A 55,352-nucleotide genomic window follows, 5' to 3' on the forward strand; every position below is an offset into this window, starting at 1 on the left:
TGCAGTCCGAACGAAAGCGCCTCGGCAAACAAAGTGAGAGCGGAAGGATCGGGTTTGCCTTCGCCCAGGCTGAGGGCGCCTATGGTTACATGGCCGATCTTGCACTGGCCGAGCGGGCGTTCCGGCGCGCTGTTGCCATTGCAGGGAGCGATCCGGATGCGGCGTCGCCCACGCAGGCGCTGAAGATTAAGTCATCGCTCGCGCTGACCCTGATGCGTCTCGGCCGCGCACAGGATGCAGAACCGGTTGCGCGGGCCGCCATAAAGGAATCGATCAATGTGCGCGGCGCTGACCACCCGGATACGCTGGTAACGCGCCAGCACTGGCTCAACGCTCTTTCCATGCTCGGTAAGCATGACGTTGTGCTCAGGGACAGTGCGCCTCTGCTGGCGGCGATGGAGCAACGTCTCGGGCCGCAACACCGATTCACTCTGGCCCTGCGGTCGACCCGGTTCGAAAGCATGGCAGCCCTCGGCCGCTATGACGAAGCGGCCTACGAGGCCGAACGCGTGTGGCAAGGGGCGGCAGCTTCAGCCGGCCCTGCATCGCATCAGGCTCTTGTAGGGCAGATCGATTATGCCTCGACCGGCTGCCTGACCCCTCGGCGTGCTGAGGGCCTGAAAGTCGCGCGTAATGCACTGGAAACGGCGCGAGAGGCTTTCGGAGCTGACTATCCGCTGACGCATGTCATCGGTTACTTCACCTCTGAGTGCCTTATTGCCAATCGAAGCTTTGCCGAAGCGGGCCAGTTGCTGGAAGGGCTCGACCGGCAAAAAATCTTCGAAATGACAGGCCAGACCGATTTGGGAGGAAAGGTCGATCTGGCTTTGGCAGAAGTCGCGCTTGCCCAAGGCGACCGTCAGTCGGCTCTTCGGAATTACCAGTCTGCGACCTCGGCGCTCAAGGAAACCGAGGACACCGCAACGCGCAGTCGCCTTGAGGAGCTTGGCCGACGTCTCGGCACCTGAATGCCCGATCGGGCGTCGCGGTCATTTCCAGCAGACAGCTTGCACCAGATCACGGACGATCTTCACACATTGCCTCGCTGATCAGCGCGGGCGCTATTTACCCCGCCATTCTGTGCGTGGCCGAAAAGCCCCGCCTCCCGTAGCACCTATGTCAACTTCCCACCGAGCTGCCTTGTTCAACGGGATGCTCGAGTCCGAAACCGTGCAAGGCGGCTTGTGGCGGAAGCACGTGTTCTCGTAGTCGGGATGATCGTGTGTGGCTCCGCAGCCGCCGGCGGTCAGCGATGGGGCGCGGGAGCTTGCCAGCACCCTGCGCCAAGCAACGAGCCGTGCTCAGCGTTCTTGGCGACGACGTTGCTCAGATGAAGGCAAAATTTACCGCTAGTGTCATTCCCCGTCTGGTGTTGGACTGCATCGTCGAGGTGCGGTCGGCGGCGGGTTCGGGGCTCGATCCCGAAAGCGGCACGGCAGCTTCTGGCGGGACCAGCCTTTCAGTCTAAGCTCTCTGAATGACCGAGTATGGGTCGGAAGCAGAACTTAGCGAAGAACTTCGACGGCGATATCAACGTCGAGTTTGCCCCATGCCCGATCGGTTGTCACTGCAACTGCATTGCACGACTCGGCTGCGCTAAGGCAGGCTCGATCCCCCAAGGACAATCCTACACTTCGCGTCGCAGCACGCAGCAGTCCGGCATGCACTGCCTGACTCTGATCGAACGCGAGCACATCGAAATTCAGCTCTACAAGACTGGACGTTATAACCTCATCGGGCACACCGCCTTCTTGTAGTTTGGCAACAACCTCAGAAAGGTTGACGGCGCTGATGTGGCTGGCATCAAGTCGCTCTCGAACCTGATCGCCGCCGTTCTCACCGAGCAACATCGCGAGCACGGCTGACGCATCGAGCATATAGCGCTTATCACTCATTTTCTGCGGCAGCCCGGCGCTCAGCTATCAATTCGTCAGACAAGCTCCGACCTGGCTCCACAAACTTGCGCAACTTCGCCTGAATCCGGGTCACAGCATCGCGATAGGGCCGCACGTGAATTTCGCCATCGACCACTTCGAGCAGCACGGTGTCGCCATCGGATAGAGAGAGCGCACGCCGGATCTCGACCGGCAATTGCAGCCTTCCTCCCGAAACAAGTTTTCCCCGCTGCACGTTCATAAGGCACCTCGCTGTATGATCGTTTGGCCATTACACTTTATGGTTTTCTGTATCAAGCACAGGTCAAGACATTTGAAATTAGCAAGGCTCGTGCGACCGCATCGGATCGCTCACCGGACACTTCCTAGGGCATAGAGGTCAGACCCCCCTGCCCTCCGCAAATCCAGCTTGCCCGCCCTCTCGTTAAGGTGGTACGCTTTATTTTCTCACATAGGGGCCTCATCCGTTACAAATGACCAACACACTCATCGGATATGCCCGCTGCTCGACCGACAAGCAGGACCTCACCGCCCAGCGCCGGGCGCTGATCGAACTCGGCGTCCCCGAGGACCGCATCTACACCGACCACGGCCTGACCGGCCGCAACCGCGATCGCCCCGGCCTCGCCCAGGCACTGGCAGCAGTGCGAGCCGGCGAAACGCTGGTCGTGCCAAAGCTGGATCGGCTCGCGCGCTCGGTGCCGGACGCGCGTGCGATTGCTGATGAGCTGGAGAAGCGCGGCGTCAGCCTCGCGCTGGGCAAGCAGGTCTACGACCCCAACGACCCAATGGGCCGGATGTTCTTCAACATCCTCGCCACTTTCGCTGAGTTCGAGAGCGACCTCATTCGGCTGCGGACTCGCGAGGGCATGAAGATAGCCCGCGATAAGGGCAAGCTCCGCGGCAAGCCGCCCAAGCTGTCTGACCTCCAGCAGCGCGAACTGCTCAAGATGCACGCCACCGGCGAATACTCGATCAGCGACCTCGGCAAGCTGTTCAAGGTCTCTCGGCCGACCGTGTATCGGACGATCCGGCGGGGGGAGGAGGCAATCGCAGCGTGAGCCATCGCGCCACAGAATATGCCAGCATCATGGGACTCATACTCTACTTGTGTCTCATGACCAGTTAAGCGATGTGACTGTTCATCTCCACCAGGTTCTCTCTTGCCAGTCGTTTGGGACAATCATGGCCAGGAGATCGCCAGTCGAATGGCTTAGGAATGTGCGCCTTTACGTCGGAAGCCCACTGAGATGCGGTTGTGCAATGCTGCACTTATGATCCAAGGAATAGAGGTCGAGGCCCATTTTGCGGAATTTGCCCCGTTAATTCATCCTGAGCTGCGAGGTTTGGTTCTATCTAATTGTTCAGAGGGCTAAAAAAATTCAGCTATCCGGTGATCGATGGACTTGACAGACGTAGAACGAAGTAAGAACAAAAGGGGTGGACAGTGCCCGAATTTGGCGCCATAGTGGCGCCATGAGAAACCACAATCCCTCTAATGTGACTGACCTTGACCGCATAAATTTGCGCCTGTCGGGAGAAACCTTTCAAGCGATAGACGCAGCCCGGAGCTCGCGTCCGGGCAGAGTATCTCGCAACACTTGGATTGCGGAAGCCATCGAGGAAAAATTGGCTCGTGAGAGTGCGGTCGAAGCTCGTCGGTGCGGGAATACTACCCATGCCTAGCTTCTATGAATTCTTCGCCGGCGGTGGGATGGCGCGAGCGGGGCTTGGTCACGAGTGGACCTGCCTATTCGCAAACGACTTCGATCATAAAAAAGGCATGACTTACCAAGCAAATTGGGGAACGGGTGGCGAACTAAAGGTTGGTGATGTGAAGGCGGTTTCGGCTCGCGATCTTCCCGGCACAGCGGATCTCGCTTGGGGTTCATTCCCTTGCCAAGACCTGTCGCTGGCAGGAGGAGGTGCCGGCCTTCAGGGCGAGCGATCTGGCACGTTTTATCCTTTCTGGGACGTGATGACGGGGTTGATTGCTGATGCGCGCGCACCCCGAATAATCGCCTTGGAGAACGTGTGTGGAACTCTGACCTCGCATGGAGGAAAGGATTTTCAAGCCATCTGCAAGTCCTTCGCACTCGCTGGCTATCGATACGGCGCGCTGGTTCTGAACGCAGCCATGTTCGTTCCTCAATCCAGACCCAGACTCTTTGTGATTGGCGTTCGAGAGGATCTGCACATTGATCCTGCACTGTTGGCACCTGGACCCATCGAGCCTTTCCATACGCGCGGGCTGTGCAATGCTGCGGAAAATATATCGGGTGCAGCAAAAGAGACTTGGCTGTGGTGGAATGTGCCCACGCCACCCCACCGAAATTCTACGTTCGCGGACTTGATCGAAGAGAATCCCTTAAGCGTCCGATGGCACACTCCGGCGGAAACCAGCCAACTGCTCAGCATGATGTCTCCCATAAATCTTGCGAAGGTAACGGCAGCGAAAAGGGCGAAGCGGCGAATGGTTGGCGGTGTCTACAAGCGCACGCGTTTTGATGAGAAAGGCAACAAAGTTCAGCGCGCAGAAGTCCGATTTGACGACGTGGCCGGCTGCCTTCGGACTCCTACCGGCGGTTCCAGCCGGCAGACAATCCTAGTGATCGATGGCGCGAACGTACGATCTCGTCTCATTTCTTCTCGCGAGACTGCTCGTCTCATGGGTTTGCCAGACGAATATAAGTTGCCACGAAATTACAATGAAGCCTATCACCTTACGGGGGATGGCGTTGCGGTGCCGGTTGTTCGGCATTTGGCGACGCATCTTCTTGAGCCATTGCTAGCAAATGCTGCGGCTCAGGATCGGGAGGCGGCTTGAGCATCATTCCATGCGAACAGAATCAAGGATTGCGCGATCAGATCGAGCGATTTGCTGAGACGCTCAAAACAGAAGCGCACCTGCTTGGCGACCACGGCTTGGAAGAAATGGAGTTTTATAACTCCGGCTTATTCCGAGGCGCAGTGGAGAGAGTCCGAGGTCAGTTTTCGGCCACAATGCGCGGAAAACGAGAGTTCGTTCAACACGCCTTGAACCATCTCCAGGATGGCGGTTTCATTGCAGATTGGGACCTGACGAGCGATGCCAGCCGTAACGATTATAGCGTGCGACTGAATAGTGGTCGTATGGCGATTATCGACCTGAAGGGCTGTCTGGACGGTAACAACACCAATATCTTCGAGCGTCCCGCCAACGCGAATGAGTTTATTATTTGGAGTCTGTGCACCAATCCGGGTGCCGATCCGAGGCGGAACGCGTGGTCCGGAATTCACACCAGGCTTAGCGCTGAGATGATCTCGCGTAACCAACGCGTGGACGGAGTGATATTGTGGGATATGGTTTGCGGCACGATCGGTCGACCTTGCCCAAAGCTCAATGATCCAAGCCGCCTGACCGACTTAGGCCCCTTTCGGACTCCACCCGCATGCATATACATACTTCCGGCCGCAATTCCCTCGCTTGCCCGTCCTCACGCCGGTGCTCAATCGTTGGTCGACGTTGAGTTCCTAGCCGCTTTTCATGGTTGCTTTGGAGGGCATGACCATGAACTGAACTTCGTCGATTTTGACGTCGCACATCAAGGAACTGATATGCTACGCAAGACGACCGTGAGGCGCGCAGGGATCGTGCAGCAGACCTCAGACATGACGGCCATCCGACGCGTCTGATCATTCGAAGCGATGCCTTGCCAAAAGCTCTCCCCGACCATTCATCTTGAATTTCGCAAAACATCGGCGCGAGCGTCCGCATACCTAACCATCGCGCGGACGAAGTGAGGATGCTGACTGGGCGATAGAGCAAAAACGGGGCTCCTCACGAAGCGTCTTTGCCGTTTTTCCAAGCATTTGTGGATCGTTCCTGCTATGTCCCTATTGCCTCAATCCGGGCCGCCGATCATCTTCACACTCATTGGCAAACGAATACCTTGGGGGAACTATGGCTGCTGAAGAGGCTTTACCTTGCCGTCATCGCGGAGCACCGCCCGAAGAGGTTATCGCCCGCGTAGCCGAGATCATCCGCGCAGTGGGCCAAGATAGTGATTACCTATACAAGCAAGGTGTTTCTGCCGAAGAGTTCGATCTTGCTCTTCCCGCTGCGATCGAGAAAATTCGTGGCAGCCGATCCGCTAGCAACAATGGCAGGAAAGATTTTCTACTCGGCATTTTCCGCCACATGCAAGTCTGGGGAGCAATCGATTCCTTCCAGGTCCCAAAATATGGCGACGACACGGTGTACAGGTTACGTGTGCCGTGCGTCGGGGACGTTGCAATCATCCAAAAAGGATGCCCAGATGGGAAACATAGCAGCGTGGCCTGGGAGGTCCCTGATTGGGCCGTTGAGGCTTACCTCTGGTGGGTCTGTCCGAGTACAAAAAAAGAACCTGGGTGGCACGTATCAGCTGGCGTTAAGAGGTTGCGTAGAGAATTTTTCTCTAAGAGGCCTGACAATTTGGACGGGATCATCTTTCACAGCGACCTGTGTGGGAGCGACTTGCGCCCTTGCCCCAAGAAGCAGCGGGCCATGCAGATCGAGGGCGAGGACGTCCCTCCCCCTTGCATCTGGGTCATGCCGCAACGTCTGACGTCGCCCGACCTAAATTGGTCTGGAGAAAGTACACGACTCTTCCCTTCTGTTCTTTTGTCTGCCTTTGGCGTGCGATCTGAAGAAGCACCGCTTTTTACAGGTCACGTGGGATTCCGCACAGGATCGCGCGACGGCACAAAAATCACGTCGCGATTTGGCGCTGGCCGCTCGACTTCATCAAGGAGCTAATATGTTAAATCCTGCAATGGACCAGGATCGGGTGCATCATTTGGTGATGCGGCAGGGCACGAGCCCCAAGAAAGCTGTTCTCCCGGCTTGGCCTCGGCCGGAAAAGGAGCTTCCGGTGGTGGCGCTTGAAGTTGAGTGGGTTCGCTTTTCCACATTGAATCATCGTACCAAGTCAGAGCAGATGCGCATCATCACGCAGCGCGGCATTCCGGATCTCTTCACCGCCGACCCACTGGGTGCGCAAGCACAGGCTGAGCAGTTTGGTATCCTCAAAGGACAAGAGGGCTTCGAGGCGATCAAGGAGGACTTGCTTGAGCGGGGCCAACAAGAACCAGCGGTGGTGACCGCCGAGGGGGTTCTGATCAATGGCAATCGACGTTCCGCGGCGCTTCGCAGCCTATATCTTGACGATGGGTTCAAGAGCGGCCGCTATGTGAACTGCCTTGTCCTTCCGGTCGACGCGACGGCTGCGGAGTTAGTCGATCTTGAGACTGAGCTCCAAATCGCCCGGGAGTTCAAGGAGGAATACACTTGGGTAAATGAAGCCCTCCTGATTGAAGAGCTCTTCAATCGCGAAGGGAAGGACTGGAAAAAAGTAGCTTCGCGGATGCATAAGCCGATAGGCGACGTTCGGACTCAGTTTGAGAAGCTACAACAGCTTCACCAGCTGGTCGAACTATCTAACGGTACTCGCCACCACGCGGACTTCGTAGACAATGAGTCGGCATTCACCGAACTATCTGCCTACGTCCGCAACAAATCGGGCGAGGAGGCCGCATCGGTCCGTTCATCCTATTTTCTAGGGATTTTGACCGGGGTTAACTACCGGGATCTTCGGAAGCTCCGGCGTTCTGACGCCAGCTGCCTCGTCCGAACGGAGATTGCCAGCAATGTCGCCTTGGCACCTCTTTTGGGTCAACAAACGCCGGAGGAGAGTGACGGGTTAGATATTCTTGATGACGTCCTCGGCGAGAAAGAGCCATCCGCTAATGGAGACTTGAACGGGATTTTGTCATTTTTCGCTCGCCAAGGCGGAAAATCCGAGGCGGAACTTAATGGCAGCAAGGTGTCGCTGCCCGAGTTGATGTCATCGGTTGGAAGCGCGATAGATGTCGCCGCAGATGAAGCAAGCGCTCAACAGCAGGACGGCAAAGCGGTGACTGCACCAGTCGGTTTCATAACCGAAGCTATTATTAAATTGGCGAAAGCAGCCAAGGCGTTGCCGAAGGCACGGTCACTTGAAGGTTGGAAAGAAGAGGAATACAAGACGAAGATTGCTGAACTGAAGGAGGCATTCGCAGCCCTGGGCGTGGAAGCGTGATCTCCATCGAGCTATATCGGCAAGGTCGTCCCACGGTTATTGCTGAGAAATCAGACGATGCGAAAATTGGAGCATGGGCTCGCCTTCAAGAGGCGCTCGCACGCGGGGTCATTTCGGGTTCAGTTAGGCAAACAGTCGTTCACGCGGACACCTTTTTTGCGGAGCTCGATGTCCTTCGCGAATTGCGATCGGTTTTCGCCGAACCTCTTCAACTAGGACCAACACTTCGAACGCAACTCGAAGCGATGGCCGCTGACCGTAAAGCGCGAGAAGCCGCGGTCATCGGCACTAGTGAACCTGTCGATATGGCTGAATTGGAAGCCGAACTTTTAGAGGCTGGCTTTAAACGGAAGCTAAAGAACTTCCAACTCGACAATTTGGCTCAGGTTCTTCGACTTCCTCACGCCGCAGATTTTTCAGTGCCTGGTGCGGGAAAGACTACCCTCGCGCTAGCCGCCCATGCAATCCGAAAACACCGCAAACAGGTCACCCGATTGATGGTGATCGCGCCGATCGCGGCATTCGAGGCGTGGAAAGAAGAGGCAGTCGCTTGCTTTATAAATCCTTTGAAGGTGGTCTTTTACAGCGGCCCATCCACTTTCATCTCAAGCGACACCGACATTCTCGTCTCGACTTACAACCGCGTTGCCAATGATTACGACAGAATTCGCGAGTTCGTCGGATCAGCGGAAACTCAGGTCATTCTCGACGAAGCCCATCGAGTCAAACGAGGCTCGGATGGGGTGCATGGACGTGCTGTGCTGGACTTGGCTTATGTAGCACGACGCCGCGACGTTCTGACAGGGACCCCGGCACCTCAGGGTGCCTACGACTTAGTCGCTTTGATGAAATTTCTCTATCCAGGACAAGATCGGCAAGTTTTGCCTAATGCCGCTTACAATGAGCGTTTGGGTAGAGACGCGGACGTCCTGGCTCAAACGCAAATGGCGATAGCTCGCTACTTCGTGCGAACGCCCAAATCAGTCCTCGATTTACCCGACACGTGCTTCAACGTCATTCGTCGCCCCATGTCGCCAATCCAAGCGGCTATCTACGAAGCGCTGCTCGGACAATATCGTCGCGGATTTACCTTAACGGATCGAAGCCGCCACGAACTAGAAAGGCTTGGCAAGATCGTCATGTATCTTCTCGAAGCGGCGACAAATCCAATGCTGCTCACTTCGGGTTCTGACGAAGGGGATGATCCAGGGTTCACGCATCCGCCTTTAGAGGTGAGCGGAAATGAAAGTGTGCCGGAATTGCTGGCTCGCTACGGATCTTTCGAGACGCCTTGGAAATACCAAGAGTTGGACAGGATCGTAACCGATGCAGCGTCTAGAGGAGAGAAGGTGCTGGTCTGGACCAACTTCGTTCGCAATATCCGTTTGCTCTCGAAGCAACTAGCGAGGTTCAATCCCGCCGCTGTCCACGGCGGGGTGCAACCTGAAGCGTCTGCCGCGCCGGGCACCATAACGCGCGAACAAGAGTTCAATCGCTTCAGGTACGATGACAACTGCACGGTACTCTTAGCAAACCCAGCCGCGTGTGGCGAAGGCGTAAGCCTTCATCACTGGTGCCACCATGCTGTCTACCTCGATAGATCGTTCAACGCCGGTCATTTTCTTCAGAGCCAAGACCGGATCCACCGTCTTGGTCTAGCTAAAGATGTGCTGACCCGTTTCACAATTCTGATCAGTGAGGGGACGATCGACGATGCTGTCGATGGCAGGTTGTTCGACAAGGTAGGTGCGCTCTCCGTCCTCATGAACGATCCCGGATTGGTTCAAATTGCTTTGCCTGCGTCTGACGAAGGTGAAGATGGAAACCCAGTCTTTGACGATGATGTGTCAGCCGTATTGGCTCACATCGGGTAAGCAATATGCGCGAGATTCCCAGCCATGGACGATGTCACGCGGCGTTCTTGCTCGCTTTCAGCGCATCGCTAAAAAATTTTCGAGAATTGAGGGATTGGATCGACGCATCGTCGAGCCGAGCCTCATTTTTGGCGTCAGCAGGGGATATCGCGGGCACTGCCGATATGCTCTTGCGAGCCGGCCTTGCGACGGCGGGGGAGCAAATCTCGTTAGATTCGCAATTAGCGAAGTTGTCGCACCGAGCCGACCGCGCATCCTTGGTAGCCATAGCGAGGCTTTTCCTCCTTCATTTTCCACCCAGTTGGATTCCCGCCGTAGTTGTGGCGGGCAACGTGGAAACTAGCTTAATCCCGTCGGAGGATTATGTGCGGCTGAATTGGCTTGGTGAAGACCTTATTCCCCTGATTTATGAGGTAAACCGCGCGCTGACACGGCAATCTGACCAAACTCTGCGTCAAGAGATTGGCCGTGCCGGGGAACTCGTCGTTATGTCGTCCTTACGTCGGGCCGGTTACGAACCCGTTCATGTTGCTCTACTTTCTGATTCATACGGATATGACATCGACTACGCTTACGAGGGCTCAACAACGCGATTGGAAGTTAAGTCCGCCGTAGAACGGACCTCAAACCGACTGATTATCTCACGGAATGAGTTCGATAAAGCATTATTGTACGGCCGTTCGTGGCGAGTAATTCAGGTTATCTTTACAACACAAGTCATATTAAATAAGCGTGTCAGAGCCCTTGATGTATTGAAGATCCGTGAACTTCAGGGTGATCGACTGCATAGGTTAGCTCCCACCGCGTCTCCAAACTTTAACTGGATCGAAGCCGCAGAATTCACTCCGCATTCAACCGATTGGGTTTGCTCAGATCTCGAGGTCAATCCTGACTTTGACCTGTCGTTTGCTGTTTAGTAGCTTGCCCTCCAGCTCGTCCTCTGGCCGTAGCGAGCGTTGGCCGCATTACTACGCTCCCCGACCGCTAGGGAGCCTGACACCGTTCTAGTCGCGCCCCAGGCTGGTTAAGCCCCCAGCGCCGCTCGACATAGAATTCGAGCGACCTGCGGACCTCGAAGCGCAGAACTTCCTGGGTGAACCCATATTCTAGCCGGACGGCGGCCTGCTGTTCTTCCGTCAGACTGCTCAGCGGCCGAAGCCGGATCTCGACGAACTCCTCCCAGGCATCATCGCGCGGAAGCTCTTCGCCGACCGGAGCCACGGCAAAGGTGCTGTCAGGCAACACCCGCACCGGCACGAAGTCGCGCCATGCCTGGCGATGGAAGCTCCACGCCCGAACATGCAGCCGCTCACCGTCGGAAGCAAAATGCGCAGGTGCGATCCATTGGTTTTGGCGCAGCCCACTCGACATCGAAACATAGCCGATCTCGATCTTCTGCCGCTGCTCGATCGCCTGCCAAAGGCGCCGCACTACGAATGGCGGGCACAGCCGCGAGGGCGAAGGAAGAACAGAAAGGCCGCTCGATGTGGGATGGCCGACAAACTCATTCGGCGAACCTGCATCCTCGACAAAAGGCAGGCCGCGATGGTGCGGGTCTGCAACATAACACTTCCGGACCGTGTCATAGCGAGGCTTCGGCTCTGCAACCCGCTCGAGATATTCCCTCAGATCGATTGCCGCTTGCGGAGACGAGATCCCGAAACGCTCAATCAGGTCCTTGCGATTCACCTGTCCGCGCCAAGTCAGGCACCGGTCGAGATAGACCAGGCGAGCAAGCATTGCTGGCTTGAGTGCAGGATCGTCCATGTCCGAACCCTACTTGACGCACCATCATACGTCTATATAAAATTTATATGCACTTGGATTCGAGGACAGATTGAATGCGCATTCTGCACACCAGCGACTGGCATCTCGGCCGCCAATTCCATGGCCTGTCCCTTGATGAAGACCACGAGCACATCCTCGTCCAGATCCTGGCGATGATCGATGACGAGCGTCCCAACGTCGTGATCATCGCCGGCGACATTTTTGACCGGGCAAACCCGCCCCAAAGCGCGATCACCCGCCTCTCGCAGTTCCTCACAACGGTGCGGGCAGCATCAGATGCAGCGATCGTTATGATCGCTGGCAACCACGACTCTGCGGCGCAGATCGGTGCGATGGGCGTTCTTGCGGATGGCGGCGCGGCAATTGTGCGCGGACCACTGGATGAAGACGAGCGACCGCTCGTGATGTCCGATGCGCATGGGCCCGTGGCCATCTCCGCCCTGCCCTTTGCCTTCGAATATGCTGCGCGCATGTGCTTCGAAGACGACGCCATCGCCTGCCCTGCAGATGTCATCCGGGCCCAGCTTGCCAGCGCTCGCAAGCACGTGGCCGAGGGAATGCGTTGGGTTGTCGTCGCCCATGCCTTTGTCGACGGCGCCGCGACCAGCGAAAGCGAGCGCCCACTCACGCGCATGGTCGGCGGGATCGAGACGGTGTCGGCCGCGGCCTTCGACGGGGCGCATTATGTGGCCCTTGGGCACCTCCACCGGCCGCAACCGGTCGGACAGGATCACATCCGTTATTCCGGCGCGCCTATGGCATTCGGCTTTGATGAAGAGGGGCAGCAGAAGTCAGTCAGCCTGATCGATCTTGCAGCCGACGGCTCTGCCACGGTGACCGAAGTGCCGCTACGGCCGCTGCGTCAGGTCAGAACCATTCGGGGCAAATTGCTTGAGCTCCTTGCTGCCAGCGAAGTCTCCAACGATATCGTTCGCGTCGTTCTGACCGACGAAACGCCGCAGATTGATCCCATGAAGAGGATCCGGGCCGTGTGCCCTAATGCGGTCCAGCTCGCCTACGAACGCAGCGAGCGGCCCGTCGCGCAGCGCCTCGAGGAACAGCGCGCGGCGATCGATGACCCACATGCCCTCTCTTCCACGTTCCTCGACTTCATCCGCGGCGAGCCGCTGACCGAGGCAGAAGGACAGATTGTCGCCTCCGCACTTCGAGCTTTCGAGACAGCGGAGGAAGACCAATGAGGCCGATCAAGCTGACCCTGAGCGCTTTCGGCCCTTATGGGGGGACTGAGACCGTCGATTTTCGCGAGGCAACGGATGCCGGCCTCTTCGGGATCTACGGCCCTACGGGCTCGGGCAAGTCGTCGATCTTCAGTGCGATTGCCTTTGCCCTGTTTGGCGAGGGCGCAAAGGAGGAACAGGGCATCGGGACCATGAGGTCTGATTTCGCGCCTGACGACCTGCTCACTGAGGTCAGCCTGCAATTCGAATTGGGGACAAAGCGCTATTATGTCAGGCGTATACCTGACCAGATGCGTCCCAAGACGAAGGGCGAGGGATATACTGCGCAGTCGCACGCTGCATGGCTCTTTGACGTGTCAGATATCGCCATCGATGATGTCGGTCCGGATTGCTGCGGGACCCCGCTGGCAGAACGGAAGGTCAGCGCTGTCCTCAGCCATGTCGAAGAGATCCTCGGCTATGGCGCGCAGCAGTTCCGCCAGATCGTTCTTTTGCCGCAAGGCAGGTTTGAGCGTTTCCTGGTGTCGAACAGCAAGGACCGGCTCGAAATTCTGCGGGAGCTGTTCGACGTATCGCTCTACCGCCGGCTCACCGAAAAGCTCAAAGCCGATGCTGCGAACATCAGGCGTGAGATCGAAGATGGCTATCGCCTGCACGGGCACCGCCTTCAAACCGAGGGCTTCGCCAGCTCAGACGAGCTCACCGACGGCATTGCCTCGGCACTTGAGCGATATGAGTTTACCCAGTTGGCGGTTTCTGAGACGGCGGCTGTGCTGGCCTTGGCCAACAAGGCTTATGCGGCCGCTGAAGAACATGAAAAGCGCTTCGTCGAGGTCGAGGCTGCATTCACTGCACTCAAGCAGCTCGAGGCACAGAGCCAGACTTTCGAGGCGATGCGAACACGCAAATCCCGGGCGGAGCTGGCGCGGCGCATGTCGGACCTCGACACCGGCGTTGCCGATGCTCGAAAGCGTTACCGCGCAGCGATTGAAGCACACACCAACGCGGAAGCAGCAGCCCGAGAGGCAAGCGATGCTCTTTCCGCGGCGAGTGCGACGCTGCTCGATCTTCGCTCCCGCGATCATGAGATCGAAGACATCGCGCGCAAGATCGACCAGCTGAACCGCCACAAACAAGTTCTGGTGGATGCCGCCGAGCGTCTGGCTGACCTTGAAACCGCCGAGGCGGGACTGGAACAGGCAAAACAGGCTCATTCCCAAGCAGCCGACACTGAGGCTCAGGCTGCTGATCTCGGCGAAGAGAAGGAGACGGCGCTCGCGACAGCCCAAGCGAATGGTCTTGAGCGGCAGAAGCTGAACGGAATTCGTGACGGTTTGAAAAGCGAGCTCGACGCAGCGCAGGCCTTTGCACAGGCGACGCAGGCTGTGACCTTGTCGAAGGATGGCTACGAGAAGGCATCAGCAATCGCCCGCGACGCGCAGATCCGCCATACCGAAGCAGTCGCTGTCACCGAGACGCACGAGCGCGCCTTCCTTTCAGCCCAGGCCAGCGTCCTTGCCCAGCGATTGCAGGATGGGCACCCCTGCCCGGTTTGCGGCGCCAGCGACCACCCCGAACCGGCGCACGGTTCAGGAGATGCGGGTGCACTCGAAAAGGCGTGGCGCGATGCTCAGGGCGTAGCCCATGCCGCGTCCAAGGCCGATCGTGAGGCCCAAGCGGCCGCCAGTTCGGCCGGTGCCACACTCGACGCAAAGCGTGCAGTCCTGGACGGACTCGCGGAGCCGAAGCGCGGCGCGAGCGACATCGATGGCGAGTTGCAGCTCATTCTTGCTCAGATCGATGCTTTGGGCGCGCACGTCGACATCGGCCTTCTCACCCAGGAACTGGATGACGCACGCAAGCGCAAGCTGGCAGCGACAGAGACCCTCCAAAAGGCTCGCGACGCGCTCGGGGGTGCCACGACCGCAGAGGCATTGGCCCGCCAAGCTTACGACGGGAAGATTGCATCAGTCCCCGAAAATCTGCGCCAGCAAGACGGTCTGCAGGCCGCAATCGATGCCGCCACCGCAGACTTGTGCGGCCGGAAGCAGGCCCTTGCAGATGCCGATGCGAAGCAGCGCGAGCTAGATGCCGTTGCTATCAAAGCAGCAGCCGCACTGCAGAGCGCTGCGACCGCGGTCAGCGACACCGAGATCGAACTCGCCGCAAAGCAAACCGCATTTGAAGCCCGCCTTACCGAGCTTGGGATGGCCGAGGCAGATTATCGCGCGGCGATCCCCGATATTGCCGAAATTCCCGCACTGGAGAAGGCAATCGCGGGCTTTGACACCGCCCTTGTTGAAGCCCGCGCACGAGAAACGATGGCAAGAAACGCGGTCGGCAACGCGCAGAGGCAAAACCTTGAGCCCTATCGTCTGAGCTGCGCTCAAGCACAGGCCGCTGCAGACGAAGCGGTGAAGCAGAGCGCTGCTGCTCAGCAGAAACATCAATCGCTAATCGATCTGCAGAACAGTCTGGCAGATCAGCTTGCAACCCTTCAAGTCCTTGAGCAGTCCTCCGGGGCGCTGCGCGGTATCGCAGAAGCCTTCGACGGTCAGAACGAGATGCGGACCAGTCTCGAGACGTTCGCCATCGGTGCGATGTTCGATCAGGTTCTCGAAGCGGCGAACCTCCGGCTCGATCCGATGACCAGCGGCCGGTATCGGTTCGAGCGCGACACCGTCAGCGTTGGAGGCCGATCGAAGCGAGGACTGGATGTTCGCGTCCATGATATCGAGACCGGGCGGGCCCGCGAGATCATCACGCTGTCCGGCGGCGAGACCTTCATCGCAGCCTTGTCCCTAGCACTTGGCCTGTCCGACATCGTCGAAATGACAAACGGTGCCATCAGGCTCGACACCATTTTCATCGATGAAGGCTTCGGCAGCCTCGACACCGATAATGACGCCGGCACGCTCGATCAGGTCCTCCAAGTGCTTCAAAATATCGTAGGTGAACGGCGCGCGGTCGGCCTGATTTCCCACGTACCGCTAGTGCAGCAAGCTGTTCCCAATGGCTTCACAGTGCACAAGGGTGCCAATGGGAGCCAAATCGAGATCAGGTCGATGTGAAGCCCGTATGGCGCAAGCCCGAAAACTGCCGCTGGTTCAGCCAGCAATCGAAGGCAGACATCTGTCGGTGACGTAGTTGCACCTGTCGTCGATATGGTCGCAATCAAAAGTTGATTTGAAGCAGCGATCTGTCATCTCAAATAACCAACTGAGTTGGGAGGATAATGATGAAACTCGAGAAGGTTCGCGTCACCAATTTCAGGTCGGTCGACGACAGCGAAGAGTTTAGCGTCGAGCCGGTGACCTGCCTCGTCGGGAAAAATGAGGCGGGCAAAAGCGCTGTCCTTCTCGCGCTCGCAGCACTGAACCCCCATCCTTCGACCCCTGCGACCTTTAACAAGGAGCGCGACTACCCGCGCCGACTGCTGACACAATACGAAGACCGTCATGGTGAGGAGGCCGCTGTTGCAATCACCACGAATTGGCGCCTCACACCCTCCGAAACCGCTCGCATCGGCACAGCTGTAGGTGAAGGTGTCGTGACGACTGACCTGATCACAATCAGGCGCGCCTACGGCGGAGAAGTCCAAGTCTCGGTCGATCTCGATTTTGGCAAGGCGCTGGAGCATCTCTATACTAAATTCGAACTCGACGACTTGGAGCGGTCGGTCCTCTCGTCGGCCGACACTACCTCGAAGCTTATCACCACACTGGCCAAAATCTCATCTCCGACGGAACGCCATACCGCCTTGAAGTCCCACCTAGACACGGTGGGCACAGTGACCGGGCAGGTCAGCAAGCTCATCCGTGCCATGATGCCAAAATTCATGTATTTTGCCGCCTACGATCGGATGGAAGGTGCGATCCAGCTGGAACAAACCCGTCAGTTGATTGCCAATGGTCAGATCGATGAGGATGCGCACCGCGGCGCGCGCCTATTTTCCGAATTCCTAGAATATGCCCGCGTCTCGATCGACGACATCACCAACGTTGCCACCTACGAGACCTTCAACGCCCGCCTGCAAGCGGCCTCCAACAGCATTACCGACCAAGTCTTGGAATACTGGACACAGAATCCGGATCTCAGCGTTGTCGTCCGCGTCGAGCAATCCAGGCCGGGCGATCCCGCGCCGCTCAATAGCGGCATGATCGCATGGGCTCGCATCCACAATGGACTGCACCGCGTCGACACACCGTTCTCCGAACGAAGTGCTGGATTCGTATGGTTCTTCTCCTTCCTTGTGAAGTTCGCGCAGGTGCAAGATGAGGAAACGCCAGTAGTCCTGCTACTAGACGAGCCCGGCCTGACCCTTCATGGCAAAGCGCAGGCCGACCTGCTGCGCTTCTTCAAGGAGAAGCTCGCTCCACATCACCAGATCGTCTATTCGACCCACTCACCGTTCATGGTGCCGGCCGACGAGCTAGCTTCCGTGCGCATCGTCGAGGATAAGGTGGAGATGAAGGGTCAGCGTCGCGTGCCACTAGGCACCAAGGTGCGCGAGGACGTCCTGACGCGCGATCCTGACACCTTGTTTCCGTTGCAGGGCGCGCTCGGCTACGAAATCAGTCAATCGTTGTTTGTTGGCGAGCACACTCTTCTCGTCGAAGGTCCCGGCGACATTCTTTACATCCAAGCACTGTCCGATGCGCTTAAACGTCGCGGCCGATCTGGCCTCGATAAGCGCTGGACGCTTTGTCCGGCAGGCGGGATAGACAAGATTCGTCCGTTCGTCGCGATGTTCGCAGGTAACGCTCTTCACGTCGCGGTGCTGTCCGACCAAGCGCAAGGTGACAAGCGCAAAGTAGAGGAATTAAAGCGTTCCGAGGTTCTAAAGGCCGGGCACTTTTACACGATGGCCGATTTCCTCCAACGGGCGGAGGCCGACATTGAGGACATCTTCGATCCCCATCTTTTCGCGTCCATCCTCAACTCCACTTATGGGCTGACGGACGCGAATCTGCTTGATGCAAAGCGGCTCGCAGCTGCGAGCACGAGCACGGCACGGCTCGTCAAACAAGCCGAGGCCGTCTTCGCAGTCATGCCGAACACGGTTGCCGAGTTCGACCACTTCACGCCGGCAGGATGGCTTATCCGTAACCCCAAGACGCTCGACGCAAAGTCTGCGCCAGTGAGCGGCACGCTCGATCGAGCACAAGTTGTCTTCGACACTTACAACGCGCTGCTATGAGCGAGGCGGCGTGCACGTGCGCCCATCAAAGAGGCGGGGTCTCAGTGAAGGGGCGAGACGGGCTACCGACAAAGCTCGCCTCGTCTCTATGGATGGACGGGGGCCAACAGATCGCGACGCTCCAAATATGGTTTGATCTCATCCGGAAGTGACTTGCCTGGACTAACCATCGTCAGCGCGGTCAACGCGTGCGCAATAACACCATCGGGGTCGATGTCGCTATCGTCTAGGGTCGCAAGGGGATCGCGGTCCGCGTGCTTCAGGAAGTTGTACGGCTTGACGATGTAGTCGAGCAGCTGTCGCCGCTCCGCAGCCGTCAACGTGATGATCAGGTCAGAGGCCCGGGCCACTTCGCCAGCCTTGATGCCAACAACAACCTTCTCGACAACAGCATCCATGGCAGCATTGGTCGGAAGTGTGATCGGTTCTCCTTTCACCTGCGCGCGAGCGATAGTGAACGCACCAATCTTGAGGATCTGATCGACATATTCGTCGCCAGCCTTGGTGATGAGATCACGCAAAACGTTCAAGGCGGACGCTGCGACAACGTGAATCGCCAAAGGATCTTCGCCACGCTCAGCCATGATAATCGCGCTGACGACCATCCGTTCCGCTGCGCCTGCTTTGTCTATTGCCCCCATACCTGCCCCTACTAGCATCGCCTACCGAAGCCGCGAGCCTCGGTCGGCCATGTACTAAAGCCCATCGAAGCGGGCTAGGTTAATGGCTGTCGGCAAAGCTTCCAAATGCCGGTCGTTCTGGCTCGGCTGCTGTTAGCCCTAAGGCTGACTAATTTGCTTGTACGATGCCGCGAGCATCTTCAAACAACGCTGATTTGGTTGGCTAAGGGATTGTAACGCAATGCTGACGATGAGCTCAGATCCCGGTGTTGTTGGTAGCGCTTTTGACAGGTGGCGTGACGCACTTCTTGAAAAGGGAGTTAGGGATGGTTCCCTCTGGCGTCTGCCGGAACAGCGTATTGTTTTCCGCAACCAGCCTGACAGCCGGAGCGAGCGCCTAGGCTCTCGGACTGCACTTGGAACGGATCCAACAGGCACGTACTGGGCCGTACAGATCAATGAAGCGGGTACGCCGGGCGACGCGAACGTGACTTCTGGCATCGCTGTCGACGAACGAGGAGGTATCTTCCTAATTCGGCAAGGGCGGCTGAATATGCCAGTCGCCGGCAAAGGTCCGATCCTTGAGGATGAGTTCTGCCGTTTGACTGGCCTACAACCCACCCGTGTGCTGAACGGAGACACCAGCGGGAAGAAACGGACATGGTTCGTCGTAACCAGGCTCGATGTAAGCGCGGACGAGATCAGGGATGCAACTGGCCGCTTCGTCGACCACTGCGCATTGGCACGCCTACGCTATGCTGAGGTCAATGGTGATCTACCGGACACGACGCCCATCGATGAGGTAGGCCGTGACGAGGACGCCAGAAGTTACAAAGTTGGGGCTCGAGAGGCGCTTGAGGAACGTGAGGTGCGCCGGTTACAAGGCGAAGTCTGGCAGGCGCTCGCTTCGCTTCTCCGCTCGAGCAAGATTGCGATCGACAAGCCAAGGCACGCGGCCGGCTACGAGGTCGATGCGGTCGTCGCCGCGCCCGCTGGTGCGCTCTTAATCGAGATCAAAACTGGGAACCTCGCTGCCGATGTCTACGGCGGCATGGGGCAGCTTCAGCTGTATCCTAAACTGCTGCCGAAGCTTGGCGAACATAAACTCGTCCTGCTCCTCCCGCATCTGCCGCACCCCGCGCTGGTGGAGGCGATTGGTAAATGCGACGTCCAACTGCACACATACAGCCTCCCAACTAGACCAGGCAAAATGATCGAATTTGATGAAAACTTCCTTTGTTTGTGCGGCCTAAGTTGAAGTGTAACCGCCATTTGGTGGAGGAGCGACAATGGCCATAGATGCGCACCTAGACCAACTCATCTCGTCCGCTCGCGCCGTGATTGCGGCGGGATATTGGACAAAGCCAGCGGGAGCGATCCGTCGCGCCGACAAGGAAACCGAATTTGTTGCCACGCTAATCGAGAGTTGCGTCGGCCCGCTAACCGAGGCGTGGGGTGCAATCCTGAAGGGGAGCGGCTTAAATCTCACCGTACGGGGCGTGTTCCTGCACCAGCGCCCTAAGGTTCGGTTCCCATCCCCGACTGAAAATGACTGTGGGGCCGGCTTCTGCGAACTGGCGGATCTGCTAATCGTGCATGATCACGAAAATGTGGGACGCCGCGCAGTGCTTGTGCAGGCTAAGTCCGTGCCGGGCAGTGCCGTGTCGGGTGACCAGAAGGATCTGTATGAACGCTGGGATCCGTTTCGCTTTGCCGCCGGCGCGATGGGCGCCAAGGGCCGAACTTACAGGATCGCGCCGAACGATGAGGGCTGTTGCTACGGCGTTGTGCGGATACCGCCTCCAGGCCAAGAAGAACCTTGGCTGGCGGCGCAACCGCTTCCGACCCGGCCGCCTGCCGACTTAGGTCGATTTTTGGCCGAGATGCTGATTGCAACTGTTGGTGGTCGACCCGAGCCCGCTCGACCGGCAACGATCGGCGGCAGCGACGACTGGTCAGTACTGATTGACGATCTGCTCGCTGTCAGTTTGACAACACGGTATCCGTTGAAGGGCTTCTGGCCCGAAAGACGGTGGCGACACTCCCTCAGCGACCTAGCAACAAGCTTTATCAGAAGGCACCCCTTTTCCAGCGATTGGGAAGCCGTTGCCACAAGCTCAAGTAGTGGCGACGCGCTCGAACTTTTCACCCCAGGAGGCAGTTTACGTGAGCCATCAACCGTCGAACCGGAAGGTCCAGAAGGCATAAGCGTCATTCACCTCAGCACGGCGACATACGATGCAGATTTGCATCCATAATGCTGTGAGTGCCTTAGCGGCCTTAGTCTAGCTCGGCAGGCCTGCCCTTCCCCTCTCCCTTCATCGCCAGCACGCGCTTGGCATCGGCCCGAAGCTCGCCGTCAGGCCCGACATAGCGATAAGCTGTCGCCTTCGAGATGCCGATGTCAGCGGCAAAATCGACCACGAATTTCTCGCGTTTGCGCATGGCCTCTTGGAGTAAGCGGATCTTCTCCGGAGTCATCTCGGATGGCCTGCCGCAGTGCTTGCCTCTGGCCTTCGCCGCGGCGATGCCGGCCCGAGTGCGCTCGATAATCAGCTCGCGCTCGAATTCAGCAAGGGCGGCGAATATCCCGAACATGAGGCGCCCGCTGGCGGTGGTGGTGTCGATCATCGCCCCTTCTCCGGTGAGAACCTTCAGACCGATTCCGCGGGCGGTGAGCTCGCCGACGGTGTTGACCAGGTGGCGCAGGCTGCGGCCAAGCCGGTCAAGTTTCCAGATCACCAGCGTGTCCCCGGGGGCCAAAACGGCGAGGCATGCATCCAGCCCCGGCCTGCTATCGCGGGCACCCGAGATGCTGTCCTGATAGATCCGCTTGGGATCAACGCCTGCGGCGATGAGCGCATCGTGCTGTAGGTGATGGACCTGACTGCCATCGGCCTTTGATACGCGGCTGTATCCGATCATGGAGACGTTCTCGGCCATTGAGCCCTCCTTCCTGAGCCAATCTGGCTCTCTGGTGCGAATGGGGCGCAGGAACGTGCCGGGCATCAAGCCTCGCCATTGCAGAAGGGGCGCAAGTACATGATTAAACGAAATAACCGGACATGTGTCTCACGTCTCAGAACCCTCCGCTTGTGAGACTTTCGCGGGTATGAATGACGGGATTGCAAGCGGTGGAGCTCGCGCGGAACGAGGGGATGGAACGCCCAGACATCCCTACGGCCGACGCCGGTCGGCCGAACCTTCTCGTCGCCTATTCCTCGACCGGGATCGCTCGCCGCATGAAGGCGTCGAACAGCGGGACGGTGAAATCGGTCTCGCCATAGCCGGGGGTGTAGATCATGCCCTTGGCGATCAGCGAGGCGCGCACCGGACCGAAGGCGTTGGGCTTCTTGCCGAGGTGCTCAGCGATGGCGCTGGAGATGTAGGGCCCCTCCCCCAGCGCCGCCATGCCGCGCAGGTAGCGTTTCTCCGAAGGCGTCAGGCGGTCGAAACGCACCCGGAAGAAGCTCGCATCGAGCGCAGCAATCGCAGCGGGGCTGGCGATCGCGATGTCGGCAGCAGTGATCGGGCAGGTCGTGGCCGCGTCCCAGCACTGCTTGCCCCACTCCTGCAGGAAATAGGGATAGCCGCGCGTCACCGACAAGACCTGGTCGACAGCGTCGTCCGTAATGTCGCAATCTTCGGCCTTGATCGGGTTGGCAAGGGCCGCGCGGGCAGCATCGGGTGGAAGCGGGCCGATCTGGGCGAACACGAACAGGCGCTCGGCATAGCTCTTGGCCCGGCCCATCTGCCCGGCGAGTTGCGGCAGGCCTGCCCCCACCAGCGTGATCGGACGATCATTCTGCCGCGCCCGGTGGAGCGCGGTGATCAGCGCCGCCAATTCGCGCTCGGGAACATACTGCAATTCATCAATGAACAGCACCAACGCCGTGCCGCGCTCTCCCGCCGCGGCCCCGGCCACGTCGATCAGATCCGCCTCAAGGTCGCCATTATCGGCGACGCCCGGCTCACCCAGATCGAGCGATGCCTCCAGCTCGCCATAGCTGAGTTTGAACGCCTTCACGAACCGCGCCAGCGCGCCCAGACCGCGCTTCGCCAGGGTCATCGCCGCCTGCCCCCGGTCGAGCCGGAGCAGCGCGGTGCGAAGGGCAGGCACGATCAATGACGGCAGGGATTGACCCTCGGGCGCTTCGATCGGCACCGCAACGATTCCCTCCCCCCTCAGCCGCGCGGCGCAGTTCGTTGAGGAGAACGGTCTTGCCCACGCCGCGCAGGCCCATCAGGATCACACTCTGCGCGTGGCGGCCATGGGCGATGCGGTGGAGCGCAATGGCGACGTCTTCCATGATCGCGTCACGGCCCGCGAGTTCCGGCGGGCGACTGCCGGCACCAGGGGCAAATGGGTTACGTCGGGGATCCATGTCTAGGACTTTTATACAGTTCTAGTGAAATAGCTAGATGGGCTTAAAACTTGTAGAACGCGCACCCGCGGTTTGTGAAATGCGAGCCGGTCTCCCACCCGAAATCACTGTCAAAGCGCCAGCTGGGCAAGCGACCTGTTCTGCTCGGCCCGCGCTGCTTGTTCCCGCAGCTGCTTTCGATAGGCCCGCTCCCCCTGGAGCTGCCGCACCTCGCGGAACATCATGGCAAGCTGGAATCCGGTCATCGGTGCGCGCCAATAGCGATTGGAGAGCCGTCCCTCGATCTCATCGAGCAAGTGTGGCCGTTCCCGGTCGGTTGCAGCGATCAGGGCTGCAGCGATATCGCGGCCGCTGGCAATGCTCTGCATACGCGCGACAAGTGGGAAGATGGCTACACCGATAGCGGTCAGGCTGATCGCAGCAACACCGGGGATGAACACCTCCCTGCGTTCGGGCGTGACGTCGAGGACAAGCGCGGCGAGCGTTGCGATCCCGAATGCGATGATGATGGCCAGAGGCACTGAGACCGCGATCGGGTGGCGGCTTGCGAAGAACCGGGCGCGGCTGATGGGGCCGGGGTGCGGCAATCCAGCGATAGGCTGGGAATTTGCGGACGGATTGTCGGTCATGGTGATTTCCTTGTTTGAAGCATCCGGAAGACGGTGCTGATCATGCGCGCGAAGGCGCGACGGGCATCAATCGCTGCGCGTATGATCGAATCCGCCGGCGCCAGTGCCCGACCAGTGATCGAAGCTGCTGCCGGTCGACCCAAAATCATGGTGGTGATGGTCATGACGGTGATGATGGTCGTGGTGGCTGTGGCTGTGGTGATTGTGGTGGCCGTCCCGGCGGTCCAGATTCACGCCGAAGGGGTTGCCGCCGACATCAACACCGCCGATGCCGGGGGTGATCATGGGTAGACCGGTGGCCGGATTTATCCTTGGCCCCTCCTCGGTGGGGGAGCTTGGCGGGGTGCTTGAGCTGGTGAACAGGCCGGTCAACCATTGGAACAGTCGCATGGATATCTCCTGTCGTTGTAGGGCTGTCGGAGCACGGCCCTTGGGGTGGTGCCCACATGTTCACACGTTCACATGGGCATATTCTCACATTCTCACTTCAACTCATACCCCTCAAAATCCTGCCTTTTCTCTTGCTCCCTGGGGTCGACTAGCGGCCAATGGGGCTCTCGCCATACTTGCGCAGGACGTCGTCGAAGGCTTCGGCCATCAGGTCCTGGAGGCTAAGGCCATGGCGACGGGCACAGGTGTGGAGCGCCAGCGACAGCTCGGGCGCGAAGTAGCCGGAGATCGCCTTGCGGCCAACGCGGCTCGGCGGGGTCGGGACCTGAGCGACGGGTGATGGCGAGGCGGGCGCGGTAGCCTTTGTCTCGTCCTTGGGCGTACGGTCGGCAAGGTTGGCGAAGCGGTTCATGCGGATTTCCTCTCGTGAGCCGGAGACTGTGAGCGTGTGCACATGTGGAGCTGTTCACATGCCCACATGTGCAGCTGTTCGATTTCGTTCGCTGCCTTGCCGCCGGGATCGAGCTCGAACACGGTCTGACCGGCTGCGACCGCGTGGCGATAGGCAGCGCGGTCCGGCAGGATGATGGGGCAGGTCTGGCCGCCGAACCCGGCCACCAGCTCGCGGGCATCGGCATAGATGTGCGGCGCATGGGGCGGCCCGGCGGTGAACACGACGAAGGCGGGACGCGCCAGCAGCTCGACCAGTCGGATGGTCGTGCGCATCGCGGCAAGGTCAAAGGCGCTGGGGCGGCAGGGTATCAGCACCAGATCGGCGCACTCGGCCGCCTTGCTGGCGGCAAGATCGGCATGTGGCGGGGTGTCGATCACGATTAGCTCGGCGCCCTGTGCGGCGGCGGCCGCGATCTTCGCCGGGATGCGCGGCGGGGCGCTGTCGATCACCTCCGGTGGCGCGCCTTGCCGCCACTCTGCCCATTGCGAGGCGCTGGCCTGCGGGTCGGTGTCGATCAGCAGGCTGACCCGTCCCGCCCGGGCGGCCGCGGCGGCGAGATGGATCGCCAGCGTAGTCTTCCCGGCACCGCCCTTCTGGCTGATGATCGCGACCGTGCGCGCTGATCAATGGGTGTGAGTATGTGAAGGTGTGGTCATGTGCGGTGGTCCTCATGTTCACATGTGGGCATGTGAGGCCGAGCGAGTGTGCGGGACGTGCGGGCGTAGGGATCCGGGGGCGTCATGGCGGTCACATCCCGAAGTCGTAATCGCGGTCGCGCGACAGATCTGGCCCGCTGGATCCGCGCCCCGGTTCGCTGCGCTCGCGTGTCCGCTCCAAGACCAGTTCACGGTCCTTCTTCTCCGTCGCGGAGGGGAGAGCGTGGCCATTTTCCCGGGCGGTCTCGATCGCGCTGCTTTTCTCGCCAGAGCGCGCCTCAACCTGCCGCTCGACGCGTGTCGGGTTGTCGGTCACAAGCGCCGCGTTCTCCGCGATCCGGGTGACCGCGACCAGGAACGAGGCCGAGGTGTTGAGCATTCGCTCGCGCTCGGACATCATGATGATGCCGTTCTGCGCGGTCATGCCCTGCGCGACGTGGACGTTGATGGCGTAGGCAAGGTCGAGCCGCTCAAGCATGGGATCGCCGCGCGGCAGATCGTGGAGCTGGCCGTTGCCTGCCTTCACGGTGATGATGTCGCCGTCGATGCGGGCAACATGGGCGATATCGCCGTTGAGCAAACCGCGCTGTCCATCCTTGGCGGTCCAGCGAATCCGGTCCCCCTCATGAAGGGCGATCTGCTTGCGCTCGAAGATGGTGACCGCGTCGTGCTTGAGGTTGCGGGGCAAGCGGTCAGGATCGAAGCGGCGGATCTCGCCATCGGGCATGGCGAGTTCGACCTTACCATCCTTGACGTCGAGCACCGTCCCCCGTTCGCCGCAGGCAAAGCCCTGGCTGGTCAGATTGGTCTCGAAGGCTACGACCCGCCCCTCGTGATAGCCCCGGAGCTGACGCGCCCCCTCGCGGGTGATGGTGACCCGGTCGAGCACTTCCAGCGTCACCCCACGCTCGCCCACTTCCCCGCGTTCAATCAGCGCCTCCTGCGCGGCGGCATTGCCGGCGCTGCGCAATGCACGCCCGGCCGTGAGAAGGATGGTATTGTCGCGCTCTTCCCTGGGGAGGTTGGCCCACATGGCAGCGGCAGCATCGGGGATCTTGCCTGAAGCGACCTCGGTGGTGGCAGGCTTCAGTACCGCGAAGGCCTCGCCCACATCGCCCTGTTCGAGCGCGCGGTTGATGGCGACCATCTGAGGGGTCTGCGCGCGCAGGTTCTCGGTGATCTGGCTCTGCCTGAGATCCTGCTGCTGCAACTGCGCGAAGGGCTTGCCCGCCTCGATGGCGGGTAGCTGCTTGATGTCGCCGGCCAGCACCAGCTTGCCCATGTCCATCTGATTGGCGAGGGTGATGAGCCGCGCGAGCCGGTCTGTGCCGATCTGACTCGCCTCATCCACCATCACCAGCGCACCGGACAGCTCCACCCTTGCCGCTGCCACCTTATCCGCGCTGGCACTGCCATCGATGACACGCCCATACCGTGCCAGAAATGCATCCACGGTCGATGCCGGACTGGCCGTCTTCTCCCCAAACTCCCGCGCAATCCGACCCACGTGGGACAGCGCCACCACCTGCCGCCCCTCCTCACGCGCAATGGCCGCAACCGGAGCTAGCGCCGCCGACTTCCCCACACCCGCGCCGCCCTGAACCAGATGCACGCGGTCTTTGGAGGTGAGGATCGCGACGCCCGCCTGCTCTTGCCCGGCATTGAGGCGGCGAAGGCCGATGGCTCGCGCCTGTTCCTGCAATCGCGCGACAATGCCGTCCTTGTCCGCAATCGGCTGAACGCTGTCCTTGCCTGCTTGCGCAAGACCGATGACCTTGTTCTCCATGGCCAGCGCCTGCTCAGTGGTCAGCATGCGGTCACGATCCGCCGGACCGCTGCCGATCAGCAAGCCGCGCTGCTGCAACAGATCGATCCGGGCTTCGATCATGGTGACGGTGACTGGCCCCTGTCGTTCGAGCGCGGTGCGGATCAGATCATTGCGGGAGAACGCCGCCTCGCGCTCGCCCAGCTCCCGCGCGGCCGAGGCAACCGCCTGCGCAGCGGCAAAGGCTTTGGGCTCAAGCCGCCCGAGGCGCTCTGGCACCAGCGGGTCCCCATCCTTCGGGGTCAAGCCCATAGCACTGGCAATTGCCATCCCGCGCTCGCCGATGCCGCGAATGCCCTCCACGACCCGCGACCAGACCGTCTGTTCACCTGCCGCGCGTGCCATAGCGTTCTCGATCAGGCTCGCAGGATCGAAGTCGATGGCGCGGGCGGTCTCTTTCCACGCCGCGACCTGCCGCGCCGCATCCGGCTCCAGTTCCTTCCCGCGCCGTGTCGACAGGGCCGCCAGTTCGCGCTCGCGCGCACTGCCTCGGTCTTCCTTGGCCAGCTCAGCCAGGATCTCGGCACGGCGCGTCGAAAAGGCTTCGACCGCCTCGCGCGTCACCCCCTTGATCTCGAACGCACCATCGATGGAATTGCGGGCTGGTACGGTTTCGTAGCCCAGAGCTTCAACGCGGTTGCGCAGCTCGGCATTGTGGACTGCCGACAATACGTGCTGCGCGCGGTAGAGCTCGTCATTGCGCACCGCATGCCATTTGCCGTCCGAGGCCTTGGTCGCGTTGGCGATGACGGCATGGACGTGGAGCTGCGGCTCGCCGTTCCGGTTTATGTCATGGAGGAAGGTCGCGGCGATGAGATTGCCGGTGCGTTCGGGCACCTGTCGTCCTTGCGCCGCATCCCAGACCCGCGCTTCGACAACGTTCTTCTCCGCCCATCGCAGGGTTGCCGCGACGGAGTCCTTCAAGGCTTCGACCAGACGCTTGTCGCCGCCGAGCATCGCCACCAGCGAAACGGACTTCGACGCCGAGAAGGTGAGATCAACGCCGGGGCGGTGCACGCCGTCCTTCCCGGCAATCACTGACCCATCGGGAAGCCTGCCCTCGAGCACGGCGACGAAGGCCGCTTCCTCGACCTTGCCTGACAGACCTAGTACCTCGGCGCCCTTACCGAACCACGAGCTTGCATCCTGTGTCTGGTCGGCGGTGTAGTAGTTGTCGGCCGAGTAATACTCCGCCGCCGATGAGGCTGAGCCGACCGAGGCGAGCGTAATCATCGCCGGTCCTCGTGGGCGATGACGCGCAGCCCGAGATCGCGCTCCTGCTGGGGAACGGTGCAATCGGTGGTGGCGTATTCCGCTTCGATCAGGCGACACATCTCTGCCGGGCTATCGATCAGCCTGGCAGCCTGCGACAAAGACCAGCTGTCCCACAAGTTCGGTGCCATGAGGCCGACAAGGAAACCGAAGACAATCACCAAGCCTCCGCACGCTGACAGAAACCTGAGCGACAGCATGCGATCATCGCCGAGGTAGACTGCGCGAATCTGGCGCGGCTCGCTGGCGAGTGCGATCGACTTGTCGAGCTGTTCGGAGATCTTCGCGAGGTGCGGTTCGAGCGCCTCGATGAGCCTGGGCTCCAGCGTTTCGAAACCGGCAAGCAGCTTCTCGACCTGCTGGTAGAAGGCCGAGTAAGCCTCGGAGTTGCGTTGCCGGATTTGGTTGGCAATGTTCTCATGGGCACGTTGGCTAGCTGCTTCGCCGCCATTCCAGTCCGCCACGAGCTTCCCGAACAGCCGAGCGTTCTCGTTCTGCGCCCGGTCGAGCTCGACCACGAGGTCACGCAGCTCATGAACAAGAAAGCTGACTGTGGTGTCGAGGCGCGGTGCAGCCTCCTTCTGGAACAGGGCACGGCCAGCATCGGCGGCCTCAATGAATTCGACGGCCAGATCCCTGAGCAGGGCCGCGTTCGACAGACTCCGTTCGGCCGCGATGGCGCTGAACCGGGTGTAGATGTCAGATGAGACGCTGGTGTTGAGCTGTTCAAGCTTGGCCACTGGAACCTCCTTTGATTTCAGAGGCAAGAGGCGACCGCCTAGAGATCAACCTGTTGAAATATGGCGGTTCTATAGACTGGCTATAGACCGATTGTGCTGCTGGGGCAGCTTTCCCGGCGCGATTATGACCCTGTCTAGAGCCTAGAATGGCGGATTTCTGCGGGTCTACGCCCGCCCAGATCACACCGCCACGTAGCGTGGAGTGTGTAATTCTATTTTCCCCGGCGAGTTCTTGTGCCGACCTGTATTCCTGATCCGATAATGGTCTGGATTTCCCGTAGGACCCGCCGCGACCTAATCGTCGCAATGATGGTTGAGCCGATCCATTCGGTAATCGGCCCCGCTGATTCAGCGCGACCCAGCAATGCTCGACAAGCGAAGGGGGGAACGTGTGGGTTCTACGCGATCCCTCAGGACAAGGTCGGCAAGCGCGTCGCAACGAGCACTGGCCGCCCGTGCAAGCTCCGGTCATAGACAGACTGGCCATAGTCATTGCACCAATCTCGGGCGCGGGAGTGGCAATGTCCCGAGCACGGCGGCATCGATCGCCTCTTGCACCCGGTCCGCCAGATTATGGGCGTGCTCGCATGCCAGATGCACCGAGACATCGCCGAAGTTCAACGTACCGCCGCAGCAGACAGGCGAGCATGGGCCCGTGCGCCCGCAAGCGACAATGAGTGAGGTGGCGTGGCCTCGGATCACCAGCGGATGCGCGGGCAGAACGAAAAGCGGCTGTGGGGTCTCTGGAAAGGCCATTAGAGCAGCCTCCCGAAATCGCGCGGGCTTGGAGGCGGAGGGAGGACTGGAGCGACGGGGTCATGGGTCGGGAGCTTGGCAACCCAGTTATCGATGTCGTTGCGTTTCCAGCGCAATTGCCCGCCCGGGAACTTGCAGGGCTTTGGAAAGGACCCAGCTGCTCTCCTGCGCCAGATTGTGACCCTGCTCATGCGCAGGTGCCGGACGAGATCGTCCGTGGTCATCAAGACGGCTGGTTCATCATGTTCCATCGAATCGCCTCCTGTTAAGCAGTGTTCGATGATTGTGGAGTCGCCGGCGGATAGCGATTCCGCGGACTTTCAGAAAGTTTCAGATTAACCTAGGGCATTGTTTCTAAAGGCAAACGCTCAAGCGCTTCTTCAAATTCGACGTAATTGCCGGACCACAGTTTCTGGATCATGCTTTCCTTGTGGCCGATACCATGTTCGGCAGCGTCATTGAGAACTGCTGTCAGACTCATTCCCTCAAGCCGTGCTTTGCGCAGCTTAGGCAGAAGTTCCAGGCCATTTGTCAGAGCCAGCCTGCCTTTGTTGAGCCCTTGTGCTTGCTGACTAAGCCATTTTACCCTTTCGCCGAAGACTTCATCGTCTTGTTCCAGCATGAGGCGCATCGAGGTCAGGAGGGACTTCGCCCTGCGTCCGCGCAAGCAGACCATGAGCTTACCGCCGGGTAGGGGACGGCCACGGACCTTCGGCCACCCGCTGCGATCGCTACTGAGGAGCAGCTGACGCCCGTGGTCTGCTTGGATGGCTCTGTGCTCCTCCTTAGTGATGGGCCGAAGACCTCCGTTGGACGATCGTATGAAGAGTTGGTCGGGCGTTTGAGACAGCCAATCGCGGTATTCTTCGAGAGCCCGAACATAACGTCTTTGACCGGCGTCAGACGCGCAGCTGGCAAGTTCGCTGTATTTAGCCTCGCCGGGCGTTTGATACCGTGTCCACACGGAGTTGACAAAAGGCGAAAGGAGCCAGCCTGCCATCACGGTCAGAGGCAGCGGCGCCATGCTCGCCACCAAGCCCGCAGGAAGCAGAGGTGGTGCGTATACAGCTATTGGGAGCAACGATACGCCAGCCATTTCACGCGTTCTAAATGGTTTCTGGATGTTCGAGCGATCGACGCCAGACATGATGAGATCAATCACAGCCTGTCCCAGCAGGTTCAAAGGCGTTTCAATGCGTTCAGCATAGCAGAATGCTACGAAGCCCGTATCGACCGGTTCAAGATGGTCGGCAGTATCCGTCGGCTGCGGCATGGCGGTCAACTCGCGAGCCCTGACTCTTCCTTACGACTCAGCTTCATTTTTCTCTGCGTACGTCTACCCTGCAATATGAAGCCCATTCATCCATCATCTTACGACGCTTTTGCAAGAGGTTACCGCGGCGGTAGGCGGCTTCGACCGGATTGGCGATTGTATGCGCCAAGGCCATTTCGGCGATGTCGCCGTCGAAATCGGTCTCTTCCGATACCCAGTCACGAAAACTGCTGCGGAAGCCATGGGGCACAGCGTCGACCCCGGCATCGCGGCAAATCTTGGTCAGGGTCATGTCCGACATCGGTTTGGCATGGCGCGTGCCCGGGAACACGAGGTCGTTGTCCTTCTGCTTGTGGACCTTCGCCTTCTTGAGCACCGTTAGCGCAGCATCGGACAGGGGGACGATATGCTCCTGATCGGCTTTCATGCGTGCCGCCGGGATGGTCCAGGTGCGCTCCTCAAGGTTGATCTCGGACCAGAGCGCGCCGCGCACCTCGCCTGAGCGCGCCGCTGTCAGGATCAGAAATTCGAAAGCGAGACGCCCAATGCTCTCGCGCTCGCGCAGTATCGCCATGAAGCCCGGCACCTGCGCATAGGGCAGCGCCCGGTGATGGCTTTGACGCTTGCGGAGCTTCGGCAGGGATTTGTTGAGCGCTGTCATCGGCAGGGGATGCGCACGATAATTCTTGGCGATCGCCCAATCGATCACCATCGCGATTCGCTGACGCACCCGCCGCGCCGTCTCATTCTTGTCGAGCCATATAGCTATCAGCACATCGCGGACATGCGAGCTTTCGATGTCGCTCACCGCAATGTCGCCGATCTTGGGGAAGGCATAGGCCTCAAGCGAGGTCAGCCACTGGCCCCGGTGCTTCTTGTTCTTCCAGCTCTTCTTGTTCTCGTTGAAGACCTTGGCCGCCGCCTCACGAAAGGTCGGGATGCCCTCGGCCTTTTTGCGCTGGAGCACCGGGTCGATCCCGGCTTCGACCTGCGCGCGAACTTCAGCTGCCCGTTGCCGGGCCTGTGCGAGACTCACTTTCTTCGCGCTGCCGAGTCCGATATCCCTGCGGCGACCACTTTTCTGGACCCGGCAGATCCATGACCGGGCACCGCTTGGGGTGACGTTCAGGAACAGTCCGTCGCCATCATGATGGCGACCCGGCTCAAGCGACCCCCGAAGCATGTTGGCGGTGAGATTGCCCATTTTTCCTTCCCCACACCCTTACCCACACGAAGTTGCAACGGATCGCATCGGAATGCAATAGCCCGAAACACGAAGGGCGCATAAAACCATTGTTTTTGAATGCTATTGAAGCGGAGAGAAACAGCCGGAAAAGGGCGATTGGCGGAGAGGGTGGGATTCGAACCCACGTTACCGTTGCCGGTAAACCGCATTTCGAGTGCGGCGCATTCGACCACTCTGCCACCTCTCCGCGAGGCCGGTTGCCGCTGTTCGGGCCGCATGGTCGGTGCGGCGGGCAACACGAAGCGCGCCCGTTAGCCCAAGCCCTGCGCCTTGCCAAGTGCCGAAAAGCCACAAAATGCCGGCATATCTCCCAAGCGCCATGCTCGCTTGCTTGTTTTGCGGCAGGGAAGGTCCATATTGCGCGCCATGGAACGCGCCGAGTTCTTTTCCACCCAGGCAGGACGCACGATCAGTGCGCCGCGCCAGACGCGCGCCCGGTTCAGCATCGGCGACGTGGTGCGCCATCGCCTGTTTGCCTTCCGCGGGGTGGTTTTCGATATCGACCCGGTCTTCGCCAATAGCGAGGAATGGTATCAGTCGATCCCTGAAGAGATGCGCCCGCGGCGCGACCAACCCTTCTATCACCTGCTCGCGGAAAATGACGATTCGTCCTATGTTGCCTATGTCAGCCAGGGCAACCTGATCGCCGACCCGCAGGGCGGTCCGGTCGATCATCCGACGGTGAGACAGCTGTTCGAAGCTTTCAAGGACGGGCGTTACCGGATGCGCCGCTCCCTGACCCACTGATCCTTCAGTTCTTCAGTTTCCAGCCCGATCGCAGCACGGCATAAACGACTGCCGCCAGCACGATGTTTAGCGCCAGCAGTCCGACTGCGGCCAGCCCAACCTGCTGTGCAGAACCGATATCGCTCTGCCCCAGAAATCCATACCGGAAGCCCGAAATCACGTAGAAGAACGGGTTCAGACGGCTGATCCACTGGAAGGCCGGATCAAGGTTCCCGATGACGTAGAACGTGCCTGACAGCAGCGAAAGCGGCGCGATGATGAAGTTGGTGATCGCGGCATTGTGATCGAACTTCTCGGCCCAGATCGAGGTTGCAAGACCCATGGTCGCCAGCAGCAGAGCGCCCATCAGCCCGAACCACGCCACCGCCCAGACCTGCGCGATCGCCAGCGACACGCCCGGCCACAGCGCCATCGCCAGCGCCACGGTAAACCCGACTGCGATCGCCCGCGTGATTGCAGCGGCGAGAATGCCGGTCATCAGTTCGCCCGGCGAAAGGGGCGGCATCAGCAGATCGATGATCGTCCCCTGCATCTTGCCCGACAGCAGGGAAAACGACGAATTGGCAAACGCGTTCTGCATCATCGCCATCACGATCAGACCCGGCGCAACAAAGGTTGCAAAGGGCACGCCCAGCACCTCGCGCCCTTCGCGCCCAAGAGCGACGGTGAAGATCACCAGAAACAGCAGCGTGGTGAAGGCCGGGGCCCAGATAGTCTGCGTCTGAACCTTGAGAAACCGGCGCACCTCCTTCATATAGAGCGCATAGAGGCCCACGCGGTTGATCCCGGTAATCACCGGAATACCGCGCGGGGCAAACCGGGTGCTCCCGCCGGTCTTGTCAGCAGACGTCTTTTCATTCACGGGAGCAGCGTTTGCGACGGATTGTCGGGGAGCAGTTTCAGCCATGGCGGTTGCCTAGGCTGCAACACCTTCCCTGACAAGCGGCCGGAACGGCGACAGGAACAGGTAGATCATATGAGCTGGACTGACGAGCGTATCGGAACGCTCAGGAAAATGTGGGAAGGCGGCGCCACCGCCAGCGAAATCGCGGCCGAACTCGGCGGGGTCAGCCGCAATGCGGTGATCGGCAAGGCGCACCGTCTGGGCCTCAAGGCCCGCCCGTCTCCGGTCAAGGCGAACGACAAGAAAAAGCCGGCCGCCGCGCCCGCCAAAAAGCCGGCTGCCGCGCCCGTGCGGGCCGCACCGGAGGCACGTGCCGAACCGGCAGAGCGCGTCGAAGCGCCCGAGCGTGTGGTTGCGCGTCCGGCTGCAACCCCTGTCCGCGCCGAACCGGCAAGCGAAGCCGCCGGCGCTCCGTCGCAGCCGATGCCCAATCCGCAGGCAGATCTGCCGAAGATCGTTTCGGTTGGCCCCGGCGGCTTCCTGCGTCAGGGCCCCGGCGACCAGCAGGCTCCGATTCCCCCTGCCCCGCCGCGCCGCCTGGTGCCGGCCAAGCCCAGCCCCGAAATCGCCGGAAAAACGAGCCTGCTCGATCTCTCGGACAAGGTCTGCCGCTGGCCCATGGGTCACCCGGGCGAGCCGGATTTCCACTTCTGCGGCGAGCAGGTGAACCCCGGTTTCCCTTATTGCGTGGAGCATTGCGGCCGCGCCTATCAGGCCCAGCTGCCGCGCGGCGTGCGCCGCCCGCCTCCGCCGCTGCCGTTTGGCGGACCGCGCGTACGCTAAGATCCGGAGGAGAGATCAGGTGTCGATGTCGCATCGCCCGCTAGGCGTGTTTGCTGCGGTTGTCCTGATCCTCCACCCGGCGACGGCCCGTGCCGAACTGCCGGAACCGGTGCGGGCCATGATCGACGCCGCCATCGCAACTGGCGATGCAGGCAAGGTGCGCACAGTCGCGGAGATTGCCCGCGCCACCAACCCGGCAGACATTGCCGAAATCGACGCAATGCTCGTCCAGTTCGAAGCGCGCGTCGCCGCGGCCAAGGCCGCCGAAGCAGCCGAAAAGGAAGCCCGCATCCGCTCCGCCAGCGTGTTCGAGAACTGGTCCGGCAAAGGAGAATTCGGCGCCTTCCGGGCAACCGGCAACACGTCCAATACGGGAATTACGACGGGGCTTACGGCCAACCGCGAAGGCATCAACTGGCGGCACCGGTTCACGGGACGGGTCGATTACCAGCGCGCCAACGGGGTCACCACCCGCGAACAGTTCCTCGCCCGCTACGAACCCAATATCAACATCTCCGAGACGTTCTACGTCTATGCGCTCGGGCAATACGAGCGCGACCGTTTTCAGGGCTTTTCCGGCCGCTATGCGGTATCCGGCGGGATCGGTTACCAGGCGCTGAAAAAGGACGATATCCAGCTTTCGGTCAAAGCGGGGCCTGCCTATCGCGTCACCGAATTTGTCGACGGCAGAAGCGAAAGCCGGATCGCCGGCCTGATCGGCGTGGATTTCGACTGGAGCATAACCGACCGGCTGAAGCTGACGCAGGATACCAATGCGGTTGCCGAAACGGGCGGTTCGGCCATCGCCATTGTGGATTCGCGCAACACCACACTCGATCTGATCACCGGCCTCAATGCCAAGATCAACAACAGCCTGTCAGCGCGGTTTTCCTATGCCATCGAGTATGACAGCAACCCGCCGCGCGGAGCCGTGCAGACCGATACGCTAAGCCGCGTGACGCTGATCTACGACTTCTGAGCGAACCAGATGGTGTGGTGTGCGCCCTTGTTATTGGGGCGTGACCGGATGCCGCGTTCCTCAACCTCCAGCCCTGCATCCTTCAGCCGCTTGCGAAACGCCGGATCGGGGGCAGCCGACCATACGCTGAGGATGCCACCGGGCTTCAGGGCATCGCGGGCCTTGGCAAGACCGGTGCGCGAATAGAGCCGGTTATTGGCGTCGCGCACCAACCCGTCGGGACCATTGTCGACATCGAGCAGGATCGCGTCGAATTTGGCGCAGGTTCCGTCATTGGCATCGTCGATCAGTGCGGCGACATCACAGATTTTCAGATCGAGGCGCGGGTCGGACAGGCTCTCGCCGGTCAGTTCCGCCATCGGCCCTCTGGCCCATTCGACAATCCTGTCGGAAATCTCGGCGATGACGATCTGTGCCTTGTCGCCCAGCCTTGCGGCGGCGGCGCGGTAGGTGAAACCCATGCCATATCCGCCGATCAGGATGCGGGGATTGTCCTTGCCCAGCCGGTCGATGGTGAGCTCGGCCAATTGCTCTTCGGAAAAGCGCATCCGCGTGCTCATCAGCTCGTTGCGGCCGAGCACGATCATGAAATCGCGGCCATGGCTGTAGAGTTCGAGGGTTACGCCATCCTCGATCTGCGTCGTGTCGATCAGTTCGCGCTTGAGCATCGGTCAAATCCCAAAAACAAGGCCGCCCGGATCGCTCCGGGCGGCCGCTGTTTATACCTCTGACGAGGCGTTTAGTCCTTCAGGAAGTCAGGCAGGCCGGCCGGGCCGCTGTCACGGTCACGACCACCGCGATCGCCGCCACGGTCACGACCGCCGCGGTCACCGCCGCGACCGCCACGATCGCCCTTCGGCCCGCGACGATCACCGCCACGGTCCCCGCGCGGTTCACGCGGTTCGCGGGGCGGACGGGTGTCTTCCAGCTCTTCGCCGGTTTCCTGGTCAACCACGCGCATCGACAGGCGGACCTTGCCGCGCTGGTCGATCTCGAGCACCTTGACCTTCACTTCCATGCCTTCGGAGACGACATCGGTGGGCTTTTCGACCCGCTCGTTGCGCATTTCCGAGACGTGCACGAGGCCGTCCTTGCCGCCCATGAAGTTCACGAAAGCGCCGAAATCGACGATGTTGACGACCTTGCCGGTGTAGATCTTCCCGACTTCGGCTTCCTCGACGATGCCAAGAATCCACTTCTTCGCCGCTTCGATCTCGTCGAGGTTCGAGGACGAGATCTTGATCACGCCTTCATCGTCGATGTCGACCTTTGCACCGGTTTCGGCGACGATCTCGCGGATCACCTTGCCGCCGGTGCCGATGACGTCACGGATCTTCGACTTGTCGATCTGGATCGTCTCGATGCGCGGGGCGTGCTTGCTGACTTCGGTGCGGGCACCGGTCAGCGCCTTGGCCATCTCGCCAAGGATGTGCTGACGACCGGCCTTGGCCTGCTCCAGCGCCTTGGCCATGATTTCCTGCGTGATCCCGGCAACCTTGATGTCCATCTGCATCGTGGTGATGCCTTCGGCGGTCCCGGCAACCTTGAAGTCCATGTCGCCGAGGTGGTCTTCATCGCCGAGAATGTCCGAGAGGACGGCGAATTCGTCACCTTCGAGGATCAGGCCCATGGCGATGCCGCTGACGGGAGCCTTCACCGGAACACCGGCGTCCATCATCGACAGACACCCGCCGCAGACAGTCGCCATCGACGACGACCCGTTCGACTCGGTGATGTCCGACAGCACGCGGATGGTGTAGGGGAAGTCTTCCTTGCTCGGCAGCACGGGGTTGAGCGCGCGCCAGGCGAGCTTGCCGTGACCGACTTCGCGGCGACCCGGCGCGCCGAAGCGGCCCACTTCACCAACCGAGTAGGGCGGGAAGTTGTAGTGCAGCATGAAGCTCGAATAGCTGAGGCCTTCCAGACCATCGATCATCTGCTCGCTGTCCTTGGTGCCCAAGGTGGTGGTGCAGATTGCCTGCGTCTCGCCGCGGGTAAACAGCGACGAGCCGTGGGTGCGCGGCAGGAAGCCGACGATGGCTTCGATCGGGCGGACCTGATCCAGCTTGCGGCCATCGATGCGGCTGCCGTCCTTGAGGATGGCGGTGCGCACGATGTCGGCTTCGACCTTCTTCATGGTCTTGATAGCGACCATCTGGGTCTGCGGGGTTTCGTCGGCAAACGCCGCCTTGGCCTTGGCCCGCGCTTCGTTCAGCGCGTTCGAACGCGCCGACTTGTCGGTGAGCTTGTAGGCAGCCGCGATATCGGCGCCGACCAGATCCTTGAGCTTGGCCTTGATGTCGGCGGTGTTGTCGGAAAGGTCGACTTCCCACGGATCCTTGGCGGCCTTTTCGGCCAGCTCGATGATCGCGCCGATAACCTTGCGGATCTCGTCATGCGCGAACATCACCGCGCCGAGCATTTCTTCCTCGGTCAACTCCTTGGCTTCGGATTCGACCATCATCACGGCCTTGTCGGTGGCGGCGACGACCAGATCCAGACGGCCTTCGGCGAGCGCCTTGTCCTGCTTCGGGTTGAGCGTGTATTCGCCATCGACATAGCCGACGCGCGCGGCGCCGATCGGGCCCATGAAGGGCACGCCCGAAATGGTGAGCGCCGCCGAAGCAGCAATCATCGCAACGATATCGGCCTCGGTCTCGCCGTCGAACGACAGAACCTGCGCGATCACGTTGATTTCGTTGTAGAAGCCTTCGGGGAACAGCGGACGGATCGGACGGTCGATCAGGCGGCTGGTGAGCGTTTCCTTCTCGGTCGCGCCGCGTTCACGCTTGAAGAAGCCGCCCGGGATGCGCCCGGCAGCCGAGAACTTTTCCTGATAGTGGACGGTGAGCGGGAAGAAGTCTTGGCCCTCTTTCACCGACTTGGCGGCGGTGACTGCACACAGCACCACGGTTTCGCCATAGGTCGCCAGCACGGCGCCATCGGCCTGACGGGCAATACGCCCGGTTTCCAGAGTGAGGGTCTTTCCGCCCCACTCCAGCGATACGGTTTTCGTGTCGAACATTGGTTTTCCTTCTGACCCGCGCGGCCATATTGCCGGGCGGGGCCTCATGTGCCGGGGAAAGAACCGTCCCGGTCCGGTGCGGGGCACTGGTTTGGCCCCAAGGCAGCAGGCCGGATGCCCGCTAGCCCCAAATGCAAGAAAGGCGGCCTCTTGAGCCGCCCTTCCCGCTAAACTCTTACTTGCGCAGGCCCAGCTTCTGGATCAGCGCGTTGTAACGCTCGACATCCTTCTTCTTGAGATAGGCGAGCAGCGTGCGACGCTTGTTGACCATCATCAGAAGGCCGCGACGCGAGTGGTTGTCCTTGTGGTGATCCTTGAAGTGCTCGGTCAGGTTGCGGATGCGCTCGGTGAGGATCGCGACCTGCACTTCGGGGCTACCGGTGTCCTTGGGATCACGGGCGTTGGACGAAATGATTTCCTGCTTCTTTTCGGCGGTCACCGACATAGTATTTCTCTTTCACTCTGCGACATCGGGACAGTTGAACCCCCGGACGACCTTGGCCGTCCCATCCGTGATTTCCATCAGCGCGACCGGGACAGCACCCAGTTTCGCGAGGTAAAGCCCGGATGATTGGGGCATGCCAGACAGCACCCGGCCCTGTCGGACCGCCTGCGCGCTTGTCTGGTCGAGGTGAAGGGCCGGGATGTCGTCCAGCCCTGCCTCCAGCGGCAGGAGAAGGTGTTCAAGGCCTGCGCCCTTAGCGGCTTGCTCCAGTTTGTCCAGCGAAATCGCCTGTTCCTCGCGGAACGGCCCTGCCTTGATGCGCCTGAGATAGGTAACATGGCCGCAGGTGCCGAGGGCATGGGCGATGTCACGCGCGAGGGAACGGATGTAGGTGCCTTTTGACACATGGGCGACGAGAGTGACCGCTTCCAGCGCGTCTTGCCCTTGAGCTTCGGTGAGGGTGAGTGCGTGGATCGTCACCGCCCGCGACTTCAGCTCCACCGCTTCCCCTGCCCGCGCCAAATGATAGGCGCGCTGGCCATCGATCTTGAGCGCGGAGTAGGCGGGCGGCACCTGCTCGATAGCGCCGGTGAAGCGCGGCAGCACAGCCTCGACCTCGGCCAGAGCCGGGCGCAAATCGCTGGTGGCGATCACTGGCCCTTCGGTGTCGAGCGTGTCGGTCTCCTCCCCGAACCGCACCGTAAAGGCATAGATCTTGTCGCTGTCGAGCATCCGCCCGGCCAGCTTGGTCGCCTCTCCCAGCGCGATCGGCAGCACGCCTTCGGCCAGCGGATCGAGGGTGCCGCCATGGCCGACCTTCGTTTTGGCATAGCCGTTCTGCCGCAGCACGCGCTTGACTGCGCTCACGCCCTGGGTGCTGCCCATCCCTCTCGGCTTGTCGAGGATCAGCCAGCCTGTAAGGGGCGTGCTCACGCGCCAAGGGCCTGCGAAAAATGCTTGCGACACAGCGCAACGTAGCGGTCATTGCCGCCGATTTCGGTCTGCTGGCCCTGCTTGACTGCCGCACCGCTTTCATCGACGCGGAGGTTCATCGTCGCCTTGCGCCCGCAGTGGCATACCGCTTTCAGCTCCACCAGAGCATCGGCAATGCCGAGCAGTACCGCCGAGCCGGGAAACAGCGCACCCTGAAAATCGGTGCGCAGGCCATAACACAGCACGGGTATGCCGCCCTCGTCCGCCAGCCGCGCCAGCTGCCACACCTGATCGGAGGTGAGGAACTGCGCTTCGTCCACCATCACGCAATCGAGCGGTTCGACCTTGTGCGCGGCGCTGATCGTCGTCCACAGGTCTGTGTCAGGCGCAAACTTGTGCGCGGCGCTTTCCAGCCCGATGCGGCTTTTCACCTGCCCGCCCGAACGGCTGTCCAGCGCAGCGGTCCAAAGCATGGTCGCCATGCCGCGCTCACGGTAGTTGAAATCCGCCTGCAACAGGTGGGACGATTTGCCTGCGTTCATGCTGGCGTAGTAGAAATAAAGCTTGGCCATCGCGCCTGCCTAACCTGTGGTCGCGCCGTGGGCGAGGACGGACTTGAACCTTTTGCCCATCTCGTGCGTATCTTGAGGACGATGACCGGTCGCCATCCCTCATTGCGCCTTGCACTGCTGCCCGTGCTGGCGCTGCTCGCGCTTGCCAATACGGCAAGCGTGCCACAACGCTATACCCTCGACGCAGCGGCCAGCAATGTCTCGGCAAAGGTGCCGTTCTTCGGTCTTGCCAGCAAGACGGCGCGCTTTCCCAAGATGCAGGGCGCGGTGACGATCGTGCCGGGTGCACCGGAGCGGGCCATGATCGACGTCACCTTCGATGCCACCGCGATCGAGGCGCCGGACGATGTCACCCTTGCCCGGCTGCGCGGCGACAAGTTCTTCTGGGTGGAAAAGTATCCGACCGTGCGCTTCGTCGGGCGCTCGCTGAAACTGTCCAGCCCGACCCGCGGCACGGTTGCAGGCGAGTTGACCGCACGCGGCATCACCCAGCCGCAAACGCTTGACGTCACCTTCGAAACGGACCCGGTCGCACAGGCCGGAAAGCCGGTCAGCTTCACCGGCACCACCACAATCGACCGGCGCAAATACGGGATGAAAAGCTATCAGCTGCTGGTCGGAAACAAGGTCGATATCACGCTGAAGGCGCGCATGGTGCCGAGGTAGGCCGGACTATTCGCCGTCGCCATCGTCCAGATCGCGCAGCACCTTGGGATCGCGCAGCAGCGCCTCAATCCGGTCAGCCTCGGCAAAGCTTTCGTCCTTGCGGAACTTGAGCTTCGGCGCGAATTTCAGCCCGAGCCGGGTCGCGACCTCGCGTTGCAGGAAGGCGGTGTTCTGGCGCAGGGCGTGCACCACCTCGTCATCGCCAGCGCCCAGCAGCGGCTTCACATAAGCGGTCGCGTGGCGCAGATCGGGCGTCATGCGCACCTCGGTGACCGAGATATTCGCGGCGCTCACCACATCATCATGCACCTCGCCGCGGGCGAGCAGTTCCGACAGGATATGCCGCACCCGTTCGCCGACCTTGAGGACGCGGACCGATTGCTGTTCGGCGGTGAAGGGTTGTTTGGCGGCCATGGCGTCAGATCATCTTCGACAGGAGGTTCTTGAGCGAGTTCATGTTGCGCGCCGTGCCCTTACAGCGGAGCCTGCGCTCCAGTGTCTTGTTCGACAGGTCCGACACGCCCACCCCGTGCACATAATCGAGAAACAGCACGCGGTCACCCATCGCCAACCGCTCGCCCCCTCTGGCGCGGTGATCCGCCAGAAGCTGATCGAAATCTGCGCGGTCGGGTTGCTGGCTCAGGAAGATCGAATGGACCATCTTGTCTGAACCGTGCTGCGGACCGGTGCCGTGGAACGGGTTTTCGTCAATCGCGGCGCGCACCTGATCGCGGGTGCGGACCATGGCGCAGGATGCGAACCCGTAGCGCGCGGCAATCACGCTTTCGAGCGCGACTTCGATGCTGGCCGGATCGCGGTTGTCGCTCAGAATGACATTGCCGCTGGCTGCCACCGTCACAACATCGCGAAACCCGGCCTCCTCCAGCGCAAGCCTGAGATCGGCCATGGCGATCCGGTTGCCGCCCACATTGATGCTGCCCAGCAGCGCCAGATAGCGCCGGTCGCCCTCGGGCATTATCGCTCCAGCCCTGTGACTTCCGGCGTCGGGCGCGGCGTGGGGATCGCGGTCGAGGTGGAACGGGCGTAGATCGTGCCATCCTCCCCGCGCAGCTCGCCTTCGAGGAACACCACCCGCTGCCCCGCCTTCACCACCCGGCCGGTGCCGATGATGGTCGCACCTGCGGGGATCAGGCGGATCAGGCTCATGGCAATGTCGAGGTTCAGCGGCGCCATGACGCCGCCAGTGGCCGCGACATAGGCATAGCCCATCACGTCATCGAGATAGCCTGCCACCAACCCGCCCTGCACGCCCCCGCGCCAGGTCGTCATTTCGCGCTTGACGGTGAAGCGCATTGTCGCGGTCTGCGTTTCCGCATCCCAGTTCACGAATTGCGAGCCGAGCAGCGCCGTATGCGGCGACTGCCCGGCATCGTCGGGGTAATAAGCGTCGTTCAGGCTCACAGCGTCCGCTCACGCTCCTCGACCGAGAAGACTTCGAGCATGTCGCCCGCCTTGATGTCGTTGGTGTCTTCCAGCACCACACCGCATTCGAGACCGGCGCGGACTTCGTCCACGTCGTCCTTGAAGCGCCGCAGCGAGGCGATCTTGGTCGCCGAGACGATGACATCCTGACGGGTGAGACGCGCGAACAGACCCTTGCGGATCGCGCCTTCCAGAACCAGCAGACCAGCCGCCTTGTCCTTCTTGCCCGCCGGGAACACCTGCTTGACCTCGGCACGGCCGACCACGGTTTCGATCCGCTCCGGCCCGAGCTCGCCCGCCATTTCCTTGGCGACCGCATCGGTCAGGTGGTAGATGACATCGTAATACATCATTCGCACCCCGTCGCGCTTCACCAGATCGCGTGCCTTGGCATTGGGACGCACGTTGAAGCCGATGATCGGCGCCTTCGAGGCTGCTGCGAGCAGCACGTCGCTTTCGGTAATCGCACCCACGCCTGCATTCAGCACGCGAACCTTGATCTCGTCGTTCGAGAGGTTGTGGAGCGCATTGACGATCGCCTCGACCGAGCCCTGCACGTCCGCCTTTACCACCACCGGATATTCGATGACGTTGGAGGCAAGGTTGTTGAACATCGTGTCGAAATTGGTCGGGGCCAGCGCGGTACGCTTTTCCGTCGCGATTTCCTGACGATACTTGGCAACCTCGCGAGCGCGCTGTTCGTTTTCGACCACGGTGAGGTTGTCACCGGCAGACGGAACACCGCCAAGGCCGAGCACTTCGACCGGCATCGAGGGGCCGGCTTCCTTGAGCTGCTGGCCCTTGTCGTCGACGATCGCACGCACGCGGCCAGACTGGGTGCCGACGACGAAGTTGTCGCCGCGCTTCAGCGTCCCGCGGGTCACCAGCACAGTCGCCACCGGCCCGCGGCCCTTGTCCAGCTGGGCTTCGATCACGGTCGCCTCGGCATCACGATCGGGGCGAGCCTTCAGTTCGAGCAGTTCGGCCTGAAGGTTGATAGCCTCGATCAGCTTGTCGAGACCGGCGCCGGTCTTGGCCGAAACCTCGACATCCTGCACATCGCCCGACATCGCCTCGACCACGATTTCATGTTCGAGCAGACGTTCGCGGATCTTCTGCGGGTTGAACTCGGGCTTGTCCGACTTGGTGATCGCCACGATCATCGGCACGCCCGCCGCCTTGGTGTGGTTGATCGCCTCGATGGTCTGCGGCATCAGCCCGTCGTCGCCCGCAACCACCAGAATGACGATGTCGGTGACATTCGCCCCGCGCATCCGCATTTCGGTGAAGGCGGCGTGGCCCGGCGTGTCGAGGAAGGTGATCTTCGACTTGTCCTTGGTGGTGATCTGGTAGGCGCCGATATGCTGGGTGATGCCGCCGGCTTCACCCTTCACAACGTCGGTGCCGCGCAGAGCATCCAGAAGACTGGTCTTGCCGTGATCGACGTGGCCCATGATCGTCACCACCGGCGGGCGCGGCTTCTGCGTTTCGATGGGATCTTCATCGGCGCTGGTGTCGATGTCGACATCGCTCGCGGAAACGCGGGTGATGTTGTGGCCGAACTCCTCGACCAGCAGCTCCGCTGTGTCCTGATCGATGGTCTGGTTGACCGTGACCATCATGCCCATGTTGAACAGCGCCTTCACCAGGTCCGCGCCCTTTTCGGCCATGCGGTTGGCGAGTTCGCTGACAGTGATCGCCTCGGGCACGACCACGTCGCGCACCTGCTTTTCACGCGGCTTGCTGGGCCCGCCCTGACCGCGACGCTCCTTTTCGCGGGCGCGCTTCAGCGCGGCGAGGCTGCGCGCACGGCGGCCTTCGTCCTCGTTGAGGGCGCGGGTGACGGTCAGCTTGCCCGAACGGCGGTTGTCCTTGCCTTCGTCGGCAGGCGCAGCGCGCTTTTCGTCCTTCTTCTTGCCCTTGACCTCGGGCGCAGGGCGCTTGGGTTCGGGACGCTCCACAGGTGTGAAGCGGCGTGCCGCAGGAACAGCATCTGCCTTGGCTGAAGGCGCAGCCGGAGCAGCATCATCAGCAGACACGGCTGCCTGCGGTTCGGCAGCGGGCGCTTCATCCGCGGGGGCCGGAGCACTCGCGGCTTCGGCCCGCTGCTTCACGGCCTCTTCCTCGGCGCGGCGATTTTCCTCGGCCCGGCGACGCTCTTCTTCCTCGCGCTCGCGGGCTTCGGCTTCCTCGCGCTTGCGGGCTTCCTCGGCGAGCCGCAGGCGTTCTTCCTCCGCTTCCAGCTGGAGGCGCTTCACGCGCTCCTGCGGGGTCTCACCGGCCGGGGCGGGACGCACGGGGCGCGGTGCGGGAGCGGGCGGCGGGGGCGGCGGGGGCGCTGCCACCACCGGTTCGGGAGCGGGAGCCGGGGCGGATGGCGCGGCCTCGCCGGGCTTGCCGAGCACGCGGCGACGCTTCACCTCGACCACCACCTTGTTGGTGCGGCCGTGGCTGAAGGTCTGCTTCACCTCGCCCGCATCAACCGAGCGTTTGAGGCCCAGAGGCTTGCGGGTGCGCTGGTTGTCGTTGTCGTCGCTCATTATCGCTCGTCAGTCCTTCACGTATTCGTCAATCACCGCCGACCGGCCTTGCGGCTGATCGGCGTGGCCGGAAGAGTCCCGGCCCGTTTCATTCGTTTCGCTCGCCCGATCGTTCCCGGCATATTGCACGAGCCGGGAAACCGCCTGAAGCACGCGCTGTGCAGCGCGCATATCGCCGGGATGGCCGGCCACGCCCAGATGGACAACGTTGTCGCGGCCCAATGCCACAGACAGAGCGGTGCGGTCCAGAGGCAAGACCTGCCCGCGCAGGCCCGATCCTTCGGCATCGCTGCCGACGCGCCAGGCCTGATCGAGCTTGCGGCGCCCGTCTTCGCTGCTGTCACTGGCATGGAGCAGCGCGGCAATACGTCCGCTGCGCGCCTGTTCCTCGATCCGCGAGGAGCCAAGGACGATATTGCCCGAACGCAGTTCGAGCCCCAGCCGGTCACCAAGATGGCGCGCGAGCGCCGCCTCGACCTTCTCGGGAAGATCGGCGGGGATGGAGAGAGGCGCACCCTTGAAGGCGCGCATCAGCGCCTTCTTCAGATGGCCCTCGGCAAGCGCTTGTTCAAGCTCGGCCCGCGTCGCACCGATCCACGCGCCGCGCCCGGGGGCCTTGGCCGCAGCATCGGGCAGCACAAGCCCGTCGGGCGAGATCGCCAGACGCACCAGCCCTACCCGCGCCGAGGTTTCCCCGGAGAGGATACAGCGCCGCTCGCTCTCCGCCTTGGCGGAAAGCGACGGCCCGTCGATGTCGGACGTCAGGCGCTCATTGGGTGGAGTCCGCATGGGCGGCCTCCTCGGTCGGCTCATCTTCGAACCAGTGTGCGCGTGCGGCCATGATGATCTCGTTGCCCTGTTCTTCGGACAGACCATACTCGCCCAGCACGCCGCCCTTGTCGGTTTCGCGCTGCGGACGGCGCTGCGGCGGGCCATCGGTGTTGTTCCGGCGACGCGGCGCCTCGCGCTTTTTGGCGATCAGTTCGTCGGTCGCAAGGTCGGCGAGATCGTCGAGGGTCTTGATCCCCGCCTTGCCGAGCGTGACCAGCATCGCCTCGGTGAGGTGCGGGATCTCGGCCAGCGCATCTTCGACGCCGAGGCCACGGCGCACTTCGCGGTGCGCGGCTTCCTGACGCTCGAGCGCTTCGAGCGCACGGCTCTGGAGTTCCTCGGCCAGTTCGTCGTCGAAGCCTTCGATGCTGGCGAGTTCGGCGAGATCGACATAGGCGACTTCCTCGAGCTCGGCGAAGCCTTCGGCGACCAGCAGCTGCGAGAGGGTCTCGTCAACGTCGAGCTCTTCCTCGAACATCTTCGAACGCTCGGCAAATTCCTTGGAGCGCTTCTCCGAAGCCTCTTCCTCGGTCATGATGTCGATCTGGTGGCCGGTAAGCTGGCTCGCCAGACGGACGTTCTGGCCGCGGCGGCCAATCGCGAGGCTGAGCTGATCGTCGGGCACGACCACTTCGATGCGGCCATCATCCTCGTCGAGAACGACGCGGCTGACCGTGGCGGGCTGGAGCGCGTTGACCACGAAGGTCGCGGTGTCTTCCGACCAGGGGATGATGTCGATCTTCTCGCCCTGCAGTTCCTGCACCACCGCCTGCACGCGGCTGCCCTTCATGCCGACGCAGGCACCGACCGGGTCGATCGAGGAATCGCGGCTGATCACGCCGATCTTGGCGCGGCTGCCCGGATCGCGGGCGGCGGCCTTGATCTCGATGATGTTGTCGTAGATTTCGGGCACTTCCTGCGCGAACAGCTTCTTCATGAAGTCGGGGTGCGCGCGGCTGAGGAAAATCTGCGGGCCGCGATTGTTGCGTTCCACCTTGGTGATCAGCGCGCGGACGCGCTCGCCGACGCGGGCAGCTTCGCGGGGGATCTGCTGGTCGCGACGGATCACGCCCTCGGCGCGGCCGAGATTGACGATCACGTGGCCGAATTCGACCGACTTGATCACCCCGGTGATGACTTCGCCCTGACGATCCTTGAATTCCTCATACTGGCGTTCACGCTCGGCATCGCGGACCTTCTGGAAGATCACCTGCTTGGCACTCTGCGCGTCGATGCGGCCGAGATCGACCGGCGGCAGCGGATCGACGATGAAATCGCCGACCTTGGCGCCCGGCTGGAGCTTTTCGGCCTGCTTCAGATCGACCTGCTTGAAGTAGTCCTCGACCTCTTCGACCACCTCGACCACGCGCCACAGCGTCAGATCGCCGGTCAGCGGATCGAGCTTGGCGCGGATGTCGTTTTCCGCGCCATAGCGGTTGCGCGCGGATTTCTGGATCGCTTCTTCCATCGCCTCGATGACGATCGCCTTGTCGATCATCTTTTCCGAGGCGACCGCGTTGGCGATCGCGAGGAGTTCGGCCTTGTTGGCGGAAATGGCGCTGGCCATCAGTCGTCTGCCTTTTCTTCTTGGTCGGAAGTTTCCGGGTCTTCGATAAGTTCGTCCACGCCGCTCACATCGAGCGGGCGGGTGGCGGCAATCAGCGCGTCGGTGAGAACGAGCTTGGCCGTGTGAATTTCCGCGAGCGGCAGGCGGACATCGCCCGCCTTCACTTCTTTGACGAGGATCATACCATCCTCGAGCCCGCCAAGCACGCCCTTGTTGACGCGCTGGCCGGCAAAGCCCTTGTCCATGACGATCCGCACTTCATGGCCCGCCCAGTTGGCGAAATCCTTCTCGCGGGTCAGCGGACGGTCGATGCCAGGCGAGCTCACTTCGAGGTGGTAGGCACCTTCGATCAGCACTTCGCCCGCTTCCTCGGCGGCATCGATCACGTCGGACACGCGGCGCGACAGCGCGGCGCACTGTTCGATCACCAGCTGCCCGGTAGCCGGATCCTCGGCCATGATCTGCAACGCCATGCCACCGTCACCAGCCTCGGAAGGCAGAAACGCCACGCGCACCAGCTCAAACCCGAGCGCGGTCGCCTCGGGTTCGATCAGTTGCGTCAGACGGGCAATATCGGCCACTGGTGCTCCATCGGAATCGGCATAGCGCAAACGCGGTTTCGGGCCGGCCCCCGGAGGCGCCAGCATCCAAACCTTGTCTCGACAATGCCGGGATTGGGCTGCCACCTAGTCGCTGGGACGGCATTTGGCAAGAGCCAAGGCAGCAAGCGCGTCAGATCGGGCGCTCGTCCTCAGAGTCGCCGGTGACCCATTTGCGCGCAGTCTCGATCAGCGCGCGCCGCTCGCGCTCCTCGAAATTCTCGTGATAGCGGCGAATCTCCAGCACGATGTCGTCCGTCAGCGGTTCATCGAATTCGAGCGCGTTGAGGCCGAATTCGCTGCGGGTGACGATGGCGAAATGATTGATCACTCCGCAGCGCAGGATCACCCCCTCGTTCTTGCGCACGGAATCGAGAATCGCAACCTGCGCTCCGGTGCGGGAAAGGTTCATCAGGATGCAGGAATGGGCCTTTTCGACCGCAATCAGCTGGCCCGGCAGGCTGATGCGCAGGCGCGGGGCCGCGCGCCGTCCGACCGGAATCACCGGGTTTTCATGTCCATCGGGCTTCGGGTCCACCATCCCGCCGTCACTCTGCAAGCTGCCACGCGTCCCCCCGGAAGGGTTCACGTCACATGGCGAATCAATGTCCGCCGCCGATGCGACCGATGGAGATATAGGGGTATTCAGGCTGTCCGGCAAAGGCTGACCCGCCTCCGCGCAATCCTCCGCGTCGAAGCCCGACCCCGAATGAACGAAAGGGCGCTCCATCGTCAGCGCCTCGCAAACGTCAGTCTTGGGAACGGGCGAAACGCGGACATGATTCCCTGCTATCGGATGGACGGGGTACCGGCCTAGCAGCCAAAGCCTTTCCAACCCGTTAGGAACGTTCTCAGTCCTGGCCCTCCATCAGCCCGTGCTTGCGGATGCAGTGGCGCAGCTGGTCATAGGTGAGGCCGAGCGCCTTTGCGGTCTGGCGCTGGTTCCAGCGATGCCGTCCGAGCGCGTTCTGGAGGATCGCCCGTTCATGAGCATCAACCGCGGCGCGCAAATCATCGACCGCATCGAGATTGGGCGTCGCTTCGGACGCCGCAGCCGGAGGCGCGGACGCTGCCACACCGGGTCCGCTGCGCCGGTGTTCGGGCGGACGCGGGCGCCACGGGCTGTCAAACGGATCGAACTGCACGTGGGCGATCGGCCGTTCGAAATCGGCCCAGCGATAGACCGCCCGTTCGACCACATTGCGCAGCTCGCGGACATTGCCGGGCCAGGGGTGATCTTCCAGCGCGTCCATCACGTGCGGCGCAAAGCCGGGCCAGCGATCCCAATCGAGCTCGGCCGCCATACGCCGCCCGAAATATTCCGCGAGCACCCCGATATCGCCTTCGCGCACCCGCAGCGGTGGCAGGGTGATGACCTCAAAACTCAACCGGTCGAGCAGGTCGGCGCGGAATTCCCCGCTGGCGGCGAGAGCCGGGAGGTCGTCATTGGTCGCCGCGACGATCCGCACATCGACCCTGATCGGTCGCGAGGCACCGATGCGGGTGACCTCGCCATATTCGACCGCACGCAGCAGCCGCTCCTGCGCGCCCATGCTCAGCGTACCGAGTTCATCAAGGAACAGCGTGCCGCGATCGGCCTCTTCAAAGCGCCCCGCCCTCGCCTTGGTCGCTCCGGTGAAGGCGCCCGCTTCGTGGCCGAACAGCTCGGCCTCGATCAGGGTTTCGGGCAAGGCCGCGCAGTTCATGGTGACCAGCGGTTCGTCCCAGCGGCTTGACAGGCGGTGAAGACGCTCGGCGATCAGTTCCTTGCCGGTGCCGCGTTCGCCGATCACCAGCACCGGCCGGTTCATCGATGCCGCGCGGCTGGCACGCTCGACCGCGTCCAGAAAGGCCCCCGATTGACCGATGAACTGGCTTTCGAGCTTCATGTCCAAACTTATAGTGAAAATCCCCAATGCTTGGCAATAGAGACCAATGGCCTGGGGGTGCCACGGCCAGAAAATGGCGGATTTCGGCCATTCCCGCAGTTTGGCACGCGGGTTGCAAATTATCCGGCAAGACCACGGATACCACTTGGGAGGCCCACAATGATCGACCGCAAACCCGCCGCCAGCGCCTTCTGGAGCTCGAAGCTCGGGCAGGCCGCGATGGCCAGCATCGCCGCGATGATGATGGTGATCGCGCTGTCCTCGCAGATCCAGCCCGGCGCGGCCCATGCCTCGCCGCTGTCGCACCCTGCACCCGATGCAGGTGCGCTGGTCGGTATCGCCTGACATGGGCGATCCGTTTGATCCCCTCGGGCCGGAGCGCAATGTCCCCCCCGCAGATGCCGCAGGTGACGCCCGCTCCAATGGCGTGCACCCCGGCAGCGACGCTCCGGCCCAACCTTCGCGCCTGATCTCGGCGGGCCGCCTTTCGCGGCTCGACGAGGAAATCGAGGCCTTGCGTCGCAACCCCTCGGCAACGCAGAAGGCGGGCAGCGAACCGCTGACCGCAAGGGACTGGGCCGATCCCGACAAGGTCAGCGCCAAGGTCAATTCGTTTCTCGATGGAGTAGCCTTCATGGGCATTTTCAGCCGCACCCGCGACATCATTGCCGCCAATTTCAACGATATGCTCGACAAGGCGGATGATCCGACCAAGATGATCCGCATGATCATCCTCGAAATGGAGGAAACTCTGGTCGAAGTCCGCGCCAGCGCGGCGCGCACCATTGCCGATCAGAAGGAAATGCACCGCCACTGCGTGAAGCTTGACCGGCTCCAGGCCGACTGGGCCGAGAAAGCCCAGCTTGCGCTCAGCAAGGATCGCGAGGATCTCGCCCGTGCCGCGCTGGTCGAGAAGAAGAAGGCGGGCGACATGGCCGATCAGCTGAAGAGCGAAATCGCCGTGCTCGACGATGCCCTGCGCGCTTACGAGGACGACATCGCCAAGCTGCAGCACCGCCTGCGCGAGGCCCGCAGCCGCCAGACTGCGATCGCCGCGCGCCTCGAAAGCGCGGAAAACCGCGTCAAGCTGCGCACCCTGATGAGCACCGAGCGCACCGACGAGGCACTCGCCCGCTTCGACCAGCTGGAACGCCGGGTCGATTACGCCGAAGGCCGCGCTGACGCTTTGCAGATCGCCGAAGGCAAAACCCCGTCGCTCGCCGATGAAATCGCGGCGCTCGCCGGATCGGACGCGATCGATGACGAACTGGCAGCCATGAAGAAAGCGCTCGGCAAATCCGGCGACGGGAAGGGAGAATAAGCCATGGACGGAGGAGAAGTCATTGCCGCACTCGCGCTGTTCATCGGCGCGCCCTGGGTGATCCTGCACTACATCACGAAGTGGAAGACCGCCCCCACCATCACTTCGGATGACGAGGTGCTGCTGGAGGAGCTCTACAACCTCGCCCGCCGGCTTGATGAACGGATGGACACGGTCGAACGGCTGGTCGCTTCGGACGACCCCGAATTCACCCCCGCCCGCCGCCTGATCGCCGATCAGGAAAAGGACAACCAGCAGCTGCGCGAACTGGAAGCGCTGATTGCCGAGAAGAAAGGAACCCGCGCATGAACAGCCCGCGCACCACGCTTTACCGCGACAAGCACAATGCCAAGATCATGGGCGTGTGTTCCGGGATCGCCGATTACACCGGGGTCAATGTCCTGTGGGTCCGGCTCGCCACGGTTGTTCTCGCCCTCGGACTGGGCTGGCCGATCTTCGCCTATTTCGTCGCCGGTTTCTTCCTCAACAAGAAGCCGCCGCATCTCTACCGCGACGCCAGCGAGCAGAAATACTGGCAGGGCGTGCGGCAGAGCCCGAAGCGGACCGCCCGCGAGATCCGCGCCGCCTTCCGCGATGTCGACCGCCGGCTCGCCGCGGTGGAGCACCACTACGTCAGCAGCAACCCGCGCCTGACCGCCGAAATCGAGCGGCTGCGCTAAGACCCGCAATCACGTTCAAAGGGGGACGCATATCATGGAAGGCTACATGGCCCTGATGATCCCGATCATCGCACTGATGATCCCGATCGTCGCAATCTGGACCCGGCACCAGCAGAAGATCGCCGAAATGCAGGTGGGGGCAACCGCCGAACACACCGCGGAAAAGGCGGCGCAATACGCCAGCCACATCCAGCGGCTGGAAGACCGGGTGCAGGTGCTCGAACGCATCGTCACCGACCGCGGTTACGACATCGCCACCCAGATCGAGGCGCTGCGCGACCAGCGCCGGGTGGATGAACAGGACGCGGGCGTGCCGCTCGGCCTTGGCAAGGAGCGCGTGTGATGAGCCCGGCTGACTTTCTTCCCTATCTCGGCTGGATCATCGGCGGCGGCTTTGTGCTGGGCGCGATGGGCATCCTGGTCTCGTTCCAGACCACCCGCATGAAGATCAAGAACGGCTATCCGCTCGAAGGCATGTGGGGCCAGTCGCTGAAGCCGGGTTCCGACGCGGCGAACGCCCAGCGCGTGACCCTGCTGACCCAGGAAAACGCCGAACTGCGCGCCGAACTCGGCAGCCTCAAGGACCGCATGGCCAATGTCGAGCGGATCGTCACCGACGGCGGCTACCACCTCGGCGCCGAGATCGACGCGCTGCGTGACCGGGCTTTGTCGAACCTCAAGGACAAGGGCGAGGCGTGATGAGCAGCTGGGCTATCGTCGTGATGGTGGCAATCATCGTGTGGGGCGTGGTGGATTACGCCAAGGCCCGCGCCGGGATCGTCACCGACGAATACGGCAACGAGAAGATCACCCCGCGTGACGATGGCCGGGCCGCCGCCGAACTCGAAGCGGCGCGGCGCGAGCTGGCCGATCTCAAGGACCGGGTGAAGGTGCTCGAACGCATCGTCACCGATAGCAACACCGGCGGCGCACGCGAACAGGCGCGGATCGCCGCCGAGATCGAGGCGCTGCGCGCCCTCCCTGACACCCGCAAGAAGGAGCAGAGCGAATGACCACGTCCCTTCTCGACCCGTCCGTGATCACGGCGACCACCGGCCTCATTGCCATCATCGTCATCGCCGCAGCCCTGCTGCGCGGCTGGCAGGACTGGCTGGCGCTGAAGCGGCAGGAACTTGATCGCGGCGCTCCCCGTATCGCGGCCACGGAGGAAGGCTCCGGCATCGGCACCGCGCGGATCGAACTGGCCGACCTCAAGGAACGCATCCGCAAACTGGAAGCCATCGCCAGCGGGGTGGAACTGTGAGCAGCGCGACCAACTCCGCCGCGCAGGCCGGCATCGGCCTTGGCAGTGCGATTGCCGTGGCGATCAGCTGGAGCCTCAACAAGTCGATCATCTGGGCTATCGTCCACGGCTTTTTCGGCTGGTTCTACGTGATCTGGCACGCCTTCACCCGGCCGGGGGGATTGAGCGGGTAATTCCCCCCTTCCGTTTCCCCGCCAGCCCGCTTACCTGCGCCCCATGCGCACCCTTTCCGACATTCTCGAAGAGTACGAATTCCTCGACGGTGATGACCGTTATGGCCTGCTGATCGAGCTGGGCCGCAGCCTTGAACCCATGCCCGATGCGCTCAAGACCGATGCGACGCTGGTGCGCGGCTGTTCGGCGGCGGTGTGGGTCTATCCGGCCTCGCAGGACGCAGGGCGGCTGCACTTCCTTGCCGACAGCAACGCCGCGATCACCAAGGGGATTGTCGCGCTGGTGATCGCCGCCGTGCAGGACAAGCCCGCCGCCGAAGTCGCAGCCATGGACGTGCTGGGCGCGCTTGCCCCGTTCGACCTGAAAAACCAGCTGTCGAGCAACCGCACGCAAGGCGTGCCGAACATGATCGCATTGGTGCAGGAGCATGCCGCGAGGCTTGCTTCTTGAGTTCCGCAGCCCCTCCGGGCTGCGAAATCCTCGCTCATGCGACCTGAAGGTCGCGTCGCTGCGGGCGCGCGCCAGAACCCTTTGGCGCGCTTGCGGTGCCTGCGGCACCGACGGTCCGGCCATGGCAATGTTTCACGTGAAACATCGCCGCAAAACACCCTGAAACAGGCCTAAAAGGGGTCTAGAGGGGGTCTAGAGCGACCTAGACGGGGTCTAACCAGCCCTACAGATTGCGTCCTACAACCTCGTAATCATCGCCTGCCGCACCCGCAGAATCGCGCACCACGGCAAGCCCGGCTTCCTTCTGCGCCTTCAGTTCGGCCTTCAGCTTGGCCGGATCGCGCGCGAAGACGAAGCCGAAACTGACCCCGCCTTCCTTGCCGATCGTCGCATGGTGCAGCTTGTGCGCCTGCACCAGCCGCTTGGCGTAGCCCTTGCGCGGCACCCACTTCCAGTAGCGCTGGTGCACCAGCCCGTCATGCACCAGCGTGTAGATCACGCCGTAGAGCGAAATCCCCACCGCAAACCACCACAGCCAGTCCCAGTAGAGCGAGCCGTAGATATACATCGCGGCATTGATCGTGCCGAAGACGACCGCGAACAGATCGTTCTTTTCCAGCACGTTGTCGTGCGGTTCGTGGTGATCGCGGTGCCAGCCCCAGCCCCAGCCGTGCATGATGTATTTATGCGCAACCCACGCAAACAGTTCCATCCCGATCAGCGAGGACATCACGGTCAGGATGATTTCGAGCCAGCTCATGCGGGCGCCTTCTCTGTCAGTTCAACCCGGCCCACCCCGGCGCGGCGCGCCGCGGGCAGCGCCCACCACGGCACATCGGGGCGGCGGTGGTGTTCGAGATGATAGCCGAAATGGAAACAGGATGCGAGGCTGGCCAGCGTGCCGAAATCCTCGCTGCGGGTGTTGTGGCGATCCGCGAAAGCGGCTGCATCATGGCCGCTCTCGTGCCGGTGCGGGCGGAAGGTGCCGAAGTAGAACAGCTGCAATGACGATCCCAGCGCGGGCAGGCCGTAAAGCATCACGATCTGCACCATCGGAATGCCGATCACCAGCCAGTAGATACCGACAACGGTGTGCACGAACACCAGCGATCGCCAGCCGAAATAGCGCCGGAAGAAGGTGCCGTACCAGCGCCAGAAATGGCCCGGATTGTGCTCGTCGAAATCGGGATCGCCGGGGCGGCCTGCCAGCTTGTGATGATCGAAATGCGCATCGCGC

At 61.6% G+C, this 55,352-nt stretch carries 60 protein-coding genes, 1 tRNA gene and 1 pseudogene (2 of these 62 cut by a window edge); 29 read left to right on the top strand and 33 right to left on the bottom strand.

The window, feature by feature from the left end; all coding sequences use genetic code 11:
* Together ACU0AG_RS06535 and ACU0AG_RS06540 are read left to right on the top strand one after the other, a co-directional pair.
* A protein-coding gene (locus ACU0AG_RS06535; protein ID WP_482781457.1) for a protein kinase domain-containing protein crosses the window boundary here: on the top strand, window positions 1–968 show its end. The gene continues 1,759 nt to the left of window position 1, outside the view; 968 of the gene's 2,727 nt are visible here — the last part of the coding sequence; the start codon falls outside the window, past its left edge; the stop codon is at window positions 966–968.
* Between the two features lie 329 nt (window positions 969–1,297).
* The gene (locus ACU0AG_RS06540) at window positions 1,298–1,468 is read left to right on the top strand and encodes a hypothetical protein (RefSeq protein WP_482781458.1); all 171 of its coding nucleotides are present in this window, start codon (window positions 1,298–1,300) and stop codon (window positions 1,466–1,468) included.
* Window positions 1,469–1,505: 37 nt separating this feature from the next.
* On the opposite strand, the gene ACU0AG_RS06545 is transcribed toward ACU0AG_RS06540, so the two are convergent.
* Both ACU0AG_RS06545 and ACU0AG_RS06550 read right to left on the bottom strand, forming a co-directional pair.
* Complete coding sequence (locus ACU0AG_RS06545) at window positions 1,506–1,895, bottom strand: type II toxin-antitoxin system VapC family toxin (protein ID WP_482781459.1); 390 nt, start codon at window positions 1,893–1,895, stop codon at window positions 1,506–1,508.
* Window positions 1,888–2,136, bottom strand: a complete 249-nt coding sequence (locus ACU0AG_RS06550) for an AbrB/MazE/SpoVT family DNA-binding domain-containing protein (RefSeq protein ID WP_482781460.1) — start codon at window positions 2,134–2,136, stop codon at window positions 1,888–1,890. Before ACU0AG_RS06550 ends, ACU0AG_RS06545 begins: the two co-directional genes overlap by 8 nt.
* A 232-nt stretch (window positions 2,137–2,368) precedes the next feature.
* On the opposite strand from ACU0AG_RS06550, the gene ACU0AG_RS06555 reads away from it, so the two are divergent.
* The 7 genes from ACU0AG_RS06555 (at window position 2,369) to ACU0AG_RS06585 (ending at window position 10,787) form a co-directional block, all read left to right on the top strand.
* Complete coding sequence (locus ACU0AG_RS06555; RefSeq protein ID WP_482781461.1) at window positions 2,369–2,956, top strand: recombinase family protein; 588 nt, start codon at window positions 2,369–2,371, stop codon at window positions 2,954–2,956.
* A 617-nt stretch (window positions 2,957–3,573) separates the two neighbouring features.
* On the top strand, window positions 3,574–4,722 hold the full coding sequence (locus ACU0AG_RS06560; RefSeq protein WP_482781462.1) for a DNA cytosine methyltransferase: 1,149 nt from the start codon (window positions 3,574–3,576) through the stop codon (window positions 4,720–4,722).
* The gene (locus ACU0AG_RS06565) at window positions 4,719–5,570 is read left to right on the top strand and encodes a hypothetical protein (RefSeq protein WP_482781463.1); all 852 of its coding nucleotides are present in this window, start codon (window positions 4,719–4,721) and stop codon (window positions 5,568–5,570) included. The genes ACU0AG_RS06560 and ACU0AG_RS06565 overlap by 4 nt, the downstream gene beginning before the upstream one ends.
* Before the next feature lie 241 nt (window positions 5,571–5,811).
* A complete protein-coding gene (locus ACU0AG_RS06570; RefSeq protein WP_482781464.1) occupies window positions 5,812–6,675 on the top strand; it encodes a hypothetical protein in 864 nt (287 codons plus the stop codon).
* Between the two features lies 1 nt (window position 6,676).
* Window positions 6,677–7,996: a ParB N-terminal domain-containing protein gene (locus ACU0AG_RS06575; RefSeq protein ID WP_482781465.1), complete on the top strand. Its 1,320-nt coding sequence runs from the start codon at window positions 6,677–6,679 to the stop codon at window positions 7,994–7,996.
* Window positions 7,993–9,870: a DEAD/DEAH box helicase gene (locus ACU0AG_RS06580; protein WP_482781466.1), complete on the top strand. Its 1,878-nt coding sequence runs from the start codon at window positions 7,993–7,995 to the stop codon at window positions 9,868–9,870. The genes ACU0AG_RS06575 and ACU0AG_RS06580 overlap by 4 nt, the downstream gene beginning before the upstream one ends.
* Before the next feature lie 5 nt (window positions 9,871–9,875).
* Window positions 9,876–10,787, top strand: coding sequence for a protein NO VEIN domain-containing protein (locus ACU0AG_RS06585; protein WP_482781467.1), 912 nt, complete (start codon window positions 9,876–9,878; stop codon window positions 10,785–10,787).
* A 67-nt stretch (window positions 10,788–10,854) separates the two neighbouring features.
* Here the strand turns inward: ACU0AG_RS06585 and ACU0AG_RS06590 are convergent, their stop codons facing one another.
* A complete protein-coding gene (locus ACU0AG_RS06590; protein WP_482781468.1) occupies window positions 10,855–11,637 on the bottom strand; it encodes a BrxR family transcriptional regulator in 783 nt (260 codons plus the stop codon).
* A gap of 74 nt (window positions 11,638–11,711) precedes the next feature.
* On the opposite strand from ACU0AG_RS06590, the gene ACU0AG_RS06595 reads away from it, so the two are divergent.
* The 3 genes from ACU0AG_RS06595 to ACU0AG_RS06605 all read left to right on the top strand — a co-directional run bounded on the left by ACU0AG_RS06595 (window position 11,712) and on the right by ACU0AG_RS06605 (window position 18,057).
* Window positions 11,712–12,857, top strand: coding sequence for an exonuclease SbcCD subunit D (locus ACU0AG_RS06595; RefSeq protein ID WP_482781469.1), 1,146 nt, complete (start codon window positions 11,712–11,714; stop codon window positions 12,855–12,857).
* Window positions 12,854–15,928, top strand: a complete 3,075-nt coding sequence (locus ACU0AG_RS06600; RefSeq protein ID WP_482781470.1) for an AAA family ATPase — start codon at window positions 12,854–12,856, stop codon at window positions 15,926–15,928. Before ACU0AG_RS06595 ends, ACU0AG_RS06600 begins: the two co-directional genes overlap by 4 nt.
* A 164-nt stretch (window positions 15,929–16,092) precedes the next feature.
* Complete coding sequence (locus tag ACU0AG_RS06605; protein ID WP_482781471.1) at window positions 16,093–18,057, top strand: AAA family ATPase; 1,965 nt, start codon at window positions 16,093–16,095, stop codon at window positions 18,055–18,057.
* Between the two features lie 86 nt (window positions 18,058–18,143).
* Here ACU0AG_RS06605 and ACU0AG_RS06610 read toward each other — a convergent pair whose 3' ends face one another.
* Entirely contained in the window at window positions 18,144–18,662 is a 519-nt protein-coding gene (locus ACU0AG_RS06610) for a hypothetical protein (RefSeq protein ID WP_482781472.1), read from the bottom strand.
* A 256-nt stretch (window positions 18,663–18,918) separates the two neighbouring features.
* Here ACU0AG_RS06610 and ACU0AG_RS06615 point away from each other — a divergent pair, with 256 nt between their 5' ends.
* Together ACU0AG_RS06615 and ACU0AG_RS06620 are read left to right on the top strand one after the other, a co-directional pair.
* Window positions 18,919–19,935, top strand: coding sequence for a hypothetical protein (locus ACU0AG_RS06615; protein WP_482781473.1), 1,017 nt, complete (start codon window positions 18,919–18,921; stop codon window positions 19,933–19,935).
* 31 nt (window positions 19,936–19,966) lie between these two features.
* Window positions 19,967–20,935: a hypothetical protein gene (locus tag ACU0AG_RS06620; RefSeq protein WP_482781474.1), complete on the top strand. Its 969-nt coding sequence runs from the start codon at window positions 19,967–19,969 to the stop codon at window positions 20,933–20,935.
* Window positions 20,936–20,957: 22 nt separating this feature from the next.
* Here the strand turns inward: ACU0AG_RS06620 and ACU0AG_RS06625 are convergent, their stop codons facing one another.
* The 4 genes and pseudogenes from ACU0AG_RS06625 to ACU0AG_RS06640 all read right to left on the bottom strand — a co-directional run bounded on the left by ACU0AG_RS06625 (window position 20,958) and on the right by ACU0AG_RS06640 (window position 23,691).
* A complete protein-coding gene (locus ACU0AG_RS06625; protein WP_482781475.1) occupies window positions 20,958–21,620 on the bottom strand; it encodes a recombinase family protein in 663 nt (220 codons plus the stop codon).
* Between the two features lie 271 nt (window positions 21,621–21,891).
* Window positions 21,892–22,842, bottom strand: a complete 951-nt coding sequence (locus ACU0AG_RS06630; protein WP_482781653.1) for an ATP-binding protein — start codon at window positions 22,840–22,842, stop codon at window positions 21,892–21,894.
* Window positions 22,843–22,888: 46 nt separating this feature from the next.
* A pseudogene (locus tag ACU0AG_RS06635) lies at window positions 22,889–23,062 on the bottom strand (ATP-binding protein); the annotation flags it as partial.
* 110 nt (window positions 23,063–23,172) lie between these two features.
* Window positions 23,173–23,691 carry a hypothetical protein gene (locus ACU0AG_RS06640; RefSeq protein WP_482781476.1) on the bottom strand — a complete coding sequence of 173 codons (519 nt, stop codon included), beginning with the start codon at window positions 23,689–23,691 and terminating at the stop codon, window positions 23,173–23,175.
* An 81-nt stretch (window positions 23,692–23,772) separates the two neighbouring features.
* Here ACU0AG_RS06640 and ACU0AG_RS06645 point away from each other — a divergent pair, with 81 nt between their 5' ends.
* Window positions 23,773–23,982, top strand: a complete 210-nt coding sequence (locus ACU0AG_RS06645) for a hypothetical protein (RefSeq protein ID WP_482781477.1) — start codon at window positions 23,773–23,775, stop codon at window positions 23,980–23,982.
* Window positions 23,983–24,229: 247 nt separating this feature from the next.
* Here ACU0AG_RS06645 and ACU0AG_RS06650 read toward each other — a convergent pair whose 3' ends face one another.
* From ACU0AG_RS06650 to ACU0AG_RS06685, 8 genes are all read right to left on the bottom strand, one after another.
* Window positions 24,230–24,493 carry a ribbon-helix-helix domain-containing protein gene (locus tag ACU0AG_RS06650; protein ID WP_482781478.1) on the bottom strand — a complete coding sequence of 88 codons (264 nt, stop codon included), beginning with the start codon at window positions 24,491–24,493 and terminating at the stop codon, window positions 24,230–24,232.
* Entirely contained in the window at window positions 24,490–25,140 is a 651-nt protein-coding gene (parA, locus tag ACU0AG_RS06655) for a ParA family partition ATPase (RefSeq protein ID WP_482781642.1), read from the bottom strand. The genes ACU0AG_RS06650 and parA overlap by 4 nt, the downstream gene beginning before the upstream one ends.
* Before the next feature lie 142 nt (window positions 25,141–25,282).
* Window positions 25,283–28,249 carry a MobF family relaxase gene (gene mobF, locus ACU0AG_RS06660; RefSeq protein WP_482781479.1) on the bottom strand — a complete coding sequence of 989 codons (2,967 nt, stop codon included), beginning with the start codon at window positions 28,247–28,249 and terminating at the stop codon, window positions 25,283–25,285.
* A complete protein-coding gene (locus ACU0AG_RS06665) occupies window positions 28,246–29,028 on the bottom strand; it encodes a hypothetical protein (protein WP_482781480.1) in 783 nt (260 codons plus the stop codon). The genes mobF and ACU0AG_RS06665 overlap by 4 nt, the downstream gene beginning before the upstream one ends.
* 755 nt (window positions 29,029–29,783) lie before the next feature.
* Window positions 29,784–30,035, bottom strand: coding sequence for a helix-turn-helix transcriptional regulator (locus ACU0AG_RS06670; protein WP_482781481.1), 252 nt, complete (start codon window positions 30,033–30,035; stop codon window positions 29,784–29,786).
* A gap of 89 nt (window positions 30,036–30,124) precedes the next feature.
* Window positions 30,125–31,066 carry a hypothetical protein gene (locus ACU0AG_RS06675; RefSeq protein WP_482781482.1) on the bottom strand — a complete coding sequence of 314 codons (942 nt, stop codon included), beginning with the start codon at window positions 31,064–31,066 and terminating at the stop codon, window positions 30,125–30,127.
* Between the two features lie 34 nt (window positions 31,067–31,100).
* Complete coding sequence (locus ACU0AG_RS06680; RefSeq protein WP_482781483.1) at window positions 31,101–32,261, bottom strand: tyrosine-type recombinase/integrase; 1,161 nt, start codon at window positions 32,259–32,261, stop codon at window positions 31,101–31,103.
* Window positions 32,262–32,400: 139 nt separating this feature from the next.
* Window positions 32,401–32,490, bottom strand: a tRNA-Ser gene (locus ACU0AG_RS06685).
* A 179-nt stretch (window positions 32,491–32,669) separates the two neighbouring features.
* On the opposite strand from ACU0AG_RS06685, the gene hspQ reads away from it, so the two are divergent.
* Window positions 32,670–33,050 carry a heat shock protein HspQ gene (hspQ, locus tag ACU0AG_RS06690; RefSeq protein ID WP_482781484.1) on the top strand — a complete coding sequence of 127 codons (381 nt, stop codon included), beginning with the start codon at window positions 32,670–32,672 and terminating at the stop codon, window positions 33,048–33,050.
* A gap of 4 nt (window positions 33,051–33,054) precedes the next feature.
* Here hspQ and ACU0AG_RS06695 read toward each other — a convergent pair whose 3' ends face one another.
* The gene (locus ACU0AG_RS06695; protein WP_482781485.1) at window positions 33,055–33,912 is read right to left on the bottom strand and encodes an ABC transporter permease; all 858 of its coding nucleotides are present in this window, start codon (window positions 33,910–33,912) and stop codon (window positions 33,055–33,057) included.
* Between the two features lie 114 nt (window positions 33,913–34,026).
* Here ACU0AG_RS06695 and ACU0AG_RS06700 point away from each other — a divergent pair, with 114 nt between their 5' ends.
* Together ACU0AG_RS06700 and ACU0AG_RS06705 are read left to right on the top strand one after the other, a co-directional pair.
* Entirely contained in the window at window positions 34,027–34,737 is a 711-nt protein-coding gene (locus tag ACU0AG_RS06700) for a GcrA family cell cycle regulator (RefSeq protein WP_482781486.1), read from the top strand.
* 25 nt (window positions 34,738–34,762) lie between these two features.
* Complete coding sequence (locus tag ACU0AG_RS06705; protein ID WP_482781643.1) at window positions 34,763–35,716, top strand: DUF481 domain-containing protein; 954 nt, start codon at window positions 34,763–34,765, stop codon at window positions 35,714–35,716.
* Here ACU0AG_RS06705 and ACU0AG_RS06710 read toward each other — a convergent pair.
* The 5 genes from ACU0AG_RS06710 to ACU0AG_RS06730 form a co-directional block, all read right to left on the bottom strand.
* Window positions 35,704–36,384, bottom strand: coding sequence for a spermidine synthase (locus ACU0AG_RS06710; RefSeq protein WP_482781487.1), 681 nt, complete (start codon window positions 36,382–36,384; stop codon window positions 35,704–35,706). The two genes, ACU0AG_RS06705 and ACU0AG_RS06710, sit on opposite strands and share 13 nt — an antisense overlap.
* Window positions 36,385–36,455: 71 nt before the next feature.
* Window positions 36,456–38,741, bottom strand: a complete 2,286-nt coding sequence (gene pnp, locus ACU0AG_RS06715; protein WP_482781488.1) for a polyribonucleotide nucleotidyltransferase — start codon at window positions 38,739–38,741, stop codon at window positions 36,456–36,458.
* Window positions 38,742–38,916: 175 nt separating this feature from the next.
* Window positions 38,917–39,186, bottom strand: a complete 270-nt coding sequence (gene rpsO / locus ACU0AG_RS06720) for a 30S ribosomal protein S15 (protein ID WP_067403000.1) — start codon at window positions 39,184–39,186, stop codon at window positions 38,917–38,919.
* A 12-nt stretch (window positions 39,187–39,198) separates the two neighbouring features.
* Window positions 39,199–40,119: a tRNA pseudouridine(55) synthase TruB gene (gene truB / locus ACU0AG_RS06725; protein ID WP_482781489.1), complete on the bottom strand. Its 921-nt coding sequence runs from the start codon at window positions 40,117–40,119 to the stop codon at window positions 39,199–39,201.
* On the bottom strand, window positions 40,116–40,691 hold the full coding sequence (locus ACU0AG_RS06730; protein ID WP_482781490.1) for a thymidine kinase: 576 nt from the start codon (window positions 40,689–40,691) through the stop codon (window positions 40,116–40,118). Before ACU0AG_RS06730 ends, truB begins: the two co-directional genes overlap by 4 nt.
* Before the next feature lie 81 nt (window positions 40,692–40,772).
* Between ACU0AG_RS06730 and ACU0AG_RS06735 the strand changes: the two genes are divergently transcribed.
* On the top strand, window positions 40,773–41,357 hold the full coding sequence (locus tag ACU0AG_RS06735) for a YceI family protein (RefSeq protein ID WP_482781491.1): 585 nt from the start codon (window positions 40,773–40,775) through the stop codon (window positions 41,355–41,357).
* Between the two features lie 6 nt (window positions 41,358–41,363).
* Here the strand turns inward: ACU0AG_RS06735 and rbfA are convergent, their stop codons facing one another.
* The 9 genes from rbfA to pspF form a co-directional block, all read right to left on the bottom strand.
* Entirely contained in the window at window positions 41,364–41,771 is a 408-nt protein-coding gene (rbfA, locus tag ACU0AG_RS06740; protein WP_482781492.1) for a 30S ribosome-binding factor RbfA, read from the bottom strand.
* Between the two features lie 4 nt (window positions 41,772–41,775).
* A complete protein-coding gene (locus ACU0AG_RS06745) occupies window positions 41,776–42,333 on the bottom strand; it encodes a DUF1697 domain-containing protein (protein WP_482781493.1) in 558 nt (185 codons plus the stop codon).
* Entirely contained in the window at window positions 42,333–42,779 is a 447-nt protein-coding gene (locus ACU0AG_RS06750; protein WP_482781494.1) for a PaaI family thioesterase, read from the bottom strand. The genes ACU0AG_RS06745 and ACU0AG_RS06750 overlap by 1 nt, the downstream gene beginning before the upstream one ends.
* A complete protein-coding gene (infB, locus tag ACU0AG_RS06755) occupies window positions 42,776–45,340 on the bottom strand; it encodes a translation initiation factor IF-2 (RefSeq protein ID WP_482781495.1) in 2,565 nt (854 codons plus the stop codon). The genes ACU0AG_RS06750 and infB overlap by 4 nt, the downstream gene beginning before the upstream one ends.
* 9 nt (window positions 45,341–45,349) lie before the next feature.
* Window positions 45,350–46,129, bottom strand: coding sequence for a DUF448 domain-containing protein (locus ACU0AG_RS06760; RefSeq protein WP_482781496.1), 780 nt, complete (start codon window positions 46,127–46,129; stop codon window positions 45,350–45,352).
* Entirely contained in the window at window positions 46,110–47,738 is a 1,629-nt protein-coding gene (nusA, locus tag ACU0AG_RS06765; RefSeq protein WP_482781497.1) for a transcription termination factor NusA, read from the bottom strand. Before nusA ends, ACU0AG_RS06760 begins: the two co-directional genes overlap by 20 nt.
* Window positions 47,738–48,319, bottom strand: coding sequence for a ribosome maturation protein RimP (gene rimP, locus ACU0AG_RS06770; RefSeq protein WP_482781498.1), 582 nt, complete (start codon window positions 48,317–48,319; stop codon window positions 47,738–47,740). Before rimP ends, nusA begins: the two co-directional genes overlap by 1 nt.
* Before the next feature lie 151 nt (window positions 48,320–48,470).
* A complete protein-coding gene (locus tag ACU0AG_RS06775) occupies window positions 48,471–48,878 on the bottom strand; it encodes a hypothetical protein (RefSeq protein ID WP_482781499.1) in 408 nt (135 codons plus the stop codon).
* A gap of 310 nt (window positions 48,879–49,188) precedes the next feature.
* On the bottom strand, window positions 49,189–50,226 hold the full coding sequence (pspF, locus tag ACU0AG_RS06780) for a phage shock protein operon transcriptional activator (protein WP_482781500.1): 1,038 nt from the start codon (window positions 50,224–50,226) through the stop codon (window positions 49,189–49,191).
* A gap of 159 nt (window positions 50,227–50,385) precedes the next feature.
* Between pspF and ACU0AG_RS06785 the strand changes: the two genes are divergently transcribed.
* The 10 genes from ACU0AG_RS06785 to ACU0AG_RS06830 are packed head-to-tail and all read left to right on the top strand — an operon-like array spanning window position 50,386 to window position 54,115.
* On the top strand, window positions 50,386–50,571 hold the full coding sequence (locus tag ACU0AG_RS06785; RefSeq protein ID WP_482781501.1) for a hypothetical protein: 186 nt from the start codon (window positions 50,386–50,388) through the stop codon (window positions 50,569–50,571).
* On the top strand, window positions 50,513–51,547 hold the full coding sequence (gene pspA / locus ACU0AG_RS06790) for a phage shock protein PspA (RefSeq protein WP_482781502.1): 1,035 nt from the start codon (window positions 50,513–50,515) through the stop codon (window positions 51,545–51,547). Before ACU0AG_RS06785 ends, pspA begins: the two co-directional genes overlap by 59 nt.
* A gap of 3 nt (window positions 51,548–51,550) precedes the next feature.
* The gene (gene pspB, locus ACU0AG_RS06795; protein WP_482781503.1) at window positions 51,551–51,856 is read left to right on the top strand and encodes an envelope stress response membrane protein PspB; all 306 of its coding nucleotides are present in this window, start codon (window positions 51,551–51,553) and stop codon (window positions 51,854–51,856) included.
* On the top strand, window positions 51,853–52,227 hold the full coding sequence (pspC, locus tag ACU0AG_RS06800) for an envelope stress response membrane protein PspC (RefSeq protein WP_482781504.1): 375 nt from the start codon (window positions 51,853–51,855) through the stop codon (window positions 52,225–52,227). The genes pspB and pspC overlap by 4 nt, the downstream gene beginning before the upstream one ends.
* Window positions 52,228–52,261: 34 nt before the next feature.
* A complete protein-coding gene (locus ACU0AG_RS06805) occupies window positions 52,262–52,570 on the top strand; it encodes a hypothetical protein (protein ID WP_482781505.1) in 309 nt (102 codons plus the stop codon).
* On the top strand, window positions 52,570–52,926 hold the full coding sequence (locus ACU0AG_RS06810) for a hypothetical protein (protein ID WP_482781506.1): 357 nt from the start codon (window positions 52,570–52,572) through the stop codon (window positions 52,924–52,926). The genes ACU0AG_RS06805 and ACU0AG_RS06810 overlap by 1 nt, the downstream gene beginning before the upstream one ends.
* The gene (locus ACU0AG_RS06815; protein WP_482781507.1) at window positions 52,926–53,240 is read left to right on the top strand and encodes a hypothetical protein; all 315 of its coding nucleotides are present in this window, start codon (window positions 52,926–52,928) and stop codon (window positions 53,238–53,240) included. The genes ACU0AG_RS06810 and ACU0AG_RS06815 overlap by 1 nt, the downstream gene beginning before the upstream one ends.
* A complete protein-coding gene (locus tag ACU0AG_RS06820; RefSeq protein WP_482781508.1) occupies window positions 53,237–53,491 on the top strand; it encodes a hypothetical protein in 255 nt (84 codons plus the stop codon). The genes ACU0AG_RS06815 and ACU0AG_RS06820 overlap by 4 nt, the downstream gene beginning before the upstream one ends.
* The gene (locus ACU0AG_RS06825) at window positions 53,488–53,664 is read left to right on the top strand and encodes a hypothetical protein (protein WP_482781509.1); all 177 of its coding nucleotides are present in this window, start codon (window positions 53,488–53,490) and stop codon (window positions 53,662–53,664) included. Before ACU0AG_RS06820 ends, ACU0AG_RS06825 begins: the two co-directional genes overlap by 4 nt.
* A 43-nt stretch (window positions 53,665–53,707) precedes the next feature.
* Window positions 53,708–54,115, top strand: coding sequence for a SufE family protein (locus ACU0AG_RS06830; protein ID WP_482781510.1), 408 nt, complete (start codon window positions 53,708–53,710; stop codon window positions 54,113–54,115).
* A gap of 223 nt (window positions 54,116–54,338) precedes the next feature.
* On the opposite strand, the gene ACU0AG_RS06835 is transcribed toward ACU0AG_RS06830, so the two are convergent.
* Together ACU0AG_RS06835 and ACU0AG_RS06840 are read right to left on the bottom strand one after the other, a co-directional pair.
* A complete protein-coding gene (locus ACU0AG_RS06835) occupies window positions 54,339–54,875 on the bottom strand; it encodes a sterol desaturase family protein (RefSeq protein ID WP_482781511.1) in 537 nt (178 codons plus the stop codon).
* On the bottom strand, window positions 54,872–55,352 hold the 3' portion of the coding sequence (locus ACU0AG_RS06840; protein WP_482781512.1) for a fatty acid desaturase. It continues 305 nt past the right edge of the window; only the last 481 of its 786 coding nucleotides appear in the window; its start codon lies off the right edge, out of view — the gene reads right to left on this strand; its stop codon occupies window positions 54,872–54,874. Before ACU0AG_RS06840 ends, ACU0AG_RS06835 begins: the two co-directional genes overlap by 4 nt.

The sequence above is a fragment of the Erythrobacter sp. RANMB8 genome, from assembly GCF_056848235.1.

Bases quoted from the DNA above. Each gene is read 5' to 3' on its own strand.
- ACU0AG_RS06735 (WP_482781491.1), top strand. From the start codon at position 40,773: ATGACCGGTCGCCATCCCTCATTGCGCCTTGCACTGCTGCCCGTGCTG.
- ACU0AG_RS06760 (WP_482781496.1), bottom strand. From the start codon at position 46,129: ATGCGGACTCCACCCAATGAGCGCCTGACGTCCGACATCGACGGGCCG.
- ACU0AG_RS06640 (WP_482781476.1), bottom strand. From the start codon at position 23,691: ATGACCGACAATCCGTCCGCAAATTCCCAGCCTATCGCTGGATTGCCG.
- ACU0AG_RS06785 (WP_482781501.1), top strand. From the start codon at position 50,386: ATGATCGACCGCAAACCCGCCGCCAGCGCCTTCTGGAGCTCGAAGCTC.
- ACU0AG_RS06575 (WP_482781465.1), top strand. From the start codon at position 6,677: ATGTTAAATCCTGCAATGGACCAGGATCGGGTGCATCATTTGGTGATG.
- infB (WP_482781495.1), bottom strand. From the start codon at position 45,340: ATGAGCGACGACAACGACAACCAGCGCACCCGCAAGCCTCTGGGCCTC.
- mobF (WP_482781479.1), bottom strand. From the start codon at position 28,249: ATGATTACGCTCGCCTCGGTCGGCTCAGCCTCATCGGCGGCGGAGTAT.
- ACU0AG_RS06600 (WP_482781470.1), top strand. From the start codon at position 12,854: ATGAGGCCGATCAAGCTGACCCTGAGCGCTTTCGGCCCTTATGGGGGG.
- ACU0AG_RS06705 (WP_482781643.1), top strand. From the start codon at position 34,763: ATGTCGCATCGCCCGCTAGGCGTGTTTGCTGCGGTTGTCCTGATCCTC.
- ACU0AG_RS06650 (WP_482781478.1), bottom strand. From the start codon at position 24,493: ATGAACCGCTTCGCCAACCTTGCCGACCGTACGCCCAAGGACGAGACA.
- ACU0AG_RS06620 (WP_482781474.1), top strand. From the start codon at position 19,967: ATGGCCATAGATGCGCACCTAGACCAACTCATCTCGTCCGCTCGCGCC.
- ACU0AG_RS06645 (WP_482781477.1), top strand. From the start codon at position 23,773: ATGATCGAATCCGCCGGCGCCAGTGCCCGACCAGTGATCGAAGCTGCT.
- ACU0AG_RS06775 (WP_482781499.1), bottom strand. From the start codon at position 48,878: ATGGTGGACCCGAAGCCCGATGGACATGAAAACCCGGTGATTCCGGTC.
- ACU0AG_RS06595 (WP_482781469.1), top strand. From the start codon at position 11,712: ATGCGCATTCTGCACACCAGCGACTGGCATCTCGGCCGCCAATTCCAT.
- ACU0AG_RS06680 (WP_482781483.1), bottom strand. From the start codon at position 32,261: ATGGGCAATCTCACCGCCAACATGCTTCGGGGGTCGCTTGAGCCGGGT.
- ACU0AG_RS06625 (WP_482781475.1), bottom strand. From the start codon at position 21,620: ATGGCCGAGAACGTCTCCATGATCGGATACAGCCGCGTATCAAAGGCC.
- ACU0AG_RS06545 (WP_482781459.1), bottom strand. From the start codon at position 1,895: ATGAGTGATAAGCGCTATATGCTCGATGCGTCAGCCGTGCTCGCGATG.
- ACU0AG_RS06590 (WP_482781468.1), bottom strand. From the start codon at position 11,637: ATGGACGATCCTGCACTCAAGCCAGCAATGCTTGCTCGCCTGGTCTAT.
- ACU0AG_RS06830 (WP_482781510.1), top strand. From the start codon at position 53,708: ATGCGCACCCTTTCCGACATTCTCGAAGAGTACGAATTCCTCGACGGT.
- ACU0AG_RS06615 (WP_482781473.1), top strand. From the start codon at position 18,919: ATGCTGACGATGAGCTCAGATCCCGGTGTTGTTGGTAGCGCTTTTGAC.
- ACU0AG_RS06605 (WP_482781471.1), top strand. From the start codon at position 16,093: ATGATGAAACTCGAGAAGGTTCGCGTCACCAATTTCAGGTCGGTCGAC.
- rbfA (WP_482781492.1), bottom strand. From the start codon at position 41,771: ATGGCCGCCAAACAACCCTTCACCGCCGAACAGCAATCGGTCCGCGTC.
- pspC (WP_482781504.1), top strand. From the start codon at position 51,853: ATGAACAGCCCGCGCACCACGCTTTACCGCGACAAGCACAATGCCAAG.
- ACU0AG_RS06710 (WP_482781487.1), bottom strand. From the start codon at position 36,384: ATGCTCAAGCGCGAACTGATCGACACGACGCAGATCGAGGATGGCGTA.
- ACU0AG_RS06585 (WP_482781467.1), top strand. From the start codon at position 9,876: ATGCGCGAGATTCCCAGCCATGGACGATGTCACGCGGCGTTCTTGCTC.
- ACU0AG_RS06820 (WP_482781508.1), top strand. From the start codon at position 53,237: ATGACCACGTCCCTTCTCGACCCGTCCGTGATCACGGCGACCACCGGC.
- ACU0AG_RS06560 (WP_482781462.1), top strand. From the start codon at position 3,574: ATGCCTAGCTTCTATGAATTCTTCGCCGGCGGTGGGATGGCGCGAGCG.
- pspB (WP_482781503.1), top strand. From the start codon at position 51,551: ATGGACGGAGGAGAAGTCATTGCCGCACTCGCGCTGTTCATCGGCGCG.
- pspF (WP_482781500.1), bottom strand. From the start codon at position 50,226: ATGAAGCTCGAAAGCCAGTTCATCGGTCAATCGGGGGCCTTTCTGGAC.
- ACU0AG_RS06555 (WP_482781461.1), top strand. From the start codon at position 2,369: ATGACCAACACACTCATCGGATATGCCCGCTGCTCGACCGACAAGCAG.
- ACU0AG_RS06835 (WP_482781511.1), bottom strand. From the start codon at position 54,875: ATGAGCTGGCTCGAAATCATCCTGACCGTGATGTCCTCGCTGATCGGG.
- ACU0AG_RS06670 (WP_482781481.1), bottom strand. From the start codon at position 30,035: ATGGAACATGATGAACCAGCCGTCTTGATGACCACGGACGATCTCGTC.
- ACU0AG_RS06805 (WP_482781505.1), top strand. From the start codon at position 52,262: ATGGAAGGCTACATGGCCCTGATGATCCCGATCATCGCACTGATGATC.
- ACU0AG_RS06700 (WP_482781486.1), top strand. From the start codon at position 34,027: ATGAGCTGGACTGACGAGCGTATCGGAACGCTCAGGAAAATGTGGGAA.
- ACU0AG_RS06810 (WP_482781506.1), top strand. From the start codon at position 52,570: ATGAGCCCGGCTGACTTTCTTCCCTATCTCGGCTGGATCATCGGCGGC.
- ACU0AG_RS06730 (WP_482781490.1), bottom strand. From the start codon at position 40,691: ATGGCCAAGCTTTATTTCTACTACGCCAGCATGAACGCAGGCAAATCG.
- ACU0AG_RS06745 (WP_482781493.1), bottom strand. From the start codon at position 42,333: ATGCCCGAGGGCGACCGGCGCTATCTGGCGCTGCTGGGCAGCATCAAT.
- ACU0AG_RS06815 (WP_482781507.1), top strand. From the start codon at position 52,926: ATGAGCAGCTGGGCTATCGTCGTGATGGTGGCAATCATCGTGTGGGGC.
- rpsO (WP_067403000.1), bottom strand. From the start codon at position 39,186: ATGTCGGTGACCGCCGAAAAGAAGCAGGAAATCATTTCGTCCAACGCC.
- pspA (WP_482781502.1), top strand. From the start codon at position 50,513: ATGCCTCGCCGCTGTCGCACCCTGCACCCGATGCAGGTGCGCTGGTCG.
- ACU0AG_RS06610 (WP_482781472.1), bottom strand. From the start codon at position 18,662: ATGGTCGTCAGCGCGATTATCATGGCTGAGCGTGGCGAAGATCCTTTG.
- pnp (WP_482781488.1), bottom strand. From the start codon at position 38,741: ATGTTCGACACGAAAACCGTATCGCTGGAGTGGGGCGGAAAGACCCTC.
- ACU0AG_RS06550 (WP_482781460.1), bottom strand. From the start codon at position 2,136: ATGAACGTGCAGCGGGGAAAACTTGTTTCGGGAGGAAGGCTGCAATTG.
- nusA (WP_482781497.1), bottom strand. From the start codon at position 47,738: ATGGCCAGCGCCATTTCCGCCAACAAGGCCGAACTCCTCGCGATCGCC.
- hspQ (WP_482781484.1), top strand. From the start codon at position 32,670: ATGGAACGCGCCGAGTTCTTTTCCACCCAGGCAGGACGCACGATCAGT.